Raw genomic sequence first — 57,671 nt, 5'->3', positions numbered from 1 at the left:
CAACAACATTCTGTTCGGCAGGTGGATCAGTTGTATTAACTTCTTCTGCTTCCAGTGGAAATATTTGGTCAACGACTCAAACATCGCCGGCAATAACGATTACATCAACAGGAGTTTATACCGTAACTCAAACTTTATTGGGATGTACTTCTCCTGCTTCGGCACCAGTTTCTGTGACTGTAAATCCAACTCCTGCTACTCCAACTATTTCAGCGGGTGGACCAACGACTTTCTGCGCGGGTGATTCTGTGATCTTAACTTCCTCTTCTGCTACAAATAATATTTGGTCGAATGGTTTGACTACTCAATCAATTACTGTGCTTGCAAGTGGGTCTTATAATGTTCATGTGGATAACGGGACGTGTTCTACCGTAAATTCAAATACTATTAATGTAACTGTAAACGCAATTCCTCCTACTCCAACAATTACTGCGGGTGGACCAACAACATTCTGTTCGGCAGGTGGATCGGTCGTATTGACTTCTTCTGCTTCCAGTGGAAATATTTGGTCAACGACTCAAACATCGCCAGTAATAACTGTTACTACAACTGGAGTTTATACCGTAACTCAAACTATCTTGGGATGTACTTCTCCTGCTTCGGCATCAGTTTCTGTGACAGTAAATCCAACTCCTGCTACTCCAACTATTTCAGCGGGTGGACCAACGACTTTCTGCGCGGGTGATTCTGTGATCTTAACTTCCTCTTCTGCTACAAATAATATTTGGTCGAATGGTTTGACTACTCAATCAATTACTGTACTTGCAAGTGGGTCTTATAATGTACATGTGAATAACGGAACGTGTTCTACCGTAAATTCAAATACTATTAATGTAACTGTAAATGCAATTCCTCCTACTCCAACAATTACTGCAGGTGGACCAACAACATTCTGTTCGGCAGGTGGATCGGTCGTATTGACTTCTTCTGCTTCCAGTGGAAATATTTGGTCAACGACTCAAACATCGCCAGCAATAACTGTTACTACAACTGGAGTTTATACCGTAACTCAAACTATCTTGGGATGTACTTCTCCTGCTTCGGCATCAGTTTCTGTGACTGTAAATCCAACTCCTGCTACTCCAACTATTTCAGCGGGTGGACCAACGACTTTCTGTGCTGGGGATTCAGTGATCTTAACTTCCTCTTCTGCTACAAATAATATTTGGTCGAATGGTTTGACTACTCAATCAATTACTGTACTTGCAAGTGGGTCTTATAATGTACATGTGAATAACGGAACGTGTTCTACCGTAAATTCAAATACTATTAATGTAACTGTAAATGCAATTCCTCCTACTCCAACAATTACTGCAGGTGGACCAACAACATTCTGTTCGGCAGGTGGATCTGTCGTATTGACTTCTTCTGCTTCCAGTGGAAATATTTGGTCAACGACTCAAACTTCAGCAGCGATAACCGTTACTTCAACGGGTGTTTATACCGTAACTCAAACTATCTTGGGATGTACTTCTCCTGCTTCGGCACCAGTTTCTGTGACGGTAAATCCAACTCCTGTTACTCCAACTATTTCTGCGGGTGGACCAACAACTTTCTGTGCTGGGGATTCAGTGATCTTAACTTCCTCTTCTGCTGTAAACAATCTATGGTCGAATGGTTTAACTACTCAATCAATCACTGTTCTTGCTAGTGGATCTTACTTTGTAAAAGTTGTAGATGGCCCTTGTTCCTCTACTAACTCAAATGTGATTAACGTCACTGTAAACGCAATTCCTCCTACTCCAACAATTACCGCGGGTGGACCAACAACATTTTGTTCGGCAGGGGGATCGGTTGTATTGACTTCTTCTGCTTCCAGTGGAAATATTTGGTCAACGACTCAAACTTCAGCAGCGATAACCGTTACTTCAACGGGTGTTTATACCGTAACTCAAACTATCTTGGGATGTACTTCTCCTGCTTCGACTTCAGTTTCTGTGACTGTAAATCCAACTCCTGCTACTCCATCCATTACAGCAAGTGGAGCAACTACTTTTTGTGCAGGAAACACGATTACTTTAACTTCAACATCAGCAACTGGTAATCTTTGGTCGACAGGTGATATAACTCAATCTATTACAGTATCGGCAAGTGGTACTTACTTTGTGAAAGTAGTAGATGGCCCTTGTTCTTCAGCTAACTCAAATGTGATTAATGTAACTGTAAATCCGATTCCAGCAACACCAACAATTACAGCTGGCGGACCAACTACTTTCTGCGCAGGAAATTCAGTTGTGTTGACTTCTTCTGCTTCAACAGGAAATGAATGGTCTTCAGGACCTTTTACAGCTTCAATTACAGCTACAACTTCTGGTTCTTATACTGTTACACAAACATTATTGGGATGTACATCAGCAGCTTCTGCTCCTGTGAATCTTACAGTTAATCCGATTCCTGCTACACCAGTTGTTACTGCTGGAGGACCAACTACGTTCTGTGTGGGTGGATCTGTAACTTTAACATCTTCAGTGAGCCCACCAAACATTCAATGGTCTACAAGTGAAACTACAGCTTCAATTAATGTTACAGCAAGTGGTTCTTATACTGTTACACAAACGCTTCTTGGCTGTACTTCACCTAGTTCTACTCCAATCAGCGTCGTTGTAAATCCAATTCCAGCAGTTCCAACAATTACTGCTAGCGGACCAACGACTTTCTGTGCGGGCGGATCTGTTACATTAACTTCATCTTCTGCAACGAATAATAATTGGTCAAATAGTTCTACGAATCAATCTATTACTATAACGACATCTGGTACCTATACCGTTCAAGTTATACAAGCAGGTTGTAGTTCTGGGGCATCTGCACCAAAAACGATAACTGTTAACTCATTGCCTCCAGCTCCAACAATTGTAACTGGTACAACGGAATCAATCTGTAATGGTAGCTCTGTAACATTGACATCTTCTTCTACAGGAGGTAACTTGTGGAATACAACTGATAATACACAATCAATTGTAGTCTCTACTGCTGGTAATTACTTCGTGACAGTAACAGATGGAAACGGATGTGTATCTCCTCCATCTCCAACAACAGTTGTAACTGTAAATCCTATTCCTGCAGCACCAGTTATTAGTGCAAACGGACCAACTTCATTCTGTAATGGTGGTTCAGTGATGTTAAGTTCTTCATTTGGAACTGGTAACCTTTGGAATGGAGGATCAACATCACCATCAATAACAGTTAGTACAAACGGAACTTATACAGTTACTCATACGGATGTAAACGGTTGTGTATCTCCACAATCTGCACCAATAAATGTGACAGTTTTTGCAACCCCTGCAGCACCAATTATTACTGCAAGCGGACCAACAACATTCTGTGCAGGTGGATCTGTTACTTTGACATCATCTGCTACTAGTGGAAACTCTTGGTCGAACAGCCTTCAAACCCAAGACATCACGGTAACTACTGGTGGAGTACATTCGGTAATATTCATCGATGGAAATGGATGTGCATCACCATCATCCTTACCAGTTGTTGTGACTGTGTTCTCAAATCCTCCTGCTCCATCAATTACTGCTGGAGGAGCAACTACCATTTGTCAAGGTTCTTTTGTTACCTTAACCTCATCTGCAACAAGTGGAAACGAATGGTCTAATGGCCCTTTGACACAAAACATCAATGCAACTGTTAGTGGAACTTATACAGTGACATTTACAAATGGAAACGGTTGTTCAGCAACAAGTAGCCCAATTACAGTAACGGTGATTCCAGTTTCCCCGATACCAACTATTTCAGCTTCTGGATCAACAACAATCTGTGAAGGATCTAGTGTTACTTTGACATCCTCAGATCCAAACAGTACTTGGAGCACAGGAGCAACTACACAGTCAATCGTCGTATCCACTTCAGGTCCTATTACTGTAACAGGAAATCAAACATCATGTCCTTCTCAGCCATCTGCTGCTGTAGTAGTAAATGTGAATCCTGCACCTGCCGCACCAGTAATTACACCTAGTGGTTCTACCACTATTTGTGAAGGTGAAGAGTTATTCTTGTTTACTTCTGGTTCTGGAACAAATACCTGGAACACAGGTTATGTTGGAGCTGTTTTAGGAATTACAACATCTGGAAATTACTGGGTAAGTGTTTCAAATGTTTACGGATGTACTTCCTCCTCAACAGTAGTTCCAGTAGTTGTGAATACTTTACCTACTGTTACTGTTGATCCATTTGGAGCAATGTGTACAACTGCAGCCCCATTCACCATGTCTAATGGTTCTCCAGCTGGAGGTAATTATGTTGGAAATGGAATTGTAAATAACATCTTCACTCCTTCTTCAGCATTATTAGGACCATCCATTGTTACTTATACATACATGGATTTAAACGGATGTGCAAATGACGCTCAAACAACCATCGAAGTAAATGATTGTGCTGGAATTAATGAAAATGAAATTAGTTACTTCTCATTATTCCCGAATCCAAACATTGGTATGTTCCAAGTAACTTCGACAGGCACACCGATTGAGAAAATCATCATTTACGATGCTCAAGGTAAAATGATCTTTAATGAATCTTACTCAGGTATCTTTAACTTGAATTTCAATTTAACGGATTATTCAAATGGAGTTTACTACATAGAAATTAATGGAGAAAATGAAATCCATGATCGAATGCCTTTGGTTATAAACCATTAAAAACAAAAGCCCGACACAATTTTCGTCGGGCTTTTTTGTTAACAACTATTTCTGTTACTTATTCAATTCGTTACAATTATTTAGATATTTGAATTCTATATTGCAACGAATGAATTATTTATACGCCCTTTTACTCTCAATCATTGGTTTTACTAGCTTAAGTCAAGGAACCAACTCCCTTACATCAGAAGATCGCGCTTATCTTTTTCACATTGTCAAAAAAAGTCCCATTCTAGACAATAGCATTGGCCGTTATTTTGAATACTCGGGTCCAGAAGTTCGATTGATGAATAAGGAACTAAACTACGATTCGATTGAAAATTATATTATCAATCATCCCAACTCGTTGTTCATTCGTGCAGAAGAAATTGAAAAATCGCCCAAGGGAATCATCGCTGAAGCTGCAAACAAAATGGCGCTGTGGGAGCTCAACAAAATGTTAATGGCTTCTCGTCAATCGGAGAATGAATTAGAAAGATATTTGATTCAATACAATCAATTTGAAACACTCTTAAAATCAAAACTTCCTCCTGCTGCACTGATATCAAATAATGGTTCCCAAGAAATTCAAAAGAAGATTTATGCCGTTTTGAATCCGAGTTTGAGTTTTGATGACAAAGCATCCATGTTGGCAACATTCAACTTTTTAAATGCCAATGATCAATTGGTGACTATCGAAGCAATGAATCAAACCATTAACACCTTTATTGAACTTCGTTCTTTCGAAATTTTTAAACAACTAGGTGGAAGTTCCAATGAATATAAAAATGTACTCATTGCTGCTGGAGATGGTTCGGAAACTTCTGGATTGTTGAATGAACGTGAAAAAGACGAAAATGGCCGGTGGAATAAAGGATTGCCAAAAGCAATCGGACTCTTTCCTTATCAAGTCAAATTGATTGATGCCTCTAAGCGCAATAAAACAAATGTTGAACCCATTCGAATGCCCACCCTCGATTTTGAAACAGTTGGAGAAAACAGGTTGACTCAACTTCACTTTGATGTTTGGGGATACAATTCAAAAAAACAAACAACTGTTGTCATTGAACGAAACGGAAAATCGTATCACCTATTTGGTTCTAGCGATACACGCTTTTTATCTCCCGATTCAACGTACAATGATGGAAAAACATTTCAAAGTGTTATCAATGAACTAGAAAAGGATAAAGTAGCTAAACTTTGGGATAAAATCTACGGAAAGAAAGGTTATGATTATGACATAGAAACTGCTAAAAGAAAGAAAGACGAGACGGAAGACAAAATCAATAGAAATGAAAAGAGTTACTCAGACATGACGAAACGTCCAATTTCAACAAGTAACAAAGTCCCAAACTCTGTAAAAAAAGCAAAGCGAAAAGCTCTTAAAAAAACTACAGGAGGTGAATTTACAGCACAACCAAAAACCAAATCAGATAAAAAAACACGTCGAAAAGATCAATCTGAAATTGTTTACTTGTATGGCGAATATGACCGCTATAAAAAAATGATTGAGGAATTGGAAATTGAAAAGAAAGTTGCGATTGATTTATTAGCGATTTATCAAAGAAGATTGGACGTTTACAAAATGGCAATGGGATTAAACTGGGTTGAATTCACTGAAAAGGATGGATTTTACACCTTTGCAGATTCTTCTACTTTTGATTTATACACCCAAGAATTTACTTTTCAAGCAGATACCTTGAAAACACCGTTCGAAGTTCGCTTAATCGCAATTCCAAGCGGGCCTTTATCCGATAATGCCGATGAAGTTATGCTTCATGTGAACTTAATTGATTCTAAACCTGGATTTGATGCGCGTGTTCAGCTCAATTTGGTCGATCAATTTGAATCCAATAAATGGGAATTGAATACACCTCTTCTTCAGCAAAAGGATAGTGTTTCAGTACGCCAATTTTTTGAAGCTTTGTTAGATAAAAAACTCAATTTTGACGTTATTTCACGCGGGCAAGGAGTTGGAAAGTGGAATGGTTCCAATGTGGTGCGAAATTCCGACAGAACAGAATGGAATGCCTATTTAGGAGGAACAGATGAAGAGCGTTTAAAATCTAAAATGGATTCAGCCTATTTGCGTTTGCGTTCCACACAAGTCAATATTTTTCTAAACCGAGGGATCCTTCTGGAAGTGAATACTTTTACAGATCCAGTGAAAACAAATCTAAAAGCACCAAATGAAACCATCCAAACGGAATTAAACAAGTATCGCCTAACTGGAAATGACTATTTATCAGCCCTTAGAACTGCTACAGTGATTCAGAAGCTAAAAAGTGAACTCAATGTACTTGCCGGAACTTATTTGAGCCGAGAAGATGCTAAAATCGTCATTGATCGCTTGAACAAACAGTTGGATGTAACAAAAGTAAGCTGCGGACCTACTTCTTTCAAATGGCAAGAGTTGTTGAATAGTAAGTAATTATCAATGATGAATTATCAAGTAGAAAAATCTTGATAATTCAAGAATTCATAATTGATAATTACTTCTCAACCAGTTCTTCCATCAAATTAACGGTGTACAATTGTTCACTTGCTCTTGTTATTGCAGTATAAAGCCATCTTAAGAACGAAAAATCCAATTGTTCTGGCTCTAAATAACCATGATCTACAAACACCACAGACCATTGTCCTCCTTGTGATTTATGACACGTAACTGCGTAGGCAAATTTGATTTGAAGTGCATTAAAATAAGGTGATTTCATAATTTCCTGATAGCGCTTTTGCTTGTTCCGTTCGTGCATAAAATCTTGTTCGATTTCAAAAAACAAGTTCTTTAAAAAACCACGATCTAAGTTTGGTTGTTCAATCGTCAAGGTTTCCATAAAGGCAATTGCCTCAAAGCGATCTAAATCTGGATAATCGATCAAGGAAACCTCTAAATGCGCAAATCGAACACCGTAAAGCTCTTCAATCTTTCGAATGCGGTGTACTTTCAACAACTCGCCATTGGCAATGAATCCCGCAGAACTTAGTGGATCTAACCAATAGTAATTATTCTTCACAACCATGAGCAAATCACCTCCACACAACTCCTCCTCCATCATCAAAATCCGATTGCGAATGTTTTGATTGTACAGATTTGCGCGCTTATTCGATCGGGTAACAATCATCACCTCATCTGCCCCATAATTGCTATATGCTGATTCAATTTTTTCAATTAACTCATCTCCTGGAACTGCTTTCACATCTTGAAATGAATGGATATCCAATTGAGGAACCGATTCTAGAACCTGAGCTTGTCGAACACGGGTAGCATTTTCTAAAATCCCCGAATCTACACGCTGTCTCACAACAGAGGTCAACCCAAAAACCGTAAAATGAACCAAGGGAAAGTGCTGATCCAAATAAGCAGTGCTTAATGCAGGACTTTCATCCGCTCCGACTGGTGGAAGCTGACCTTCATCACCCAGTAGAATTAATTTGCAATTCTCTCCATTTAACGCATACTCAAATACGTCTTCCAACAAATTACGAGAAACACTTCCATCATTTTGCAATGAATAATCGCCAATCATAGATGCTTCATCAATAATAAAAATGGCATTTTTCGATTTATTCGGAGCCAATTGTAATTTCACCGATCCATCGGGTCCAGTTCCTGTAAAGTAAATACGCTTATGTATCGTTGTAGCAAGCATTTTAGATCGCAAAGAAAGCACTTTAGCTGCTCTTCCTGTTGGAGCCATTAAAACCGTTTTTCGCTTAATCACATTCAATGCTTGAATATAAGCCCCAAGAATGGTCGTTTTCCCAGTACCTGCATAACCCTTCAAAATAAAACAAGCTGGATTTTCGGATTCAAATGTAAAACTAGCCAAATGACGTATCAAAAGTTCCTGCTCTTCATTGGGTTGATGACCAAAAAAAGATAAAATTAACTGATAACATTCCTGTTGAAGAGCTGCTTGATTCATTCGTATAAAAGTAAACATTCTAAATTATGAATCTAGTATACTTGTCGTCTATGTGAGTTCGAGTATTCTGCCAGTTATTCTCAATACATCCCGACTAAAATGTTGGGAAACTCGAATTGACGGACGGAATGTATCGAGAACAAATAGACAGCTGGCTCAGAAGAGTTTTACTATATTTGTATAAAACCAGTTTGTGCAATTACTAATAGAAATCACTCAACAAAGCATTGCGGCTTTCCAGCTTATCGGAAGTGAGGTTCAATTATTGGAAAAGGTTCTTTGTACCAAAAAAACGGAAGTTGGCTATAAAGAAACCTTGACACAGGTTATTGAAAAAGCAGGAAACTTGGATCGCTTCGAGAATTTCTCCTGTTCTTACTTTGGTCAGGAATTTTCCTTGGTTCCAAATGCGTTATTTGCAGCATCTTCGCCCGAAAAATTGCTCCAATATTCTGTTCATAAAACCATTTCGAAAGAAGATGTAGAGTACAATCGGTTGCCTGAATGGAGTTCCGTAATTGTTTATCAACTTCCCATGTGGGTAAAATCGGTCTTAATTATGAAAGCACCGAGAATTGTTATTCAACATGAAATTGCACATGTATTGCGATTTTTGACAACTGGTTCATTGATTCCTTTACGCAGTCATTTAATTATTCACGAAGAGCAATTTTCATTGGTTGTGCGAAAAGACGGAAACTTGACTCATGCAAGTATTCAAGAATATCAAAGCGAAGAAGATATTGTTTATCACTTGGCAACGGTTTTCAATCAATTGGAAATCACCACAAAAAACGAATTATTCCTGCATGGAACAGGCGAAAATATCGAAAAATCACTCCAGAAATTAGCAGAGCAGTTGAAAAAAATAAATTTGTTTGAACACACAAAAGTGGAGCAACAAGCTTCCAATCATCTTCAATACCAATCATTGTGCGTATAGTTCGAGGAATATATAAAGCGAGAAGGTTTAGTCCTCCTAAATCGTTTCCATCAAGGCCAACAACCGACTATGCGAAAGAAGGGATCTTTAATGTCCTGGAAAACAGATATAGTCTAATAAATCTCAATATTTTGGATTTATGTGCTGGAACGGGAAATATTTCCATGGAATTTTTGTCGCGTGAAGCGGGGAATGTCACTTCTGTGGATAAACACCCCGTTTGTATCAAATACATGTACAAACTCAAAAACGAATTAAACATTGGCGATGAGTGGAATATCAGTAAAAATGAAGTCCGAAATTTCTTAGACAATACCAGAGAAACCTACGATCTAATTTTTGCAGATCCACCCTACGATTTGACTTTTCATGACAGCCTTGTTCGAATCATTCGTGAACGCAAGTTATTGGCTGAAGGCGGAATCTGTTTAGTAGAACATGGAAAACAAACCGATTTAAGTCAGGAAAGTGGTTATTTAGAAACCCGAAACTTTGGTAATGTTTACTTTAGTTTCTTTCAATTTGAATGAGATGAAAAAAAGTGCATGCTTCCCTGGATCATTTGATCCTTTCACAAAAGGTCATGAAGACATTATCCGCAAAGGATTGGATTTATTTGATGAAATCGTTATTGCAGTTGGAATAAATTCAACTAAAAACTACCTTTTTCCACTCGAAAACAGACTAAAGCACATTCAAAGTTGTTTTGAAAACCAACCAAAAATACGCGTAATCACCTATCAAAAATTAACCGTTGATTTGTGCAAAGACGAAGGTTGCAACTACATTTTACGGGGATTAAGAGATGTGAAAGATTTCAACTACGAAGTTCCTATTGCTTTGATGAATCGTTCAATGACGGATATCGAAACTGTATTTTTAATACCCGACACTTCCCTATTTGCAATCAATGCAACGATTATTCGGGAGATTTATAAAAATGGCGGGAAAATTGATAAGTATGTAACAAATTTCGAACAACTCGTTAAGTAGACATGAACAAATACAACTTATTCTTCTTTTTTCACCTTCTCTTTTTCACAAGTTTCGGTCAAGTTATTACTGAAATTAATGGATACGCTCCAACTTATGTAGGTAAAGAGGTTGAAATTTATCAGATTTTAGATTACATCACCTACCGCGAAGAGCGAATTGCTTCTGCTACGGTAAAAGCCGACAGTACATTTAGTCTTGTTTTTAACTTAGATGAAACACGTAAGTTAGTCATCAAGTCGGGAAATAATAAAGCTAATATATTTGCTAATGCTGGTGGGAAATACGAAATTCTGTTTCCAGAAAAAAATAAATACGATTCATACAACCCTTCTGGAAATTTTGTAGAATTGTCGTTTTTCAACCTTCCAAAGGAAGATATCAATTATAAAATTTTAGAATTCAATCGTTGGAATGATGAGTTTGTAGCCACATACTATACCAAAAACAATGCTGATTCGAAATTTTTCGTAGCTCGTTTGGATACGTTTAAAACGGCAGTAGATCGCTATTACCATTCAGATACCATCGACAAATACTTCAATTATCACCGAAGATACATGATAGCGAAGTTAGATGACTTGCGTTTTACTGGAAATAGAAATCAATATGAAAAGTATGACTTCTATCTCAAATCAACCCCTGTTTACTACCAAAATGAGGCGTATATGGAATATGTCAATCATTTTTACGAAAAGCTATTACCAAGAATTAATTCCGAAGTCAATAATTTGGTGTATTTGGGAATTGTAAAATCGAGTCCCACATTAATTAGTAAAGCACTTTCCAGAGAATATACCTTAACAAAACAATATAAACTTAGGGAGGTCATTATGCTCAAAATACTTTCGGAAATTTATCATGAGAGGGATTATCCTCAAACAAATATCATCAGCATTCTTGATAGTGTTTCCAAATTTGGATTGTTTGAAGAAAATAGAATGATTGCTCAAAACATTCGGTTCAGGCTTACAGAGCTCACTCAAGGTGCTAAAGCTCCAGATTTCTTATTGAATGATGGCGAAAAAGTAAGAACGCTTTCGAGTACAGATAAAAAATACTTGTATCTCTTTTTTGTAGATCCAGCAAGCGTTGAAAACCAAAAGCAACTCAATTTACTGAAGCCGATTTTTGAACGATACAAAGAATCCGTACAATTTATGATGGTTTACAAGGATAAAACGGATATCGATTACACGAAATTGAAGAATGAATATCCTTGGACAGTCATTGCAACCAAAGAAAGTAATTCCATTTTCAGAAGCTACAATGTAACTACTTATCCATCCTATATTTTAATTGATCCCTTTGGATACGTTGTGAACGCACCAGCTTTGGGTCCGTTACCAAATGGAAACAGAGAGACCATCGACAAAGTATTCTACTTAATCCAAAAAGCACTTAAAGAAGGAAATGGCTCAGATCGTTAAATAGAAAGATGCTAATTAGCGAACGTCCAAGTTACTTCCGCACTAATCCCGTACATACGGGATTGTAACTAGTCTTCAAAAGCTGTCGCTTTTCCTAAATTATTTTCGCACTAACGTTTGTCATAATTTAGTCTTCAAAAGCTGCGCTTTTCCTAAATTATTTTCGCACTAACACTTGTCATAATTTAGTCTTCAAAAGCTGCGCTTTTCCTAAATTATTTTCGCACTAACGTTTGTCATGATTTAGTCTTCAAAAGCTGTCGCTTTTCCTAAATTATTTTCGCACTAACGTTTGTCATAATTTAGTCTTCAAAAGCTGCGCTTTTTCTTATTTTTACAGAAAAAACAAAGAATGCGTTACAATCTAAGTGAAGTAACTGCGATTATTCGCGATAGAAGAACAATTTATCCAGAGCAATACAGCAACAGAAAAATTCATAAGGAACAAATTGAATTACTGCTAAACAATGCTGTTTGGGCTCCAACTCATGGACTTACTCAACCATGGAGGTTTATCGTATTTCAAGAAAATGCATTAGTTGATTTAGCAGAAACACTAGGATCTGTTTATCTCAAAGAGATTCCAAAAGAGAAACAAATCGATAGTAAACTAGCAAAATTGATGAATCGTCCAAAAATGGCAAATGCAGTTATTGCAATCATTTTACATCGGGAAGAAGATACAAAAATAAGTGAAGATGATGATTTCGCGGCCATTTCTTGTGCTGTACAAAATATGCACCTCACTGCAACTGCTCAGGGAATTGGCGCTTTCTGGGCAACTCCTGGAATCATCAAATTTGACAGCTTCAAAAACGCTCTTGGTCTAACTGAAAATCAACGTTGCGTGGGCTTGTTTTACCTCGGTTATCCAGCAATAGAATGGCCAAAGGGACAAAGAAAACCAATCGAATACTTAACAGAATGGAAACAATAATTGGATAGGCTATCCGTTAGTGTACCCAACCATGTAAAGAAAATAATCGTTTAAAAAAGAAATTGAAAACAACTCCAATGCCAATGCAAAAATTCGGTTTAATCTTTATTCTCTGTGCTATTTCGATTTCATCTATAGGCCAAACATTTAAGAAACGACCAAAAAAAGAACGTTTTCCTTCCTTCTTTGGCATTGTTGCCTCACCTGTCATTCCAAATAATTTCATTGGAGCTGTCCATACTCAAATAAAAGATAGTAGTCAAACAATGACTGCCGATTTCCATAACAAATGGGGATTTACTTTTGGTGCTACCGTTCGAATTGGATTGACAAAAAGAATCAGTATTGAAACTGGAATTTCTCAAGTAAGACGTATTTATCAAGTGGGGATTTCAATTCCTGATTCCAATATTTATACCAGCAAAAAATTATCATTCATCAATTATGACATTCCAATAAATGGCCTTTTTTATGTGCAAATGACTGAAAAATGGTTCATGGATGCCTCATTAGGTGTTTCAATTACTCATTATCCTTCAGATGTTCAAGATTCTATGCAACCTGAGGCTAAGAAGAATATCATTGTTCAAGGACGAAGAACCTCAAGTACTTATTTTGCCTTTAATGCTGGAATTGGTGTTGAATATCGAACAGAAAAAGCAGGTACATTTTTCTTAGGGTTTGGTGCTAAAGTACCATTCAAGCAACCTTTATTTGGAGTTGCCATTTTAAGACAAAGTGGTACAGGGAAACAGCTTTTTGGATACAATCCAATTTCTGCAGGGTATTTCACCATTGATTTCAGGTATTTCATTCCAACTCCCAAAAAGAAAAAAGATCCAGGTAACAAACCCATTATCGAATAAATGGAACATCTTCCTCAACGCGCAAAAGAACTGATTGAAAAATTTCAGCTTTTAAGCCATCCAGAAGGTGGCTTTTATGCAGAAACTTATCGTTCTTCAGATTCAATTCCAGGAAAAAACCGTCAGTTATTGACAAGTATTTATTTTTTGATTACAGGTACAAACACCTCCAACTTTCACCGCATCAAATCGGATGAATGCTGGTATTTCCATGAAGGATCTACACTTCTTGTTCAGAGTATTTTTCCAAATGGAGAACTACAGACGATAGAACTAGGAATGGATATTTCCAAGAAGGAAGTCCCATTTCATGTTGTGCCAGCGGGAACTATTTTTGGATCACATTTAAAAGACGACGAAGGATATGCGTTTGTTTCCTGTGCAGTTGCTCCTGGTTTTGATTTCCAAGATTTCGAATTGTTTTCAAGAGATGAACTCCTTGTAGCTTATCCAGCTCATCAGTCAATCATTACCAAGCTGACGTAAGATGTCAAAATGGAGAATTTACCTGATGGGCTTCGCAACCCTATTGATGGCTCCATTAGGCTGGTTGCTCTGTGGAATGCCCGAAATAGAATCCTTCCTGCAAATCGATCAGATAGTTAGTACTTGGACCGCAATAGGCATTCAATTTGGAATTGTATTTGGAATCATCATGCTAATTGCAACCAATACCGAAATCGCACGAAAAAGTTTTTCGATGCAACATCAATTAATCAGATCTCTCCGCTTAAACCTCTTTGATATTCTCTTTTTGTCGCTTTGTGCTGGATTTGGAGAAGAAATTCTCTTTCGAATGGCTATTCAACAATGGCTTCATCCTATTTTGGCGTCTCTTGCTTTCGTTGCAATTCATGGATACATTCTTCCAAATGATTTAGAAACGACCAAATACGGACTCTTAGTTTGCTTATTTATCCTCGTTTTGAGCTATGCAATCTCTGGAGAACAAGGATTGTGGTTTTGCATTGCCGCCCATGCGAGTTACGATTTCGTGCTCTTCTATTTTTGGGGAAGAAACTAAGGTTCGATGTAAATAACCAATCTATTTGTACGCTGTGCTAAGAAACACATGGGAAAAACAATGGATGGATCTGCTTTGATTTTCTCTAAAAAACGCAAACTACATGCCGATTCTGGAACATTTAAAAGCGCTCCAGCATATTGGAGATTCAATTCCCGCAAGCCTCTCATATATTGCATTGAATCGGGTAATTTATCTAAATTATTAAAGCTTAAATCCAGGAATTGTATTTTCGCCAAATACGCCAAATCTTCTGGCAATTTTTTGATTGAATTTCGATTTAAATCCAACTGTTCTAGCTTTTTTAAACTTCCTAATGAATCTGAAACATACACGATTTTATTGTTGGAAAGAAAAATCCGCTCCAAGCTCTTCATCCTACAAATACAATCCGGAATAGAATCAATATCGTTGTAAGCAAGACTCAGCACTTTTAGATTTTTCAACGAACAAATAGCTTTTGGGAATGATTTCAACTTGTTTCTTCCCATGTAAAGCACTTCTAAGTTTTGAAGATTCGAAATATCGTCTTCAATATCCGTTATTTGATTCCCAAAAAGAGAAATCTTCGTAATACTTGTATCGTAATAAAGTTCATAGGGAATTTCGGTCAATCTTTTGTAATTCAAAAACACTTCCCTCCCCTTAGTTCTAGTAGAAGTTATGATAGAACACGCTACAGCAACTGTTGAAATAAAAAGACCATAAATTAGATTTCGCATCATGCTACTCGAAAGTACGATAATTTTAACTCAATTAAACCTATTGGCATAATTTGTGTCATAAGAGAATAAATCATTAAAAACATAGAATCAATGAAGACATTTATTTTAGCATTCGTATTCCTTGTTGGAGGAACGGCAATGGCTCAGCAGCAAGCAAAAAAAGAGCACAAAACACCTGAACAAAGAGCAACAGGTTTGACTCAAAAGATGACTGCAAAATTGGGATTAGATGAAACTCAAAAAACAAAAATTCAGAACATCAATTTGGGAATTGCTCAAAAAAACGATGCAATTCGTAACAATACTTCCTTATCGAGAGATGAAAAGAGGACTCAATTGAAAGAAACTCAAACTTCACGTAACTCACAATACAAAGAAGTTCTTTCAGCTGATCAGTATGCAAAATACGAAGCATGGGAAAAAGAAAAACGTGAAAAAATGCAGGAAAAACGAGCTGAAAAGAAAGATACAAAAGGTGGAAAGGTTGCGCCGGTAGAAGGATCGGAAGACGAATTATAATAAAAAACTGTAAGGGACGTGATGCGTCGCGTCCCAACAGTTTTTATTTTAATCTATCAGCAAACACTTTTTTAAATTTCTCGTACTTAGGTCTCACTACTGCCTGACAGTATGCATTTCCAGGATTCAATTCCAAGTAGTTTTGATGATAATCTTCCGCAGGGAAATACGTTGAAAGCGGTGCAATTTCAGTTACAATTGGATTATCCCAAACTTTTGCTTCCGTCAATTTGTTTTTATAAGTCAAAGCCCTTTCCTTTTGATCCTCGTCGTGGAAGAAAATCACAGAACGGTATTGCGTACCAATATCGTTTCCTTGTCTGTTCAATTGTGTTGGATCATGAACAAACCAAAACACTTCTAATAACTCATCGTAGGAAATAATTTCATCGTCGTAAACAACACGCGCTACTTCTGCATGACCTGTATTTCCTGTACCAATCTGTTTGTAAGTTGGGTTATCCAAATGTCCACCTGCGTATCCTGAAGTCACCGAAATAATTCCTTTTAGATCATTATAACATGCTTCAATACACCAAAAACATCCAGCACCCAATGTTGCTTCTTTTACCATTTAATCTTTTTATCAAAAATACGTGAAGTTTTAGAATCTAATTCATGCAAGTTAAAGAAAGAGTTTCGCTAATTTTGCTCCATCTTGAAAACATACGGATCCAATTTCTGGAAATTAAGCTTCTCCATGCTTCTCTTTACAACGAGCTTCAACATTGTAATTCCAGAGATGAATGCCTTCCTAACAGATCTTGGATCTCCCAACTTGAAAGGATTAGTCATTGCTTTATTTACGATTTCAGCAGGAATTTCCAGACCATTTTCAGGAAAGTTGAGTGATTTAATTGGTCGTAAAAAAGTGATGTTAGTTGGATTGCTCATTTCTGCAGTTGTTTGTTCGCTCTACTCATTTGCATTTTCAGCATGGTTTCTACTCTCTTTGCGTTTCTTACACGGATTTAGTGTTGGATTCTTTCCCACGGGCGCTACGGCCTTAATTACAGATATTCTTCCAGATAACAAACGCGGCTTTGGAATGGGGCTTTGGGGAACGTTTATTTCTATTGGGATGGGACTAGGTCAAGGTCTATCTAGCATTATCGTAGATATTGGAAATAGAGATGCGCTTTTCTATACCGCCGTCTTGTTCAGTGCTTTGGCTTACATTTTATATTTCAACGTCAAAGAAACATTGGCGAAACCGAATAAATTTCAATGGAATTACCTGACAATTAAAAAGGACGAAATTATTGAACCAAGTGTTATTCCTGTTGCCATCGTTATGTTTCTTTCGGCAATCTGTTCTGGAATTATTCTCGTTCTTTCTCCTGATATTTCGGAACATTTACACATTGCAAACAAGGGCGCATTTTTCATTTTGTATGTGCTTGCAACAATTTTGATTCGACTAGTTACGGGAAAAGTTTCGGATACCTATGGTCGCAGACAAACATTGGTTGTTGGAATGGTGATTCTTTGTATTTCGATGATTCTGATAGGAATGTCGCAATCTGGAACGTGGTATTTAACTGCATCTGTTGTTTTTGGAGTAGCCACTGGTATTATTTCTCCTACTATTTTCGCTTGGACAGCAGATTTATCTCCAGCTAACAGAAGAGGAAAAGGAACCGGGACAATGTTTATTGCCTTGGAATTTGGGGTTCTTAGTGGAGCTTTAATTACGAATGTCTGGTATCAAAACAACTTAAGTTCAATCTGGAATGTATTTCTTTTTGGAGCAGCAATGGCCTTTTTAAGTATTGTTTATTTGGTTTGGCATTTGATCAAGGTGAAATCGGTTCATTAGTTCTTCGGGGTAATTCCTCCGTAATCCAATCGTTTAGATTTTAAGTAGCGTGGAACATAATATCCACTATTGTTGAATGTATCGATGATTACACCGCGAGAAGTTGAACTGTGAATGAATCGAATCACTCCATTTTTCACTTCCACAACCATTGCAACGTGTCCAACTCCAGAAGAACCTGTGTTTCGTCCTTTAAAGAACATCAAATCTCCTGGCTGTAAATCTGTCAATTTCACTGTTTTTCCAAATTCAGCAAGTCCAGGACTTGAACGAGATAAACGCATTCCAAAGTTCCCCATTACGTAATAAATGAATCCACTACAATCAAAACCAGATGGTGTTGAACCAGCATAATGGTAAGGAGTTCCTAAGAATTTTTTGGCGAATTGAATAATTTCTTCGACTTGCTTGTTGATTTTAGGAGCTGAATCATTCACTCCTAGAAGCTGAGTCTTCATGGTGTCAGAAGCAGTCGGACTCTTTAAGGCTAAAGAACCATTCGCTGCTTGTGCTTGAAGCACGTTACTCATTAGAATAACAGCTATCGAAAATATGTAGGTTTTTAAAGACATAATATTTCTGACGGTGCAAAATTATCATTATTTTCACAGAATCAAAATGATTGGTCTTGAGCAAATTAGATAATCTTACATTAACTAAATTATACTACTCCATTGGAGAGGTCGCTACGATATTCGATGTAAACACTTCATTAATAAGGTTTTGGGAGAAAGAATTTAGCGTAATTCAACCTAAAAAAAACAAAAAAGGGAATCGTTTATTCACTGTAAAAGACATTGAACATTTTAACAAGATTTATCAACTTGTAAAAGAACAAGGATATACACTTGACGGAGCTAAAAAAGCTTTAAAATCGGGCGGTAAGTCTGAATCAGGAGAAGTAAATCCACATGAAATCCTAATTGATAAGCTGGAAAAAATTAAATTGCAATTATTGGCATTAAAAAAATAATTCGCAATTACTGACTAATTCTTATAATAGGCTTGATACAAATAATCCAAGGCCATTTTAGCATCATTTTCATCTACCAAATGATTCCAAGAACAGCTACCAATTTCATCTAAAAAGCACATTCTGATTCCCTGCTGATCATTCTTTTTATCATTTTTCATCAATTCAATGATGTTAGAAACACCGACTAAAAAATCTTCTGGACAAGGGTACAAAGCGCGGATCACTTGAACAATTCCATGCAGATCTTCCGTTGATAATGTCCCTTTTTTATTGGAAAGATAAGCTTCAGCAATGATTCCAAGAGCAACGCAATTTCCATGAGAAATTGGTTCTAAATCGAGGTAATAGCCTTCAATTGCATGGCCAATAGTATGCCCAAAATTCAATATTTTTCGTTTTCCTTTCTCAGTTGGATCTTCAGTTACAACATTCGATTTAATGGAAACTGATTTTTCAAGCAAGAGTGCAAGATTTTCTTCTGAGAATAATTCATCCTGTTTACTTGCAATCAACCGCTCCCATTCCTCTTTATCTGAAACCAATGCATGTTTCAGAACCTCTGCGAAACCACTCTTCCATTCCTCTTCTGGCAAAGTAGATAAAAATCGTTGGTCAATAAAAACAGCAACTGGATGGTGAAAAGTTCCTATTTGATTTTTGTAATTCCCCAAATCAATTCCCGTTTTCCCACCTAATGATGCATCCACCATCCCCAATAAAGACGTTGGAATATGAATGCAATCTAAGCCGCGTTTATAAATCGAAGCAATAAATCCTCCCATATCACTAACAACTCCTCCACCCAGAGTGATAATCAAATCGGAGCGAACAATTCCATATTCAGAAAGCGCTTCCAATACTTGAAAACAAACTTCCATCACTTTATTTTCTTCTCCCGTAGGTAATAAAATAACTTCGGCTTCCTCCAAAGTTGGAAAAGCAGTCAATAAATACTCCAAACAAAAATCATGTGTGTTTTCATCAACAATGATTACTTTCCGAACGGAAGAATAGTGATTATGAAGCAAGTCAACAAAGGATGATTGTTCCAAATCTCCCACTTCTATTGGACAAGAATTACAATTAATTTTTTTCAAAGCACTTATTTCAATGATGTAACAACAAATTTCAGATTAAAGGTGAACAAAAATACTAGAAAGCGATTAATTTTGCTTCATGAACTCTTTTAATAATACAGAGATTGCATTTAAACACAAGTCTAATAAAGATTTGAAACGCGCTCATTTTCTTTTTTCTGTCATGGCAAGTCCCTTTTTAGTTAAAATGGGTAAAGGCTTAGCTCGTTTCGGATTAAATGTTGGACTCCCAATTAAGGGAATGATCAAAGCAACCATCTTTGAACAATTCTGCGGAGGTGAAACCATTGAAGAATGTACTTCCACTATTGACTCTATGTGGAAAAACCATGTCGGAACCATTTTAGATTATTCTGTAGAAGGTAAAACGAGTCCTGAAGACTTCGAGAAGACAACCCAAGAAATCATTGCAACAATTCATAAAGCTAAAGGGAATCCTGGAATTCCATTCGCTGTATTTAAAATTACTGGAATTGCGCGTTTTGGATTATTGGAACTAACGAATTCAGGTTTAGATGAAATTTCTGAAGCTGAACTAGAAGAGTACCAAGGGACCGTAGAACGCGTAAATAGAATCTGTCAAGAAGGATATGATGCAGATGTTCCTGTTTTCATTGATGCAGAAGAAAGCTGGATTCAAGATGTGATTGATCGAATTACCCATGACATGATGCTGAAATACAATCATAAAAAGGCCATTGTATTCAATACGATTCAAATGTATCGTCATGATCGTTTAGCATTCCTAAAAAAACAAGCTAGTTGGGCCAAAGGTGAAAACATTCACTATGGTGTGAAACTGGTTCGTGGGGCTTATATGGAAAAGGAACGCAGGAGAGCTCTAGAAAAAGGATACAACTCCCCCATTCAAGCAACAAAAGAAACCTGTGATTCGGATTACAACTTGGCTTTAGAGTTTTTATTAGAAGCAGATAATTTCACGAACATTGCCTTATGCGCTGGTTCACACAATGAATATTCATCTGCATTTCTAGCAAGTCTAATCACCGAAAGAAAGATTGAAAAAGAGGATAAACGCATCTATTTTGCGCAATTATTAGGAATGAGTGATCACATTTCTTACACCTTAGCATCGCAAGGATTCAATGTTGCAAAATATGTTCCTTATGGCCCTGTAAAAGAAGTCATCCCTTATTTGTTTCGAAGAGCAGATGAAAACACTTCGGTGAAAGGTCAGACTGGAAGAGAATTAAAACTAATCAAAGAAGAGATAAAAAGAAGAAAGGAAGCCTAACTAGACTCCCTTTCTTTTTGGGTTTGAATTTTATTTTTGTTAACTGGTAACAACCAATTATTTGACAAAGTTACGCAAGAATGAAATGATAGTTGCCAATAAATGACACTGAATTTGTTAAAAAATAACAAGCAAAAGTGGAATCTTAAAAAATAGCGTAATCTCCTTCTGTACAATAACTTCGATTATCCCTACAAATAAGTGTGTTTTTGACTTAAATAAGTGAGTGTTTGACCCTCCAAAGAGTTCACATCGGGCTTGTAATTGTATTCCCATTCAGCTAAAGGCGGCAAGCTCATCAATATAGATTCTGTGCGACCTCCTGAAAAAAGACCAAACTTGGTTCCACGATCATGCACCAAATTGAATTCTACGTAACGACCTCTTCGGTAATTCATCCATTGCTTTTCAGCTGCTGTAACCAATTTATTCCGACCTAAATCAGCTTGTTCTTCATAGATAAACGGAAAACTTTCTCCCAAATCCAAACAGAATCGGAACAATTGTTCTTTATTCAATTGAAAATGATTGTTCAAATGATCAAAGAAAATACCTCCAACTCCTCGAGTTTCAGCTCTGTGCGGAATAGAGAAATATTCATCAGCCCATTCTTTGAATTTTGCATAGAAAGACTCATCGTATTTATTACAAACCGTTCGTAGTTGCTTGTGAAATAAGATCGCTTGATCGTGAATGACATAATGTGGCGTTAAATCAATACCTCCGCCAAACCAATAAATTCCATTATCCAATTCAAAATAACGAACGTTCATATGAATAATTGGAACATGTGGATTATTAGGATGAAGAACAATGGAAACACCCGTTGCATAAAAATGATTGCCGTCCAATTTCAACTGGGTTTTCATTTCTTCAGAAACAGGTCCATAAACTTCAGAAAAAGCAACTCCACCTTTCTCAATCAATGATCCATTTCGAATTGTTCGAGTTTTACCGCCGCCTCCTTCTAATCGATCCCAAGCATCTTCGGAAAATTTAGCCGTACCATCAATTCGTTCTAATTCATTACAAATAAACAGTTGTAATGCACGAAATTCTTGTCCTATTGTTTCCTTATTCATAGAAAACTCCTACTCGAACTAATTCATAATCTTCATGCTTTAAGATAAAACACGATTGATTTTCGTATCCGCCCCCAACAGAAGTAGTTTTTAACTCAAAGGAATTAATAACTTCACTTGGAACTTCTTCTTGCATTAGAAGCGTTTTTGAGAAATAATAAACAACATCAAAGCCATGAGCTCCAGCTTTGTTCATATCTGCACGGTATTTCTTTCGATACAAACGCAACAATGTTTGCGTATCAGGCAAAGAATAATTCAAATCACTAGAAGATGCCCAAGTAATTTTGTATTTCGATTTGTAATACCCTGCAATGTCATCAAATCCAGCCCATTCTTTTGTTCCCATTACTGTAACATCAGCATTATTCGATTTTCCAGCAGCTTTATGTAGTGAATTAATAAAATTGATAACGGTTCCTTTATCTCGGGATGGAAAAACAACAACCGATTCACCACTTTTCGAGATGAACGTCGTAAAATCAGCTATTTTTGCTTCAATCAGCTTCATGTTTCCATTTTTCTTAGAAAGTTCGATGAATCGTTTCCGGTAAGCATCATACAATTCCTGATCTTTTGTATTTCCTGGATTAACTAAGATAATCTGAGCTGTTTTGTACTTGTCAATGGTATATTTTGCCAAAATCTCTTGCTGAGTCATATCTGTAGCAACCGAAGCATAGATGTACGGATTATTCTTTAGCAAGGAGCTATTACAAGCCGAAGGACAAACCATTCTAATTTTTTGCTTCCCACACCATCTACCAACGATATCAGCGCTTTGAGGAACCAGTGGCCCAAAAATCAAATCCATGTTCTTCATTTCTGAAGTGTTCAAAATTTTGAAAATCCCTACAGAATCCATCGGTAAATCAATCACTTTAATCGTTGCATCAAACCCCAATCGTTCCAAAGAATCGGCAGCTAATTCTACTCCCATATAAAACTCGGTAGCCAAATTTTTCAATGCTGAATTCGATTTGTCATTTAACCCGAAACTTAAAAGTACAGCAATTGTATACTTCGTTTTCGGTTTGAAAATCAATTCTTCATCTATCTTTTGAAGTTCTTCTTTTGGTTTCACTTCACGCACTTGAACTTGCTTCACATTCTCCTTCTTCAACGGAATTCTCAATACATCTCCCGATTTGATAGCGGAGGATTTCAAGTTGTTGAATTTCTGTAAATCCGTTACAGGAACCATGAAGCGTTTAGAAATCGTATACAAGGTTTCACTTGCTTTGACTTCATATACCAATACGGTATCCGAAAACGTAATAGATGGAGCAACTACAACCGGTTTATCGGCTTGTTTTGGAGGGATATTCTCACTAGTTGGAACAATCACTACTTTCAATACTTGTCCTACTTTCAATCCTTTATCAATTCCTGGATTAAATTTCAATAAATCATCTACCGAAGAATTGTATTTTTTAGCGATTGAAAAGGCTGTTTCTCCTTTTTCAACCACGTGTTCCCGCACAATGGTGCCACTTAGAACCTTCATATCAGCTCCCCCAAGTGGAATTAAATAGCGAAAACCTTCTTTTACCCCTTTTTCAATTCCTGGATTCGTTGCGACGATATCATCAACTGGAACATTGTAAGTTGTATGAATTCCCCACAAGGTATTTCCAGCTTGCGCGATATGCACTGCATACTTTTTTCCATTTGAATATTCATACACCCAATCTTTTGATTCAGTTTGAGCGAATAGTCCATTCGAAAAAGCAATTAAACAAACAAAAAAGAAGTATTTCATATCAAAAAATATAGTGAGTTTATGACCAAGAGTTATGCCAATTTATTCCCACTCAATAGTTGCGGGAGGCTTAGAACTAATATCGTATGTTACGCGATTAATTCCTTTTACTTGATTGATAATTTTATTTGAAATCAATGCTAAAAACTCGTATGGTAAATGACACCAATCTGCCGTCATGCCATCTGTAGAACTCACCGCTCTCAAAGCAACTGCATTCTCATACGTTCTTTCATCTCCCATTACCCCAACCGATTGAATGGGTAAGAAAATAGCACCAGCTTGCCAAACTTCGTTGTACAAATTGTGCTCTTTCAATCCATCAATGAAAATAGCATCCACTTCTTGTAGAATACGCACTTTATCGGCAGTAACTTCACCCAATATACGAATTCCAAGACCTGGACCTGGGAAAGGATGTCTATTCAAAATATTTTCTGGCAACTCCAATGATCTACCAACTCGTCTCACCTCATCTTTGAACAACAATCTCAAAGGTTCAACTACTTGTAATTTCATGTAATCTGGCAATCCACCTACATTGTGGTGAGATTTAATGGTTTGAGAAGGCCCACCATTTACCGAAACAGATTCAATGACATCTGGATAAATTGTTCCTTGCCCCAACCATTTTGCATCTGTTACTAATTTTGATTCAGCATCAAAAACATCTACGAATACTTTACCAATTGCTTTGCGTTTCAATTCTGGATCTGTCAATCCGGAAAGTGCTTTGTAAAAATCTTCAGAAGCATTTACACCTTTCACATTCAAACCTAATCCTTTATAGCTTTCCAACACAGAATCGAACTCATTTTTACGCAACAATCCGTTATCTACGAAAATACAATGCAAATTAGAACCAATTGCACGGTGTAAAATCATAGCCGCAACAGATGAATCTACTCCACCAGATAAGCCAAGAATAACTTTGTCATTTCCTAATTTCGCTTTCAATTCAGCTACTGTACTGTCAACAAATGAATCTGGTGTCCAACTTTGTGAGCATTTACAGATTCCAACAATAAAATTCTTTAATAGAATTGCTCCTTCCAATGAATGATAAACTTCTGGGTGAAATTGAATCCCATACGTTGTTTCACCTTCAATCGCATAACCTGCAAATTCCACGTCTTTCGTCGATGCAATGATTTTGTAACCGCTAGGAACCTTTTTGATTGTATCTCCATGACTCATCCAAACTTGTGAACCCATTGACATTCCTGTCACCAATTCATTCGAATCATCTACAAAAGACAAGTTTGCACGACCATATTCTCTGATTGTTGATGGAAGTACCTCTCCTCCAAAATTTTGAGCTAAATACTGTGCTCCAAAACAAACTCCGAGTAAAGGAATCTTCCCCTTAATGGCGCTTAAATCTGGTTTTGGAGATTGTGGATCCCTTGTTGAGAAAGGACTTCCCGACAAAATTACTCCTTTAATATGAGTTCCCAACTCAGGAACCTTGTTCCATGGATGGATTTCACAATAAACATTCAATTCACGTACTCTTCTCGCAATCAACTGAGTGTATTGCGAACCAAAATCAAGGATAAGGATCATTTCTTGCATGGCGCAAAGATACATATTTTACCCCAAATGCAGAATGCTACAATAGAGAATTCCCTTGAAATAATTGTGACGAATGTTCTTAAAAAACTAACGCCGTCTAAAGACGGCGTTAGAGCATATGATTAAGCTATTTCATCTGAACAGATGAAGTTGTTTCGCTCGTTATTTAGATAAATCGCATTTTCTTTCGTAATTGTCCAAACCATCTTGCATTGTGATAGTTGCTTCATTACATGCTGACTGAGCCTGCACTTTAGTAGCTTCCTTCACTTTAAAATTCTCCGTGTATGAATATGGATGAGCTTCATCAACACCATCGAAATCCATATCGTAGTAATCAACTCCTGTTTCTATGCAGCTACAAGAATAATCTTTTTTACATGAAGCCAGAGTCAATGTAAGAAGAGCAAGAGGTAAAATGATTTTTTTCATAAATTTTCGTTTAGGTATTTTTAAATTTTGGTGAAAATAAATATTCAGGAATTATCTACCAAATATTTCTCAATTTCTCAAAACCGACAAGATTGCGACAGAAGTTCTTTCAAACTGACAATTTGTCCGTTCAAAATTTTTGGAATAATTTATGACAGACAGCAAGCATTAAACAAAGAAGCATCAGGAATTTCACTATTTTTGACTTCCATTTATTTTAAACACCATGTTAGGAGGAATTTTAAAAAGAATTTTAGGCGATAAGTCAGCTACTGACCAGAAAAAATACCAACCTGTTGTTCAGCAAGTTGCGAATATATTCAGCACATTACAAAACGAGTCTGACGATGCTTTACGTGGTAGAACAAACAAGTTTAGAAAACAAGTGCAAGATGCTATTGCTGGTTTAGAAGCAGAAATAGCAGATTTAAAGCAACAGACAAACGACGTTAATATGCCTTTGCATCAAAAGGAAGCTATCTATGAAACAATTGATGCAAAAGAAAAAGAAGTAAATATCATCATTGAAAAAGTATTAGAAGAAATTCTACCTGAAGCTTTTTCTGTTGTAAAAGAAACTGCTAGACGTTGGGCTGAAAATGGTCAATTATCCGTTACTGCAACAGAATTAGATAAAGAACTTGCAGCTCGTAAAGATGGTATTACGATTGAAGGTGACAAAGCAATTTGGAGTAATAAATGGACTGCTGCTGGGGCACCAGTTGAATGGGTAATGGTTCATTACGATGTTCAGTTAATGGGTGGAGCTGTATTGCACCGTGGAAATATTGCAGAGATGCAAACTGGTGAAGGTAAAACCTTGGTAGCAACTCTTCCTGTTTATCTCAACGCATTATCTGGAAAAGGTGTTCATGTTGTAACGGTAAATGATTACCTAGCAAAACGTGACTCTGAATGGATGGGACCTTTGTACCAATTCCACGGATTGAAAGTAGATTGTATTGACAAACACCAGCCAAATTCTGAATCTCGTAGAGAAGCTTACATGGCTGATATTACATTTGGAACAAACAACGAATTTGGTTTTGACTACTTGCGTGACAATATGGCTAGTGCTGTAGAAGATTTAGTGCAACGCAAACACCACTTTGCAATTGTCGATGAGGTCGATTCTGTCTTGATTGATGATGCTCGTACACCATTGATTATTTCTGGGCCAACGCCAAAAGGTGATGAGCACGAATTTTACGAATTGAAACCACGTGTAGAATTAATCGTTGAAGAGCAACGTAAATACGTCAACCAAGCTTTAGCAGATGCAAAAAAATTATTGACTGTTATTAATGGTGGAACCGTTGAAGGTTTGGACCAAAAAACAGCTTTAGAGCAAGGTGGAATGGCTTTGTTACGTGCACACAGAGGCTTGCCAAAAAATAAAGCATTACATAAATTCTTATCAGAACCGGGTATTAAATCTCATTTACAAAAAGTAGAGAATCAATACATGGCAGAGCAAGGAAAACACATGAAGAAAATTGATGTGGAATTGTTCTTTGTGATTGATGAGAAACAAAACACCGTTGAATTAACGGAAAAAGGAATTGATTTAATTTCTGGAAATGAAGATCGCAACTTCTTCATTATGCCAGATATTTCAACTGAAATCACACGTCTTCAAAAACAAAACTTAGAGAAAGATGCTTTCGCTACTCAAAAAGAAGTATTGATTCGTGATTATACAATCAAATCTGAACGTATCCACTCTGTTTCTCAATTATTGAAAGCATATACTCTTTTCGAAAAAGAAGTGGAATATGTAATCATGGAAAACAAGATCAAGATTGTAGATGAGCAAACTGGTCGTATTATGGAAGGTCGTCGTTATTCTGACGGACTTCACCAAGCTATTGAGGCAAAAGAGAATGTAACGGTTGAAGCTGCTACTCAAACGTATGCAACAGTTACACTTCAAAATTACTTCCGTATGTACCACAAATTGGCTGGTATGACTGGAACAGCGGAAACTGAAGCAAAAGAATTCTGGGATATTTATAAATTAGATGTTGTAGTAGTTCCTACGAATCGTGCAATTTCACGTAAAGATGATCACGATTTAGTGTTCAAAACTGCTCGTGAGAAGTATTCTGCAGTTATTGAAGAAGTAAATAAATTGGTAGAGGCTGGAAGACCTGTATTGGTTGGTACAACAACTGTTGAGATTTCGGAATTATTAAGTCGCATGTTGAAAATGCGCAACATTCCTCACCAAGTATTGAATGCCAAATATCACCAAAAAGAAGCTGAAATTGTAGCAAATGCGGGTAAAGCAGGAGCTGTAACGATTGCAACGAATATGGCTGGTCGTGGTACAGATATCAAATTGGGAGAAGGTGTTAAAGAAGCTGGAGGTTTAGCAATTATCGGTACGGAAAGACACGATTCACGTCGTGTTGACAGACAGTTGCGCGGTCGTTCTGGTCGTCAGGGAGATCCAGGAACTTCTACGTTCTTCGTTTCATTGGAAGATGATTTGATGCGTAAATTTGGTTCTGAGCGTATTGCGAAAATCATGGACCGTCTTGGATTGAAAGAAGGTGAAGTGATTCAGCATGGAATGGTTTCGAAATCAATCGAACGTGCTCAGAAAAAAGTTGAAGAAAACAACTTTGGTGTTCGTAAACGTTTATTGGAATACGATGACGTGATGAATGCGCAACGTAAAGCGATTTATAAAAAACGTCACAATGCATTATTTGGAGATCGTTTAGGAGTAGACGTTTCAAACATGTTCTATGACGTCATTGAAGGATTGGTAACAAGACATCAAAACGGTTCTTTCGAAGAATTCAATGTGGATATGATTCGTATTATCGGAATCGACTCACCTGTTTCTGAAGAAAAATTCAAAGCTGCAAAATACGATGACTTAGTAAACGATTTGTATGATGGAGTAATGGATTATTACAACAGCAAAAATCAACGTTTAGCGGATGTTTCCATGCCACAAATCAAGCATGTATTCGAAACAATGTCTCAATACCAGAACATTCAATTCATCATTACTGATGGTGTAAAAACAATGCCGTTAGTTGTCAGCTTAAAAGAAGCGTATGAAACCAATGGAGCTTCTGTTCCAAGTGCATTAGAGCGCAATATCGTTTTGGGAATGATTGACAACGAATGGAAAGAACATTTGCGTGAAATGGATGATCTACGTACTTCTGTTCAACAGGCAGTTTACGAGCAAAAAGATCCATTGTTAGTCTATAAATTAGAGTCTTTTGAGTTATTTAAAGCAATGAATGCACGCTTGAGTAACGAAACAGTTGAATTCTTAGTGAAAGCGGATGTTCCAAGAGATCAAATCGACGAGATTAAATCAACGAACAAACAAGTTACACAAAACAACTACGAGCAAGCACAAATTGAATCAACATCTACTAGTACTGAGATGCCACGATTTAGTGGAAGTGAAGGATACGATGAGGCAATGCGCAACTCGATGCCACAACGTGAGAAACAACAACCAATCGTTTCAACCGAACCAAAAATTGGACGAAATGATGCGTGTCCTTGTGGAAGCGGAAAAAAATACAAACAGTGTCACGGAAAATAAAAGATATAAGGCGGTTCGAAAGAATCGCCTTTTTTATTACCGAAAAAAAATGTTGAGACGCAACGCATGAAATGTTGGGAAGTGATCCATGAAATGTTGGGACGCGAAGCATCGCATCCCAACAATAAATTTTAACTTTGAACTATGAACCAAAAATTGAAAATCGGAATCGTGGGAATGGGAAATGTGGGAATTCATTTTCTACAGCGCTTGATTGAACTAGGACATACTCACTTGACTGTTTACTCGCGATCTGGAAATAATCTACCAGATTCAATCCATGCAACTGATGTTCAATTCACCAATGATTTTAAGGAATTTATTGACTTTGATTTGGTGTTTTGCGCAGTAAACGACAACACGATGTTAGATATGATTCAATTGGTATCTAAATACGCTCCAGTTGTTTCGGTTTCAGGAACTGTCAATTTGAATCACTTAACGACTAAATATCCCATTGGAACATTCTATCCACTACAAAGCTTTATATCGAACCAACCTGTTCATTGGGAAGGATTACCTATTTTCATAGAGTCTCAAGATTTGAAGTTCAATGCCTTTCTCGTAGAATTTGCGCAAGCATTTAGCGGAAATGGAATTCAACTATCGGAAGATAAACGACAACATTTGCACGTTGCAGCAGTTTTTGCAAACAACTTTACCAATCATCTAATTGATTTGGCAGCACATTTCTGTCAAGAACACGAAATTGAGTTCGATTGGCTGAAACCGCTCATCAATCAAACAATCGAAAAAATTCAAACGAATAACCCCCATGATATTTTAACAGGTCCGGCAGTACGCAATGATCAAAGTACGATTCAAAAACACCTACAGTTATTGAATTCAGATCAAAAAAATATTTATCAAACATTAACCGCAAGCATCATCAAACACCACAAATAATATGATTAGCTACAAAGAGCGCTTGAATGCAATTACGACGTTCATTTTTGATATTGATGGGGTTTTAACCGATGGAACTGTTTTTCCCTATCATGGAGATTTATTGCGTGGGTTAAATTCAAAAGATGGTTACGCTATTCAATATGCTGTCAAAAAAGGATACAAAGTATTCATCATCACTGGAGGAAATTCAGAAGACGTGAAGAATAGTTTATTGCACCTAGGTGTTTTAGAAGTTCATTTGCGTTCTTCGGATAAAGTAAACGTTTACGAAGAATTAAAGAAAAACCACCAACTGAAAGACGAAGAAGTCTTATACATGGGGGATGATTTACCTGACTACCAAGTCATGCACTTAGTAGGAATGGCTGCTTGTCCGCAAGATGCCGTAATGGAAATCAAACACGTTTCACACTACCAGTCGCCTTATTTTGGAGGAAAAGGATGTGCTCGCGATGTCATTGAACAAACATTGCGCGTTCACGGCGATTGGTTTCAGGAAGAGGCTTTTATTTGGTAAGTTTAACATGGATGAAAAATCTTCACGCACCTTGTTGTAGTAATTAAATCACTAAGAGCACGAAACGCACACAGAAAAATTTTGGGCTAAAAAATGTTATTCCTTCTTCCGATCTTCTCTTTTTTCTTGCCTGGCCTCTTTTCGGCCTTCCCTTCTATCCTGACGCTCCTCTTTTTTCTTCTCTCTTTTTGCTTTTTTCTTTGCCTTTTTCTTTTGTTCATTCACTATTTCTAGTTTACCTGAAGCAAAGATTACAGTAGGGATTCGTTGCATTTTACCAACATCCAAATATCCGCTAATCATTAATCGAAAAGGAAGCCGATCCTCATCCTTCAAAACCTTGAAAATGGTTTTCAGGGGTTGTTTCATCTTAATATCTAACGGAAACTTGAGAACTTGAGATGTTTGAGGCCTGAGCGAAATATCTTTTCCAAATTTACCTTTGGTTGTTAAATCATTCCCAATACTTAGCTCATATTGCAAATCGTGAATATCGAGTGAAAGGTTTTTTCCATCATTGATAATCCCAAGAAACAGATCTACCTCTAATTCTTTTTTAAACAAATTCAGCTCTTTTTTCTCTGTTTTAATGAGTTTAAATTGCGGAGGAACGGGAACTTCAATCTTCTTACTTTTCACAAAAGGTAGCTTGAATCCAGAGTAGACAATAGCTGCTTCCAAAACTACCCCCGTTGAATCTTGACCTTGTAAGCTTTGAATTTTATTTCTGGTATGACTAATTGGAATATTAACAGAAAATTGCACCGAATCTGATTGTCCGCTTTCAAGACGTAAACCAACATACTGACTCGTTGAAACTAGTTGTGTTCCATCTAGTGACAATTCGCAGACAATACTGTCGATACTCATTCCATAAGGCGCCTTGTTAATCACAATCCCATCTACTTCAATGAAAGCAGTATCTGAATGGAGATTTGCCTTAATTAAAGTAATTTTCGAAAATTCAGGAACAATCAGATTCATGAATTTTTGACGTTGAACAAAATAATAAATCGTATATCCCATTGCTCCAAGCAGCAATATAATTAATACAAATCTGAATCGGATTTTAAGCATCATTTTTTCTTCCTTTCATTTTTACGCTTAGCACGTTTCTCTTTTCGCGCTTCTTTTTTAGCTTGATTTCCTGCGAATAATTTTTCCAGAAATGTTTTCTTACCCGCTTCTTTCAATTTGTTAATATTGATTGAATTATCCACTGCGGGACGAAGTGCGTCAAAGAATGCGTTACGCAACACATAACTGATTGCATACCATTTGTTCAAATGTACTTTATCAAAAGTTCCACTGAGCTTAATTTTAGTAGCAAGTTGCTCCTTGCGTTGATTCTGAAGAATTTCGGCACCACTGGCAACAACTGTTTCCCAAAGAATCTGTTTGAAATCACCTTCTTCCTTGTTCCATTGAACCACATCTAAATTTTTCAAAAACGGTTTCACGTATCCACCAAATTTACCTTCTTTCGCTGCAGCTTCAGCATAAAGACTAAAAGTCCCTTTCTTTACATCGAAATTGCCATATTCCCTAAGTAAATCATTTAACAATACTAGATTCAAACCATTCAGTTCCACATTCATATCAAAAGTGGGGACTTTTGATAACCCGTCAAATTTAGCATTCAACACGAACTTTCCTTCATAAGCTTCAGCTGTAGCTTTAAGCGTTGCTGGAAGAATATCCTTACTATCGGTAACATTTGTGAGGTTTATTGCTGTAACATTGATATTTTTCATTGCAATATCCAATTTTGGACGCGCTTGAAGATCACGGTAATGAACCTCTCCATTATGAATATCGAAACGGTTAATTGTTACAGGCATCAAATCGTCAACCAACTGTGCAAAATCTGCTGTATCGGCTTTCACATCTTCACCTTTGTGTTTGTCTTTCACAAAATTGATTACAGGTTCCTCCACAACAATCTCACCTACAATGGACCCTTTGAAAACTGCACTCCACTCAATAGATAAGTCGATTGAAGGAGACTTGAAAAATGGAATGGTATCTTTCAAAGTACCTTTATCCACCTTTTTGAGAATCCGAATGTCCTTAATTTCATAGGCACCGCGATACAAGTGGATATCAATATCATCAACATGCCCATAGTATTCTTCGAGGTTTTCTAGTTTTCCATTGACATATTTCAATACAATATATGGTAAAAAGATCCTAAAAAGAATCAACCCAACAATGATAGATCCCCAAATAATACGACGTTTTCTTTTTCTCTTTTTTCTGGCCTCCGGAGTCATTGCTTTCTTTCGCTCTTTCTGGCTAATGGGTGTTTGTTTCTTTTCCATAGCAATCATTTTTTTAATTGATGGCGATAACCTGCAACCCAGTCAGTAAGGTACGTTTAATTTAGTCAGTAAAAAGATACATAAAAGAAATATGCAGGAATTGAAGAAGAAGTTAAAATTTTCTAATTCACGTTTATAAATGTGAATGACCAATGGAATGGCTAGTTGAGATAAGTGTTAGCATTAGCTAGAAGAAGTAAATTCACTTAAAAATTACCACTCGCCTCCTGGTGAAATCAATAATTCAATATCATTTACTGAAGGATCAACTAAAAACTGAAAACCTCCCGAACCCGATTCAAATGGAGTTAGTAGATTGATTAGTTCTTCATAACCTTCATGATTTAAATCACATACAAATCGCTCATCTGAAACCCTATACAATCCTCTGTTTTCATCGGATGATTTAAATTCCAATACATACTTTTCAGTTTGAATAAAATCGATTTCGTTAGTTCTGATACTGTTTCTTCTCCCGCTTACTAATTCTTTCAGAAGAATGACAAGCATTTTCACTTCCTCAGAAGTATAGGAAGTTATTTGTACCATATTATTAGCAAAATCAACGCTATTAATATCACTTAAAAAATCAATTTTCATTTCTTATCAATATGTTTTCTTACCATAAATAACCATTGAGTCGCAAGAAACAGAAAAAATTCGGCTGCTTATTGAATCTCCTTCGCCGTCAATCAAAAAAGCATATTCACTATTCCGTTTCTTAAAAATTCGATCTCCAGGTTCTGCCATGGAAACGATATACTGAATAGGTCTAAATCGTATTTTCTTACCAGTCGTGGTTTGAATAACGTAAGTTGCATTATACTTTTTATCCCGATAAGTTGTGGCTACTTCGTAGTCCCATGACTCGGAGTAAATCGCTTTTTCCCAATCGCATTCATGTCCATTTGCACAAGAAAGCAATAGGAGTGAAGCTGAAAACACACCACCAATTTTTCCCAACATCATTTTATTATTAATCCATTCGAATTCCAACATACCGCTCTTTCATTTCTTCACTTTGTAGTATACGATCTTACCTTTTTCAAACTGGTAAACTATCCTGCGAAAATCCTGTTAAGAAAAAACAAATTAGAAAGGTGAAAAGAATCAGGCATTTCATATACGAACTTCTCAAAACTTCAGTAACTTACTCGTATACCAAGCTCCGTTTGATTGACAACGAATAATATATGTTCCTTTTTCCCAATCACTTGTATTAATGGAAGTGATTTGAGAAGAAGATACGTAAATCTGTTTTCCTGTTAAATCCAAAACCTCCATGTATTCAACAACATTTTCTGAATCTATTTGAATGGACTCTGTAAATGGATTCGGATAAATAGAAATCGTTGAATTGTTCTCCAAATCTTCTACTTTCAAAATGCTATAAATAGTTGGCTGCCCTCCTGCAGGAAAATTATTGTCATTTCCAAGTTTCACAACAAACATAGAGCTTCCACCGGTACTAAAACCAGGATCAGAATGATACCCTACAACCACTGCAAAGCCATCATTTGTTTGAATAATATGATTCGCTTGATCTTGGCCAGTAGCATTATACTGATTCACTCCGTATCCATCCCAATAAAATGCAGCTGCAAATCGGGTAATGGTAAAATCCTCCCCTACAGGGAAAGAATATTGCGGATTATTTGATTGACTTGTTAGAAAATACTTATTACTCGGAAGAGCGGTATAATTCACAAAGCCGACATACCTATTCGAATAATCATCTATTATATCTTCTTGTTGAACAAAATCACCTTGTGACGTCAAGAAAAGAAAATAATAATCCTGATCAGTCCTCCCCGTTTTTATATTCTCACCAACGCATTTGAGCTGATTCGAAACTAACTGTACATCGTTCAAAAGATACGTTCCATTACTCCCTGCTAATGTATCCCAAATCAACGTGCCGTCTTTGTGAAAAAGACCAACAAAAGCTTTTGATTTGAGTGAATCCGCTAAATAGCCAGTCCCAACTACTGAAAAAGTAGTATCTGTCACGAGAACTCCTTTCTGGAAATAATCAACCCCTACTCCTCCCATTTGATAATTCCAAATAACGGCTCCAGCCTTATCTATACGAACCAAATATTGATCGGGGCTTTGTTCCTGATTCGCATCCGTTTCGCCCATCATCACAATACTTGTATCTGATAATAAAATAGCATCATGAAATCGTTCCCAACCTCCGTTGTCATACCATTTTTCCCATTGCTTATTTCCAGCTAAATCGGTAAAAACGACATATCCATCAAAACCTCCACTTCCATTACTCGAAGATGTTCCAATAATGTAATATCCATAATTGGGAACGAAAAGTACTCTTCGCCCTTCCTCAAACTCAGCACCTCCGTATTCTTTTGACCAAACATGAAAACCTTGTTTATTCAGTTTCAATAAAAAAGCTTGTGAGGGAGCATCTTCAAAACTAGAAGAAGAACCCGTGATAATGTAACTACTATCTGGAAGTTGTGCTATTCCTTCAGCCTTATCATACCCATTTCCACCAAAAACACGTCGAAAAGCGATTTGAGAAAATCCGTGTACGGATGAACTAAGAACCAAAAAGGTCAAAATATATTTTAGAATGCCCATGATAAACGAATAAGTGCTGATTGACCAAAACCTTTTTTAGAAACAAGACCATAGAAATCATCTGTTCCAACTTGAATCGCTAATTTATCTGCATGATAAGCGAATGACAATCCTGCTCTAAAAATCGAAGAACCGCCAAATGCTGCATTCGCAGAAACAGAAACACGAGGTACAAATCGATAAAATAACCCAACAAATCCAGTTGGAACAATTCCTATTGTTGGATAAAAGCGAATTCCAAAAAAGCTTTGTAATTTTTTGGATGATCTCAAATCAACTAATTTCATAGCTTGAATATACGCAGGAACCATTACCCAACGTTTCACATCTTTCTTTTCAACATTCAACGTGTCTAAAAGGGAAAAATTCTCCCCAAACAAATTGCCATTATTTTTAATTTGATCCAATGTGAATCCGCTGTATTTATAAGTTGAATCTGCTGAATAACGTGTTTGCGCTTCATACATATAAGCCGCTCCTAAATTCTGAACTGTAAATTGGAAAGTTGCTGAATCTTTCATCCATGGAACTTTAAAATACAAGTCAAAATCAACTGCAAAACCGATTCCTTTATTGAATTGTTTTCCATTGGAAAAAGTAACATCTCCATTCAATTCAGCATTGATTACATTATTTGCTAAGTCTTGGTTGATTTTCCCTTTTCGTATATATCCACTGTATTGATTTTGAACATTCACTACATTCAAAGTGAGTGAACTTCCCGTTTTTTTATGCACCAATCCGAATCCCACTTTTTGAAATTGCATTCCAGAAAGTCTTGTTCCCGTTAAATTTGCGGTATCTGCTCCCAAATAACTATTTCCTTCAAAAGTAAGTCGATAAACATCCTTGGTGTAATTAATATTTCCAACTGCATAATACCCACCTTTCACCATCCAAGTATATTTGCCCGATTTAAACAAACTTTTGGCTCCAGCAACATACGAAATTTCTCCTGTCCCATATATCCCTACACGATTATTCAAGCGGTGAGATTTCAAAGTTCGACTTTTCATTTCAGAATCGATGTACCCGCCAAAAAACAGGGTATTTACAAATTCCTTGCGAAAAGAGGTTCCTGTTACATCCAAATTGCCCGAAAGGGAGATTCTATTTCTATTGAACAAGCTATCTCTTAAAACAGGAAATGTAGATTGTCCCCAAGATTGAAGTGAAAAAGTAACTACTAGCGCAAAAAAAAGTTTCATTTTCATAACTGATTTTCAAGCGTTAGGTTTGCTCCCAATTTAAAACTAAAGAAGGCATTTGCTGGAATTGGGATCTGATTATTTGGTCCAGTTCCATTATAGGTGTTCAGTTTTAACTTAATCATACAGTGTTTCACTTTCGAGATATCATCGCACAGTTGTTCTGAAACAGGGAAATAAACCATGCTTTTCTTCTGCATAATTCCGTTGACTACTGTCCCGAAAACACTCGATTCAATGGCACTCGTACCTGAAACAATTCCAACAGTTTGATAATTTGCATCTAACAAATACAACTCTAATGCCCCTTCAAATGGAAATGCATTCATCGCATTGATCCAAATTTGACCAGATTTTACATTTGTTTTATTGGGGTCATTAATCAAACTCAAAGCAAAGGTATCTTGGAAAATCAAATCCTTCAGCCCCACATTCAGCGGAAATAATCCGTTCAATTTAACTTTCAAAGGATGAGCATCATAAATTTCATCCCAACCACCAGAAACATTTCCCCAAGGATTCATTTGAAGTTGAAAACTCAATTCATTCTTCGCACCATGATTTTCTACATATTGCTCAAAGTTGCTATTTCCAGGTGTGAAGCTCAAGGTGGTATTACTTGCTGTAATATTCCCATTAGAACCTGTTGCTGCATTAATCGTATTCCAAGTTCCAATATTCGGATGACTTAATGAAACGACATTTCCTATTGAATTGATGTTTTTCAAGGAGTTGATTTTAAACTTTCCATTTACTTTCAATCCATTTTCTATCGATAAATCGAAAGTCATTGCATCTACATCCAAAATACCATCTGAAATATTGTTCATGGCATCAATCTGTGCATATACCGTATCAGAAACCAATTGATTTCCGAAATATCCTCGCGCATAATCCAATTCCACATCTTTCATCGTAAATTGAAACACAATGATGTCCGTTGTATGAACGACTACCGATGGACCGTCTGGATCAGATTTCACAAGCATTTTTGACTGTATGCGATTGTATGAAGTTCCATATTGACCTGTCAAATCTAACTCATAGCCATTCAAGTCAACAAAACCAGTTGCCACGCCTGGATCAGAAACAGTACCAGCTGGAGCCACAAATTCTTGAGTTAGTGCCACCCCATTTCTAGTCACTCCTGGAAGTGTAATCGTGAAGAATGTTTTAGTAGGAATTGGATTAAACACTTTTAATTGAATACCACCTTGTTTTACTCTTATTTTTTTTAATTGCGCATCACCAATATCAATCACATGTTCTTCTACATTATTAACAAAGGATGTTCCTGGATTAGCTGTAATATTCAAAGACATATTAAAAGTATTCTGAACACTGGTATCAGGTAAAGAAACAAAATCACTTAGTCTAAATTCAAACAAAGAAGCATCAACATCCAATACATAATTTCCTGAAACAACTGTAAGTAATGAATCAGCAACTAAATTAGACATCGATAAACTATCATGAACAAGTGGAACTTGCCAATCAGTATCCCAGATTGCTTTACCTCGTTTTTTACACGAAGTGAAAGCAAGTCCAATTAATAGTATAAAAAGGAATTTTTTCATGGTACATTAGTGATACATAAAAACCAAGAGGTTGGAATTAAACACGTTCTATTATAGTAGCATAACCTTGTCCAACGCCAATACACATCGTTACCAATGCATATTTTCCGCCAGTTCTTTGCAATTGATTTGCTGCTGCCAATAAAATACGTGAGCCAGACATTCCAAGTGGATGTCCAAGTGCTATTGCTCCACCATTTGGATTGATTCTTGAATCGTTATCATCAATTCCCATTGTTCGAGTACATGCTAAAACTTGAGCAGCAAATGCTTCATTCAATTCCAAGACATCCATTTGATCTAATGTCAATCCCGCTCTTTCCAATGCTTTTCTAGAAGCTTCAACAGGCCCAATTCCCATAATACGGGGTTCAACTCCAGAAATTCCAGCTGAAACGATTCGAGCAATTGGTTTCATGTTATGCGTTTTCAATCCTTGATCCGAGGCTAATAATAACGCTGCAGCTCCATCATTTAAACCAGAAGCGTTACCTGCTGTAACGGAACCATCCTTTTTAAAGGCAGCTCTCAATGCTCCCAAAGTAGCTAAATTAGTTTCTGGTCTCATGAATTCATCTTTATCAAAAACCAGTGGATCTTGTTTCTTACGAGGAATTGACAATCCAACTATTTCTTCCGCTAAAATACCTGCTTGTTGAGCTTTAGCTGCTTTTTCTTGCGACCAAGCCGCAAATTTATCCTGATCTTCACGAGAGATATTATGCAGTTCAGCCAAATTTTCAGCTGTCATACCCATCGCATCTGTTCCATAAAGTTCTTCCATTTTAGGATTGATGAAACGCCATCCGAAAGAAGAATCATACAATTGCTGATCTCTTCCAAACGGTGATGAAGCTTTCGACATCACCCATGGCCCACGCGTCATGTGCTCCACTCCACCAGCAACATAAATATCTCCTGCTCCCACCTGAATGGCTCTTGCAGCATTTACAGCTGCAGACATTCCTGATGCACACAAGCGATTCAAAGTTTCACCACCAACTGAGATTGGATATCCAGCTAAAAGTAACGCCATACGAGCTACATTTCTGTTATCTTCTCCAGCTTGATTTGCACACCCGAGAATGACATCTTCGATTGCATGTGCATCCAAGTTTGGAACTTTTTTCAACAATTCTGCCAAAACATGCGCTCCTAAATCATCTGCTCTAACAGGTGAAAGCGTTCCTCCAAAATTTCCAATTGCTGTTCTTACCCCAGCCACTATATATGCGTCCTTGATTGTCATTAATTTCTTAGTTTAATCGTGTTTTTACTAATCAATTACGAAATTAAGGAATATTCTTTCTTAATTGAATACAATTGGAAGGTTATTCAAAGTGTTGATAAGTATTCACTCTCTGCGGGGATTTATTTTCTTAAATTCATCACCCTAAACCAAATTACAAGCTATGAAAAAATCCATCTCATTGATGGCAGGTACTGTATTCTGTAGTTTTTTGTCGTTTTCTCAAGCCGAAAATATGACAGCCGCAGAAATGAGGTATCGCGATTCCATTACCAAATTGAATCAAAACAATGCAGCTGTTGCTGCCAGTCAAGAAGCTTACAACAAGGGAATTGAGCTTTTCAACAAAAAAAACTTTAAAGAAGCAATTGGTTCCTTTAACAAATCCATTTCCTCAGACCCCAATTTTACGGCAGCCTATTACAACAAAGGTGTTGCAGAAAATGAAGCTGAAATGTACATGGATGCGCTAAAAACATTCACAACATTAATTGAAAAACAAAAAGGTTATTCCAAAGCTTATTTTCAAAGAGGAAGAGCTTATCAGGGGTTATCTGATTATTTAAAATCCGAAAAAGATTACGAAGAATCTATTCGTTTGGATGCTAATAATCCGAAAGCCTATTACAATTATGGTACTTTGAAATTTTTACAGCAAGACTACAACGCTGCAATCAAATATTTTACAAAAAGTATTGAATTGGATCCATCAAGTCCGATGGCTTACAATGATCGCGGTAGCTGTTACCGTATGCAGGAGAATTATCCAAAAGCAATTGAAGACTATGAAGCTGCCTTGCGTAAAAACCCAAATTTGGCATTTGTATTAAACAATGTTGGTACCACTAAAAAGAAAATGAAAGATTATTCTGGAGCTCTAATTGCATTTAACAGAGCTATTTCTGTGGATGTCAATTTCTTTCTAGCATATAATAATCGTGGGGTTGCTTTACTAGAAAAAGGAAGCTTAGATGATGCAATCAAAGATTTCGAAAAAGCAATGCAAATTAATCCGAAATATGCTCCTGCAGCGTCCAATTTAGCTGGAATATATTTCAAACGAAAAGACTTCAAAAAAGCAGAAGAATTGGCTTCAAAAGCAATCGCAATTGACCCAAACTACGCTTCTGCTTATGTAAATAGAGGGATGGCTCGAGAAATGCTTCGAAAAATGGACGATGCTTGTGACGATTGGAAAAAAGCAAGTGATCTAGGATCAACAGAAGGTAAAACGTGCTATTCAGGAAACTGCAATTAAATTCAAAACGATGAGAAAATTATTGACACTAGTCGTTATTGGATTAACGACACATTTATTTGGGCAGAACGTAGATTTTAAATCTGCCAACTTCAAAGACGACAAAGAAGGTTTAAAAAATGCAACCACTGCAATTGATAAAGGAGATGAGTTCTACAAAGTTGGTGTTGCATCAGTATTCGCCGTACAGGATTTCGGTACCAATTTTAAAAGTGCTTTGGTTCAATTTGAAATTGCCCAAAAATTCAACTCAAATAACGCATTACTGAATTATAAAATTGGTGTTTGTCATGCGAATTCAACAAACCCAGTAACGTGCATTGAATACTTCAAAAAAGCATACAAATTAGATCCAGATTGTGATCCATTTTTGGATTACTACATGGGTTATGCCACACAACTTGAAGGAAAGTATGATGAGGCGAATAAGTTTTACTCTACTTTCGAATCGGAATACAAGAAAGCGGACGATTTCATGAAGTTTGTAAACTTGCGCAGAAAGCAATGTGTTACAGCAAAAAAGTTCGAAGCTTCAGCTGTTCGTTGTTGGGTAGATAACGTACCTTCTTTGAGTACGGAGCAAGATGATATAGCACCATCTATTTCTACCGATGGATCAGAGATGATTTTGAGTTCAAACAGACCGAATAGTCATGAACCAAATGCATTGGGAATTTACGATTATGATATCTACTCTTCATCTTTATTAGACAATGGATGGTCAACTCCAACAAAACTGGTAGGTCCAATCAACTCTAACAATGATGACATTTCCAATTGTTTGTCTTACGATGGAACAAAGATGCTTTTACACCGTGAATCTGGTGGTCAAACAGATATCTTCGAATCAAAATTGAAAGGTCTTGAATGGTCAGATCCACAAAGATTGAGCATTTTCATTAGTTCAGACAAGAACAACGAGAAATATGCAAGTTATAACGAAGATGGCTGGAAGATTTATTTTAGTCGAGATAACAGTCTTCGTGAAACAGGATCTGAAGTCATGTTCTCTGGAATGCAGAACAAAATGAAACAAGATTTCATGATTGCAACGATGCTTACTGGTGTAAACTCGAAGTTCAACGATGGACCAATTTATATCCATATTGATGGTGAGAGTATGTACATTGCTTCTGAAGGACATGAAGGAATGGGTGGATACGATATTTTCCTTTCCAAGAAAGTACAAGGACAATGGACAACACCTGTAAACTTGGGCTATCCAATCAACACACCTTATGATGATTTCTTTTTCGCATCTACTGCAAATGGAAAGTTCGCTTACATTTCTTCCAACAGAGCTGGTGGTAAAGGTGGTTATGACATTTACAAAGTTACTTTCTGGGGACCAGAGAAAAAACCAATCTTAGAAACAGAAGATTACTTGCTGGCAAGTATTGTGATGCCTGTAAAAGATCACAACATTGAAAAATCTGTTGAGGTAAAGAAGAAAAGTTTGACTGTATTTAAAGGAGTTACCATTGATGCGATTTCGAGAAAACCAGTGGAGGCTCAGATTGAAATTACTGATAATGCGACAGGTAAAGTAATTGAGACATTTACAACCAACTCTGCAACGGGTAAATTCATTATCACCTTGAATTCAGGGAAAAATTACGGTATTGCCGTAAAAGCTACTGGATATTTGTTCCACTCTGAGAATTTTGATATTCCAACGGGTGCAGATGACAACTTAGTAAACAAAGTGATTGAGTTGAAAAACATTGCAATTGGCTCTAAAATTGCTTTACGAAATATATTCTTCGATGTAAACAAAGCAACTCTTCGACCTGAATCTAATGCTGAAATGGAGCGTTTGGTACAATTGATGAAAGATGTTCCAAGATTGAAAATTGAAATTTCTGGACATACCGATAATACAGGTTCAGCGACTTTGAATGAAACACTTTCGCAGCAGCGCGCTGAAGCAGTTGTTGCTTATTTAGTTTCAAAAGGAATTGCGGCAAATAGAATGATTGCGAAAGGATATGGATCATCTCAGCCAATTGCATCCAACAATTCAGAAGATGGGAAACAACAAAACCGTCGAACAGAATTTGAGATTAAAGGAAATTAATCTATAAAAAGTAGGGACATCTATAAAAAAGTAGGGACGAGATGTCCCTACTTTTTTGCGTTTATTTTCATCTTTCCAAAACAAAGAAGAATTGAAAAGTAAAAACAAGAGTTAAAATTCCAAATAATCTGTAGGATTAAAAATCTGTTTTAGATTCAAATCAAGGTCAAGTGTTGCATCGATTTGATTACCATCTGTTACAAAACGAATCTTTCCTGCACCAATTTCAGGTTGAGAATAAACACCATAATAATCCGTGCCAATTGGTTCTCCAATTCTTTTCTTTATCAACTTATGCGTTAGAATATTGTATTTACAGGCATACAAGATTTCAAATTTTTCAAATCCCCAATAATACAAATCATTTCCTCTAAGAATAAACGATGAAAAATCTGGTTTAAAAAACGGAGGTTTAATCGGTGTGAATTTTTTACTGGAATAAATGAACAAACCTTCTAATTCTCCTGCAATAAACTCAGAATTAGTTTCATTGGATTCTTCATTAAATGCAATTTTATTTAGTCTTAGAAATAGAACGGAGTCTTTTCCAAGTTCAAAAGCTCCTGAATATGTCGATAAAGTATCAATCGGTTTAGAATATTCATACAGCACTTGAAAACCGCCTACAGAAACTTGAAAATCTGATGTTTTAACTTGAGAATAGGTAAACCGAGTTTTTCCTATTGTATCTTCTAGTTGAATTTCAGAATCAGAAACGGGAATTTTCTCAGAGTTACACGATTGAATCACAACTATTAAAACCAACCAAAAAACATTCAATTTATTTCGTTTCATACAATTAATCCATAGGTGTACATACCTCAATTAAAATCCCATCAAAATCACGGATATATGCAACCATTTGGCCCCAAGGTTTTTCTTTGGGTTCTTCTAAAAGTGTAGCACCTGCAGCAATGGCTTTATCAACTAATTCCTGAACATTTACCGTTGTAAAACCAATCTCCATTCCAAAAGGTTTTGTTTTCAAATCTCCCTCCTGAAAACCGTCTTTTAAATTGGAATTTGCCAAGGATAATGAAGCAAAAGACAAGGTAGTCGTTCCCGTATTCAACTCTGCGTATTCATCACCAGGAGCAATAAATCGTACTTCAAAACCAAATGTTTTAGAATAGAACTCAGCTGTTCTCTTGACATCCGAAACGTATAAAATGGTATATGCAAACTTGATCATGTTTTATTTTTTAAAGGGTTGGATTCATGATATTAAGTGCAAAAATAATTAACATTACTTTTACTAGGATATCGGAGAAATACTTCTATAATTTAAGCGTGGGTTTATCCATTATCCACATCATTATCATTCCAGCAATTCCAACAGCTAACATTAGAGGATAGAATAATTTGATTTGTTTGGCTGATATATTATTTCGATTGCCGAATCCTTGCACCTGAATAAACCCAGGATGGTTTTCTATAAATTCAGCACCACTTTTAAAATAGATCCACCTTATGCTTAATACCCAAAGAACAATTATTGAGAAGTGAAAAACTAATACAATAGAATTCATTGATTTTGGGTTGAAATAATCGAACATATTATTTGATAATCCAGATATAATACCAAACCCCATGATTACCCAAGGAATATTTCCATAAAAAATCATTCCTTTAAATAGTTTATCATATCCATCTTTTAGATCTGGCATTTCTGTAATATATTTCTTCGATCGATGCCTCATTATAAAGGCATTTACAAAAGTTATAATTATAAAAGCAATCCAGAAATATTTAAATAAAATGGTTATCATGGTTTTCAGTTGTTAATTACTAATTATAAATCATTGTGCCCTATTAGTTATCAAACTATCTAAATTAATCCTCATCCTCAAAATCATCCGCTTCTGGCAATTCCAATGCTTTCACTTCTTGTACTGCATTTCCAGCAATTCCTCTCACAGAACCATACATATCGATTGTATTTATAATTACCTTTTCAATCTGCTTTTCGCGTTGTTTCCAAATACGTTGCATGGATCTTTTCTCACTTTCTAAATCAGATTTCATTTGCGTAAATCCTTCCACAATTGCCTCCACCTGCATTCTAAAAGTAGAGCTTGTAAGGAAATCATAGAGCAAATGCATTTTATCTCCTTTGTTTTCTTGTGAAACCAATGTACTACTAATTCGAATAATTGTCTCCCTCAAAACAGAACACAAACCCTTAAATTCTTCATAGGTACAAATCCAAATGCCATCTTTCAGTCCCATTCGCTGCATATCCGAAGGCATTACCTCTGTGACTAAAACACCAATATCAGATCCTTTTTCACGAATATCTGCCTTGAATTTCTCGATCCATGTGGGTTGAAAGTCTTTTGTCCGTTTGGATTCATAATAGATGGTACCACAGTTTTGCTGTGTTCGGGTATGAACTGTTTGAATACAATCCCCACCACGAGCACCTTTTTTAATCTCATCGATTGTATCTAATGGGAAATTCGCACTCAACCACTCCTCGATTGCCAACTCTTGAACTTCACCTTGTAATTGCATGGAACCTTGCTCCTGCTTGCGTTTCATTTCTTCTGTAAGGCGTTTTTGGTCTTCGAGCTGTTTCAATAATTCTTTAACTCGTAACTCATTACGTTCTTCTTCAGATTTACGAATTTTCTCTTTCTCTTCTTGAATTTGAACTGTCATTCTTTTCTGAGACTCAGCTTCAACAATGCCTTTCATCTCTTCTTTTTCGCGCTTTAACTTTTCAATTTCGGCCTTTGTCCGGTTCAATTCCTTTATTTGCTCCGATTTTTCGTTCAATTCTTTTTGGAGTAAGGCAAATTGTTCGCCCTGTTCTTCTACCAACTTCAGTTTCAACTTTTCTTCCAAAGTCTTTCGTTCTTCTTTCAACTTTTGCTCAAAACGTTCTTGAAAAAGCTCATTTTCTCGACGTTTCTTTTCTTCAAACTCCTCTTTCTCACGCAATAAAACATCTTGTTTCTGTGTGAATTCATCCCGTACTTCATTTAACTGACCTTGGTATTTCCGTTGAATTTGCTCCTCTAGCTGATGCGCCAAAATATCATTCACATCGATTGGTGTACCGCAATTCGGACAAGAAATTTGATTCATAAGCACTTAATTATTGAACAAATTAAAATTACTATCATTTAGCAAATAATTCACTATTATCTGTACCAAAACCAAAATTTCATGCTTATTGAATTGAAACCTCAAACTTTAGCTTATGAAAACAAAAAATGCTTTTCTTTTCATCCTTTTTAGTTCGTTTCTAGCATTTGGACAAGATTGCACCGCAAAGCTGACTTATACTTTAGCGAATATCAAAGGAGGTTTCTATGCCAATCAAACAGTCTCTTTAACAGCTAAAGACGGATCCAAAACCTTCATCCAAAAAAGTGACGCAAATGGAATGGTCACTTTTGATGTTCCATGCGAAACACTTTTCGATCTAAAAATCACCAACTACACACATCCAGAAGAAGCTATTTCAGGTAAAGCGGGATCACAATCAAGACAAGTTCTCAGTTACGAGCCAAACATGAAAGAAAAAGACGCCCTTTTTGCGATGTCTGCAACAGAAAAAGCGGCATTAGAAAAGACCCTATCTTTACTTCCTGACACCACTAAATTACCAACAGGAATGCTAAAAACGCCGCCTCACTTGGAGAATTATGAACTGATGTCTATCAAATTGAAAGATTTAAACAACGGACTTTTAATCAATGAAGATTTTATCATTACGGGTACAAACCGCAAAAAGAGCTTTCAAGGAAAAACAAGTAAAACAGGTGAAATTCAGCTTTACATTCCCAAAGGAGATAATTATACATTGAATTTTAAGTACCACAAAGCGTATAAAAAGTTTGATTCAGAATTCAAGAATGGAACAATCAATTCTCGCATGGAAATCACTTACATGGGAACCAAAGAATATGAAAAACGCAAAAAAGAGGAAGAAGATCGCATCAAAGCAGAGGAAAAACGATTGGCAGAAGACCGACTAGCTTTCGAGAAATATTGCAAAGAACGGAGAGTGAGTTTGGAAGAAGGATACAAGTTGAAATTGAAGGAAGCAACTAATGGAACTTCAGAAGATGATGTTGTAACCAAAGTCTTAACTAGAAATAAATGGTCTGAAAAACTGATTGTTTGTGACTTAACAGGAAGCATGGATCCTTATGCGCAACAATTATCTGTTTGGTATCAATTGAATTTCAAAAAAGAACCGAACCTTCAATTTGTGTTTTTCAATGATGGAGATGAAAAAGATGATTCGGAAAAAAAAATCGGATCGACAGGAGGAATTTACTATCAAAAAAGCACGGGATTGGATAGTCTGATTTATCTAATGTCTTTTGTGCGCTCCCGAGGAAATGGTGGTGATTGTCCAGAAAACAACTTAGAAGCATTGATAAAAGGTGTGAAAAAGGCTCAACCTTACAAAGAATTGGTGATGATTGTGGACAACAATGCTCCTGTAAAAGATATCTCTTTGCTGAATCAATTTACCAAACCAGTTCACATCATTTTGTGTGGATCAACCAGAGGTGAAGTCTTATCCGATTACTTATTAATTGCATGGAAAACAAAAGGTTCTATTCACACCATTGAAGAAGATATTTCAAAAATCGCAACAATGTCGGAAGGACAAACGATTCAGATTGGTGGATATACCTATAAAATATTAGGAGGAGAATTTGTTCGAATTACAAAGGCTTAATGGGAATAAAAGATGACTGAAACGAAACTTCGACTATCTTCAGTCACCTTAAACCTAAACTATATTTAAATAATTAAATCCGTGAATCAATGAGATTTTGATCTTCTTTAATTTTCATTCTTGAATTACAACTGGGACAAATTTCGATACGATTTGTCCCAATTCGAATAGGGATTATATAAAGAATAGTCAACACTTTTTTTTCTGTCAAAATCTCTTTCTGATTTTCTGCCTTACAGACTTTACAATTGGTTTTGGTTGACTCCGAAATTACAGATACTGGTTTATACTGAATAGACCACATTATTGTCCGTAATATGTTCTAAATGCCTTGCTTTTTCCTTTTCCATTTACGGTTACAGAACTCCATGCCCCAGTTCCTCCTTTTCCTAATCGAAGTGTGTGTTTGCCTAAGAACCCTTTAAACTTAAATGAAGGCCAATCCAAAATAAAATGAACATATTTTTCATCATCTTGAAGCAAGGCTTTTAATGATTCTTCCAAATCTCCTACTGAATTCGAGCTATCAATCAATTTTTTCACACCTTCTGGGATACTAATTCCCTGAAAATAAGAATGGTTTTTAATCGTATCCAAAATAAGAAAAAGTCCGGTCGTTTTGGTTGGAATGAAAAACACATAATTTTTCGTCCCAACAACTGTCGCATTTAAGATTTTCATTGGTTGTTTCGAGTTCATAACCCCCGAATCTTCATAAAACACGTAATCTTTATCTTGTACTAACATAGATTGATTTTTACTTCAAAAATAGCCAAATTAATCAGTCGTAAAAACTTATTTATAAATCCGCCTACAAAAGATTGACATCCGCTTACACTCTGTTCAAATTCGCTATTTTTACTAAAAATCTGCACCATGGTAGAAGCTCTTGAAGAGAAACACATCCTATTTTTCAAAAACTTACTCGGCAATCGAATTCAAGTTGGTTCAACAATTGAGTCGCACTATGCTTCTGACCATACGGAAGATTTTGTCTTCTATCCTTCTATTGTTCTGAAACCTGAAACCGCAGAAGAAGTTTCTTTCATCATGAAATATTGTTACGAATACGATTTGATTGTAACACCTTCTGGAGCTAGAACAGGATTAAGTGGTGGCGCATTGGCGAATTACGGTGGAGTTCTTTTGAGTTTGGAACGAATGAATAAAATTATTCAAATAGATGAAGAAAATCATCAAGTTACAACAGAACCAGGAGTCGTAACCGAAGCTCTTCAAAATGCAGTGAAAGCAGTTGGTTTGTTCTATCCACCAGATCCAGCATCGAAAGGTTCTTGTTTTATTGGAGGAAATATTGCGGAAAATTCTGGCGGACCAAAAGCAGTGAAATATGGCGTTACAAAAGATTGGGTTCTAAACTTGGAAATTGTGCTTCCAAACGGAGACGTGATGTGGACAGGTGCGAATGTGATTAAAAATGCAACGGGTTACAATCTTACTCAATTGATTATTGGAAGTGAAGGAACACTTGCTGTTGTTACTAAAATTGTACTTCGTTTAATTCCTCATCCCACACACCATTTATTGTTACTTGTTCCATTCAGAAGCGGTGTTGAAGCATGTGAGGCAGTCGGAAAAATTTTCATGGCAGGAATTATTCCAAGTGGATTGGAATACATGGATCGAGATGCGATTATTTTCACAACTCCTTATGTGGATGATGCCCCAAATCTATTAAAAGATGATCACGATGCCCATTTACTGATTGAATTGGACGGTTTCAACTTAGATGTTTTGATGCAAGAATGCGAAAAAATCATGGAATTGGTTGAACAGTACGACATAGATGAAATTCTTTTTGCAGAAACAGAAGCTCAAAAAGAGAGTTTGTGGCGTTTGCGTAGAAAAATTGGAGAATGTGTGAAGACACATTCCATCTACAAAGAAGAAGATACAGTTGTTCCGCGAAATGAATTACCTAAATTGCTCAAAAAGGTCAAAGAACTGGAGAAAAAATATGGATTCAAATCTGTTTGTTACGGACATGCTGGAGATGGGAATTTACATGTCAACATTATTCGAGATCATTTGAGCGAGGATGTTTGGAACAACCAGCTTCCAATTGCAATACGTGAATTATTTACTGAAGTTGTTCGATTAGGTGGAACTATTTCAGGCGAACATGGAATTGGATTGGTTCAAACGCCTTACATGGATTTAGCTTTCAGCGAAGTTGGACTTAATTTGATGCGCTCAATCAAGCAAGTCTTCGACCCTAAAAACATCTTGAATCCTGGAAAGGTTTTACCTGTCAAGAAGATATGAATCGAGTAGATCGTTTATTTGGTATCGTTACGTTGCTTCAATCGCGAAAACATGTACCTGCAGAGCGTATTTCAGAAAAATTTGAAATCAGTATTCGAACAGTTTACAGAGATATCAAGGCCATTGGAGAAGCAGGAATTCCAGTAAGTTTTGAAGTGAATAAAGGATATTTCATTGTTCCTGGTTATTTCACTCCTCCTGTTTCATTTACGTTAGAAGAAGCCAATGCCTTATTACTTTCTCAATCTCTGATTGGAGGTTTTGGAGATCGTTCCGTTCAATCTACCTTTGACAGTGCTTTAACTAAGATTAGAGCAGTACTCAAACAAGTTGACAAAGAAAAATTAGCACTCTTAGACCAAAGTATTAAGTTGCAATTACCGCAACAACTCAATAGTGAATTTGAATACTTATCAAAAGTTCAACAAGCAATCACAGAGCAACACCAGCTTAAAATAAGCTACGCAAGTTTGAAAGAAGAAACATTGGAACGAACAGTTGAACCTATTGGGCTAGTATTTTACGCATTTTCTTGGCACATTATTGCTTATTGTCATTTGAGAAAAGATTACCGTGACTTTAAAATCAAACGAATTCAGACGCTTCATAAAACGAATTTGCCTTTTGAAATAAGTTCGCATATCCCTCTCAGCGAATATAAACTTCCAGTTAATTATTGATCAGTGAAAAGGAAAAGTACAAACAGGAATTAAATTCGTTAAATCATTTTTTTTTCATATTAATTTTCAATTAAAAAAACGGACTGCCATAGGGTTGTCAGTGACGTGTCTTTTCTTTGTTTAAAATTTAGAAATCATGACAAGAAAAGAGCAATTACAAGCACAATTGGCTGCAGAAGCAGAAACTACCCGAAAATTCATTGAGGTTTTCCCTTTCAACAAAAAAGATTTCCAAGTTCATGAAAAAAGCATGAAAATCGGCGATATTTTTCTCCACGTTTTAGATCTTGCTTCATGGACAGAAATGGCAGTAAAAACTGATGGATTAGATTTCGCCACAGCGCCTTATAATCCAAAAGAATTAAATTCTGTAGAAGAAGCGATGAGTTATTTCAACGAATCTGTTGAAAAAGGAATGAATACCTTAGAAAATACCACTGACTCTATTTTAGATGAAACATGGATTTTACGTACAGGTGACAATATTCATTACGAGAGTACAAAAGAAGATATGATTCGAGTTGCACACAATCAAACGGTTCATCACAGAGCGCAATTGGGTGTCAATTATAGATTATTGGGGATACCAGTTCCACCAAGCTATGGTCCAACAGCAGACTTTACAGATTTTTAAAATCAAAAAGGGCGTTTCTCAATTCAGAAACGCCCTTTTCCTTCACTTCTTTTATTCGATTACTTCAACATATTGACGTGACCTTCAAATTTACGTGCTTTTTTATCTGTTGCTCCTCTGGCAACAATCGTCCAGATGTAGGTTCCTTCTTTTACTTGGGTACCATTATAAGTTCCATCCCATCCAAAATTTACATCATGTGACTCGAATAACACTTCTCCCCATCTATTGAAAATAGTAAAGGTGTAATCATCTAAATCCATTCCGTCTGGAACAATTGGTCTGAATACATTATTAAATTCATCACCATCCGGAGTAAACGTATTTGGAACATAAACTAAGAATTCCTCAATAAATACAATTGGTTTACAAATACTATCTTGACATCCTTCAGGAGAAGTTACTGTTAAACAAACCTGGTAACTTCCAGCCTCAATATCTCCATAATTAACAATCGGATTTTCTAACGTAGACGTTCCAAAAGTTCCAAAATCCCAATCGTAAGTTACTGCATTCACAGAGTTATCCGTAAAATGAACCGTTGAATTAATGGTAGAGGGAGGAATCGGCGACCAATTGAAATTTGCAATTGGATCAGGAACCACACAAACAAAGTTCTGCATTGTTGTATCAACAATACATCCGTCTACAGTTGTAATTTCCACCGAAACATCATAACAGCCTACTTCCGTGTAGTCATGTGAAATACCAGGAGTTCCTGTACCAGTTGATCCGTCTCCAAAATCCCATGTCACTGATGCAATACCTGTTGCGGTAGATGGGAAAGTAAAAGTAGCTTGCAAAGGAGCACAACCTACTGCTGGATCTACAGTAAATAATGCATTAGGCAATGTATACACATTAACGATTGCAATTAAGGTATCATAAGTATTGCACTCATCTCGTCCTACTAAAACAACTGTATCATTGTGTGCTGGAACAAAAGTATATGTCTCTCCTACTTCAATAAGAGCCAAAGATGGATTAGACAACCACTGATAGAAGTATGGATAACCAATTCCTGGTAAACCACCTGTACCAGATGCTGTAAACGTTACTGAATCTCCAGGACAAACATTCAATGGAGTTGTTACTGAAGCTGTAAACAATGGTCTGATATTTACAGTAGCACTTTGCACATTCGATGCGCATCCATTTTGATCGATTACTGTACAATTAAATGTTGCTGGTGACGTTAAGTTTACATTCAAAAACTGAGTTGTATCTCCTGTATTCCAAACAAAATAATAAGGTGCTGTTCCGCCTGTTGCATTTGCAGATATAGTACCGTTTCCATTATAACAGATTAACAATCCATCTTCTGGAATAAGTCCCTGAACCAATACCTGTGGCTCGCCCAAGGTAACTGCACCATTTTGAGTACATCCTGCCGCATCTTGAACCTGAATTTGATATGTACCTGCACAAAGTCCATTAAATACATTGGAAGGTTGGAATGTAGCTCCATTATCTATGCTAAATGCAGTTGCAAGCGGTGAATTAATTGTAGCAGTACCATTGCAATCTCCATTACACAATGCATCTGTTGCACTTGTACTTGTAATCACCAATAATGGTGGCTCAGTAATATTAAAGATCTCGATAGCAGAACAGCCATTATCGTCTGTTACAGTAACATCATAAGTAGCAGCACAAAGTCCATTTGCACTAGTACCTGTTGTTCCATCTGACCAGGCAAAACTGTAAGGTATTGTTCCGCCTGTAATCGTTGCAGTTGCATCTCCGTCGCAGACTCCATGACAACTTGCATTGTTGGTAGTTATATTCTGAATAGTTAATAATGCTGGTTCGGTAACGATAACAGCTGTATTTACCAAACAACCATTCGCATCTCGAACAACCGTGTTGTAAGTTCCTGCACTTAAGAATTGAACGTTCGTCTGATTAAAGAATGAAACTCCATTGTTTGTACTGTAGCTATAAGGTATTGTTCCTCCTGACGCTACGAATGTAATTTCACCTGTATTGTTATTGAAACAGGTCAGTGCTGTTGGGGTTACTGTTGCTGTTAATACTGCTGGCTCTGTAACAACAATCGGTTCTGTATCCGTACATCCGTTTTGATCTGTAATCGTTAGCGTGTAGTTTCCTGCACAGATACCTGTAATTAAAGGTGCTGCTTGAGGAGTACCGATTGAGTATGAAATTGTTCCTGTTCCGCCTGAAACTGTGACCTGTAATTCGCCATCACATGCTGCATTACATGATACATTCGTAACTGCTGATCCAATAATGATTGGGGATGCGAAATTTGCTATTGAAACCGTTGTTGTTGCCTCACAGTTATTTGCATCATGAACAAAGACATTGTAAACATTTGCAAGCAATCCAGTGTATGTTGACGTTGCTGTATATGGACCTGCTGTTGGATTTCCAATACTGTAAGTGTATGCTCCAGTTCCCCCTGCACCTGTTAATGCGATTTGACCATTAGCCAATGAACAGGTAGCATCCGTTGGAACTGCATTTACGGTAACTATTGTTGGTTGGGTAATTACTTGAACTGCTGTGATAAAACAATCGTTATCATCTTTCACTTGAATATCAATATTTCCAGCACATAAGTTCTCTAATGTAGTTGCTACAAAGTAATTCAAGCCGTTATCTGGACTATACAAATAAGGTGTTGTTCCCCCTGATGCATTCACTGCAATCTCTCCATCACAAACACCAAAACATGTTGCATTCGTTGCGGTGTAAGTGGCTGTCAATTGAGCTGGCTGGTTAACTATTGCGGTTCCTGTGATCTGACAACCCGCAGCATCTTGTGTTACTAAATTATAAGTTCCTGCGGACAAGCCAAAGAAGGATTCAATCGGTGAAAAAGAACCTACTGCACCTCCAAGGATACTGTATTGGTAAGCTCCTGTTCCGCCTGTTGATCCAATTTGAATTCCTCCTGAAGCATCACCAAAACATGTCAAGTCAAAAACAGTCGATGCAATAGTCAATGCTGGGGCTTGAATAAGTGTCACTGAACCAGAAACAGTACAACCGTTCGCATCCATCACATCTAAGGGATAAGTACCTGCTGGTAAACCTGTAAAAATAGGACTAGATTGGTAAGTCGTTCCTCCATCAATACTAAATTGATGAGCTCCTGTTCCACCTGAAACATTGATAAATTCTATCTCTCCTGTACTACCTGCATTACAACTGATATTCGTTAAATCTGTATCAAACTGTATTTCTGTAGGTTCTGCAACGTTGAAAGGAATCGTGAATACACAGAATCCACCATCATAAATAGTCACAATGTGTGAGCCAAAAGGAATGTTCGGGAAGAAACCTGAAGATTGAGTCGGTGGATTGTTATCCAATTCATACGTAATAGGAATTGCTCCACTTACGTTCTGAACTTCAATAGTACCATCTGCAACTCCAAAGCAATTCGCATCGGTTTGAAATAAGGTAATACCATCCATTTCAACATCATTGATTCCAAAGAATACCGATTCAGAACAACCCAATTGATCCACCGCTGTAATTTCATAAGCTCCAGCAAACAAGTTTGTATAAACGCCTGTTGGTTGCGGTTGAGCAGGAGCTCCTGTCATTGTGTAAGAAAAAGGGCCGTTGGTACCATTTGCTACCACATTGATTGATCCATTATTAAATCCACAATTCGATTCGATAACAACCGTTGTATCAATTCCAAATCCTGGAGGATCAATCAATACCTGAACAGAAGTAAACTGACAACCATGACTATCTTGAATCATAATCGTGTTGTTTCCTCCACAACCACCTGTAATTGTATTTCCTGCTTGTAAAGCTCCGCCATTCAATGAATATTGATACGTTGGTGTACCTCCTGAAGGAGTAACTGTGATTGTTCCATCACATACGCCATTACAAATCGGGTTTGTGTTGACAAACGTACCTGAAACTGGTGCTGGTTGTGTAATGATGATGTCTGAATTTGTTAAACACCCATTTGCATCCTTTACAACTACACTAGTTGTTCCAGCACACAAACCTGTTAATGGATTCGCTAAGACATAAGTAATACCGTTGTTAGACGAATATTGATAAGGTGCTGTTCCACCTGTTGCATTCACTTGAATTTGACCATCACATACTCCATTACAAGATGCAGCGGTTGCGGTAGATGTAAAAGTAAGCTGTGGTGGGGTTGTAATTGTAAATGAAACCGTTCCACTACAACTATTTGCATCCGTTACCGTAGCTGTATATGTTCCAGCTGTAATATTTGTAAACGTATTAGAAGCTTGGAATGGACCTCCAATTGAATAAGTAAATGGTGAAGAACCTCCTGCTAATCCAATAATCACAGATCCATTAACACCTCCAAAACAACTTACGTTTGTTTGATTTAAAATCGAAGCAACTGGAGCACTTGTAGCTACAATTGTTATAATCAAATTTCGAGTACAACCACGGTTGTCTGTAACTACAACTGTATCAGTACCTGGAGCCAATCCACTAAAAGTAGGACTAGCTTGACTTGCTCCGCCATCAATGGTGTAGGTATAAGGTGCTGTTCCTCCAGAAGGTGTAACCGTTACAGATCCAGTACCACCACAGTTAGCCGGAGAAATAGATGCTTGCGTTAAATTCAAAACGGCAGGCTGTGTAATATTTTGATTGATAATAACTGTACAGTTGTTAGCATCTCGAATAGTTACTGCATACGTTCCATTACAAAGACCTGTAAAAGCATTTGATGCTTGAAAAGCGCCTCCATTTAAACTATATTGATAACCAGGCGTTCCTCCTGCAGCAGTCACGGTAATTGTTCCGTTACAAGCAGCATTACAAGAAACATTCACTGCTGCAATCGTTCCACTTAAAACAGTAGGCTGGGTAACAGTAACATTCGCAGTAGCAACACAACCAGAATTATCAGTCATGGTGACAGTATACGGCCCAGCAGCTAAACCTGTAGCTGTTTGTGATGTTTGACCACCACCAGTCCAAGAATAGGTATAAGGAGCTAAACCTACAGGTGTTGCAGTTGCAGTTCCTGTTGGAGACCCATTACAAAGTATATTTGTATTTACTGCGGTAACACTACAACATGGTGGACCAACAGCAATTGAAAAAGTACCTGATAGAGTACATCCATTTGCTCCTGTAACTATATAATTGTAATTCCCATCAGGGAGGTTTGTAAAGTTTGCTGTGGCTGCAGCGGTATTTGCTTCAACTACAGAACCAGTTGTTGGTCCGGAAATACTAACAGTATATGGACCAAAACCTACAGGGTTATTAATAACAACCGATCCATTATTGTAATTCGCACAGGATTCTGCTGTAGGAGTAACTGTTGGAGTTGTCAAAGCAGAATAAGTTACGATTACTTGGTCTGTAACAATATTTGCACATTGGTCTGTAGCTGTTACTGTATAAGTTGTTGTTGCTGTAGGAGAAACATTTACAGGAGTGCCTGTTGCACCACCTGGCGACCATGTATAAGTTACCGTTCCTGTACCACCAGTAGATGTAGCTGATAAAGGCACACTAGATCCAGTAGTACATATATTGACATCTGGACTTGCGGTAACAGTTAGCGGATTCGCATCTACAATATTCACAATAGCGACACCTGCAGCACATACCGTTGCGGGATAAGTACAAATTAAGGTTTCACTTCCTTCAGCAATTCCATCCAAAATAACGTTCACTGGAATCGTAACAGAGGTTTGGCCTGCAGGAATTGTAATGGTTGTTGGCAATGCACTATAATCTGCCCCAGAAGTTGAAGTACCTGTCCAAGTAACATTGAATGAATAAGGCGTTGCAAGAGCGGTTGGTATGTTAAATGTCATGGTGTTATTCGAACAACCTTCTGGAAAAATACCAGGTCCTGCACCACTTGATGTAACCGATGAAACAGGAGGATTACCTACAGCGAATAATCCATTCTCTTGTATGAATACCCAAGAATCATACACTTGATCGCCCCCATCAGCAATCATTAGTTGAATGTGATAAGTTTCGCAAGCAATCACTGCTCTGGAAGCTGTCAATTGGACAGTATACCCATCCATTATGTTATTGTTATTTAAAACTTGATTATTTCTATAAGAGCCTGCATTAGTCCC

46 protein-coding genes (2 of these 46 cut by a window edge) are annotated in these 57,671 nt (G+C 36.9%); 23 read left to right on the top strand and 23 right to left on the bottom strand.

The genetic code is table 11. From position 1 onward, the window contains the following. Nucleotides 1-4,643, top strand: the end of a protein-coding gene (locus FLUTA_RS14755; protein WP_083800567.1) for an FG-GAP-like repeat-containing protein. The gene continues 7,588 nt to the left of window position 1, outside the view; 4,643 of the gene's 12,231 nt are visible here — the last part of the coding sequence; its start codon lies beyond the left edge, outside the window; the stop codon is at nucleotides 4,641-4,643. A 109-nt stretch (nucleotides 4,644-4,752) separates the two neighbouring features. Then, a complete protein-coding gene (locus tag FLUTA_RS14750) occupies nucleotides 4,753-7,053 on the top strand; it encodes a hypothetical protein (protein WP_013687692.1) in 2,301 nt (766 codons plus the stop codon). A gap of 61 nt (nucleotides 7,054-7,114) precedes the next feature. Here FLUTA_RS14750 and FLUTA_RS14745 read toward each other — a convergent pair whose 3' ends face one another. Then, nucleotides 7,115-8,548 carry an ATP-dependent DNA helicase gene (locus tag FLUTA_RS14745; RefSeq protein ID WP_043023851.1) on the bottom strand — a complete coding sequence of 478 codons (1,434 nt, stop codon included), beginning with the start codon at nucleotides 8,546-8,548 and terminating at the stop codon, nucleotides 7,115-7,117. 193 nt (nucleotides 8,549-8,741) lie between these two features. On the opposite strand from FLUTA_RS14745, the gene FLUTA_RS14740 reads away from it, so the two are divergent. The 8 genes from FLUTA_RS14740 to FLUTA_RS14705 all read left to right on the top strand — a co-directional run bounded on the left by FLUTA_RS14740 (nucleotide 8,742) and on the right by FLUTA_RS14705 (nucleotide 14,741). After that, the gene (locus tag FLUTA_RS14740; RefSeq protein ID WP_013687690.1) at nucleotides 8,742-9,491 is read left to right on the top strand and encodes a DUF3822 family protein; all 750 of its coding nucleotides are present in this window, start codon (nucleotides 8,742-8,744) and stop codon (nucleotides 9,489-9,491) included. Beyond that, nucleotides 9,482-10,021 (top strand): RsmD family RNA methyltransferase, encoded by a 540-nt coding sequence (locus tag FLUTA_RS14735; protein ID WP_013687689.1) that lies wholly within the window; start codon nucleotides 9,482-9,484, stop codon nucleotides 10,019-10,021. The genes FLUTA_RS14740 and FLUTA_RS14735 overlap by 10 nt, the downstream gene beginning before the upstream one ends. Nucleotide 10,022: 1 nt before the next feature. After that, nucleotides 10,023-10,484, top strand: a complete 462-nt coding sequence (coaD, locus tag FLUTA_RS14730; protein ID WP_013687688.1) for a pantetheine-phosphate adenylyltransferase — start codon at nucleotides 10,023-10,025, stop codon at nucleotides 10,482-10,484. Between the two features lie 2 nt (nucleotides 10,485-10,486). Further along, nucleotides 10,487-11,914, top strand: a complete 1,428-nt coding sequence (locus FLUTA_RS14725) for a thioredoxin domain-containing protein (protein WP_013687687.1) — start codon at nucleotides 10,487-10,489, stop codon at nucleotides 11,912-11,914. 352 nt (nucleotides 11,915-12,266) lie between these two features. Then, nucleotides 12,267-12,851 carry a nitroreductase family protein gene (locus tag FLUTA_RS14720; RefSeq protein WP_013687686.1) on the top strand — a complete coding sequence of 195 codons (585 nt, stop codon included), beginning with the start codon at nucleotides 12,267-12,269 and terminating at the stop codon, nucleotides 12,849-12,851. 83 nt (nucleotides 12,852-12,934) lie between these two features. Beyond that, nucleotides 12,935-13,717: a hypothetical protein gene (locus FLUTA_RS14715; RefSeq protein ID WP_148235445.1), complete on the top strand. Its 783-nt coding sequence runs from the start codon at nucleotides 12,935-12,937 to the stop codon at nucleotides 13,715-13,717. Then, nucleotides 13,718-14,203 carry a cupin domain-containing protein gene (locus FLUTA_RS14710; RefSeq protein ID WP_013687684.1) on the top strand — a complete coding sequence of 162 codons (486 nt, stop codon included), beginning with the start codon at nucleotides 13,718-13,720 and terminating at the stop codon, nucleotides 14,201-14,203. A 1-nt stretch (nucleotide 14,204) separates the two neighbouring features. Further along, nucleotides 14,205-14,741: a CPBP family intramembrane glutamic endopeptidase gene (locus FLUTA_RS14705; RefSeq protein ID WP_083800565.1), complete on the top strand. Its 537-nt coding sequence runs from the start codon at nucleotides 14,205-14,207 to the stop codon at nucleotides 14,739-14,741. Here FLUTA_RS14705 and FLUTA_RS14700 read toward each other — a convergent pair. Further along, a complete protein-coding gene (locus FLUTA_RS14700; RefSeq protein WP_013687682.1) occupies nucleotides 14,738-15,466 on the bottom strand; it encodes a leucine-rich repeat domain-containing protein in 729 nt (242 codons plus the stop codon). The genes FLUTA_RS14705 and FLUTA_RS14700 overlap by 4 nt on opposite strands. Before the next feature lie 90 nt (nucleotides 15,467-15,556). On the opposite strand from FLUTA_RS14700, the gene FLUTA_RS14695 reads away from it, so the two are divergent. Then, entirely contained in the window at nucleotides 15,557-15,985 is a 429-nt protein-coding gene (locus FLUTA_RS14695; protein ID WP_013687681.1) for a hypothetical protein, read from the top strand. 43 nt (nucleotides 15,986-16,028) lie between these two features. On the opposite strand, the gene msrA is transcribed toward FLUTA_RS14695, so the two are convergent. After that, the gene (gene msrA / locus FLUTA_RS14690) at nucleotides 16,029-16,559 is read right to left on the bottom strand and encodes a peptide-methionine (S)-S-oxide reductase MsrA (protein ID WP_013687680.1); all 531 of its coding nucleotides are present in this window, start codon (nucleotides 16,557-16,559) and stop codon (nucleotides 16,029-16,031) included. Nucleotides 16,560-16,643: 84 nt separating this feature from the next. Here msrA and FLUTA_RS14685 point away from each other — a divergent pair, with 84 nt between their 5' ends. Continuing rightward, entirely contained in the window at nucleotides 16,644-17,804 is a 1,161-nt protein-coding gene (locus FLUTA_RS14685; protein WP_013687679.1) for an MFS transporter, read from the top strand. Here FLUTA_RS14685 and FLUTA_RS14680 read toward each other — a convergent pair. Then, nucleotides 17,801-18,376: a C40 family peptidase gene (locus tag FLUTA_RS14680; protein WP_013687678.1), complete on the bottom strand. Its 576-nt coding sequence runs from the start codon at nucleotides 18,374-18,376 to the stop codon at nucleotides 17,801-17,803. The genes FLUTA_RS14685 and FLUTA_RS14680 overlap by 4 nt on opposite strands. 56 nt (nucleotides 18,377-18,432) lie before the next feature. On the opposite strand from FLUTA_RS14680, the gene FLUTA_RS14675 reads away from it, so the two are divergent. Then, entirely contained in the window at nucleotides 18,433-18,777 is a 345-nt protein-coding gene (locus FLUTA_RS14675) for a MerR family transcriptional regulator (protein ID WP_013687677.1), read from the top strand. Between the two features lie 14 nt (nucleotides 18,778-18,791). Here FLUTA_RS14675 and aroB read toward each other — a convergent pair whose 3' ends face one another. Continuing rightward, nucleotides 18,792-19,877, bottom strand: coding sequence for a 3-dehydroquinate synthase (gene aroB / locus FLUTA_RS14670; RefSeq protein WP_013687676.1), 1,086 nt, complete (start codon nucleotides 19,875-19,877; stop codon nucleotides 18,792-18,794). 79 nt (nucleotides 19,878-19,956) lie between these two features. On the opposite strand from aroB, the gene FLUTA_RS14665 reads away from it, so the two are divergent. Then, entirely contained in the window at nucleotides 19,957-21,132 is a 1,176-nt protein-coding gene (locus FLUTA_RS14665; RefSeq protein ID WP_013687675.1) for a proline dehydrogenase family protein, read from the top strand. Between the two features lie 191 nt (nucleotides 21,133-21,323). Here FLUTA_RS14665 and hemF read toward each other — a convergent pair whose 3' ends face one another. From hemF to FLUTA_RS14645, 4 genes are all read right to left on the bottom strand, one after another. Continuing rightward, nucleotides 21,324-22,214, bottom strand: coding sequence for an oxygen-dependent coproporphyrinogen oxidase (gene hemF / locus FLUTA_RS14660; protein ID WP_013687674.1), 891 nt, complete (start codon nucleotides 22,212-22,214; stop codon nucleotides 21,324-21,326). Next, nucleotides 22,207-23,976 carry a LysM peptidoglycan-binding domain-containing protein gene (locus FLUTA_RS14655; RefSeq protein WP_013687673.1) on the bottom strand — a complete coding sequence of 590 codons (1,770 nt, stop codon included), beginning with the start codon at nucleotides 23,974-23,976 and terminating at the stop codon, nucleotides 22,207-22,209. The genes hemF and FLUTA_RS14655 overlap by 8 nt, the downstream gene beginning before the upstream one ends. Nucleotides 23,977-24,018: 42 nt before the next feature. Next, the gene (gene guaA / locus FLUTA_RS14650; protein WP_043023848.1) at nucleotides 24,019-25,551 is read right to left on the bottom strand and encodes a glutamine-hydrolyzing GMP synthase; all 1,533 of its coding nucleotides are present in this window, start codon (nucleotides 25,549-25,551) and stop codon (nucleotides 24,019-24,021) included. A 162-nt stretch (nucleotides 25,552-25,713) separates the two neighbouring features. Beyond that, on the bottom strand, nucleotides 25,714-25,983 hold the full coding sequence (locus FLUTA_RS14645) for a hypothetical protein (RefSeq protein WP_013687671.1): 270 nt from the start codon (nucleotides 25,981-25,983) through the stop codon (nucleotides 25,714-25,716). Nucleotides 25,984-26,209: 226 nt separating this feature from the next. On the opposite strand from FLUTA_RS14645, the gene secA reads away from it, so the two are divergent. From secA to FLUTA_RS14630, 3 genes are all read left to right on the top strand, one after another. Beyond that, on the top strand, nucleotides 26,210-29,560 hold the full coding sequence (gene secA / locus FLUTA_RS14640) for a preprotein translocase subunit SecA (protein WP_013687670.1): 3,351 nt from the start codon (nucleotides 26,210-26,212) through the stop codon (nucleotides 29,558-29,560). 144 nt (nucleotides 29,561-29,704) lie between these two features. Continuing rightward, on the top strand, nucleotides 29,705-30,466 hold the full coding sequence (locus tag FLUTA_RS14635) for a Rossmann-like and DUF2520 domain-containing protein (RefSeq protein WP_013687669.1): 762 nt from the start codon (nucleotides 29,705-29,707) through the stop codon (nucleotides 30,464-30,466). Between the two features lies 1 nt (nucleotide 30,467). After that, a complete protein-coding gene (locus FLUTA_RS14630; protein WP_013687668.1) occupies nucleotides 30,468-30,986 on the top strand; it encodes a KdsC family phosphatase in 519 nt (172 codons plus the stop codon). A 96-nt stretch (nucleotides 30,987-31,082) separates the two neighbouring features. Here the strand turns inward: FLUTA_RS14630 and FLUTA_RS14625 are convergent, their stop codons facing one another. The 8 genes from FLUTA_RS14625 to FLUTA_RS14590 form a co-directional block, all read right to left on the bottom strand. After that, on the bottom strand, nucleotides 31,083-32,066 hold the full coding sequence (locus tag FLUTA_RS14625) for a hypothetical protein (RefSeq protein ID WP_013687667.1): 984 nt from the start codon (nucleotides 32,064-32,066) through the stop codon (nucleotides 31,083-31,085). After that, complete coding sequence (locus FLUTA_RS14620; RefSeq protein ID WP_013687666.1) at nucleotides 32,063-33,307, bottom strand: DUF748 domain-containing protein; 1,245 nt, start codon at nucleotides 33,305-33,307, stop codon at nucleotides 32,063-32,065. Before FLUTA_RS14620 ends, FLUTA_RS14625 begins: the two co-directional genes overlap by 4 nt. Before the next feature lie 213 nt (nucleotides 33,308-33,520). Continuing rightward, entirely contained in the window at nucleotides 33,521-33,907 is a 387-nt protein-coding gene (locus tag FLUTA_RS14615; RefSeq protein WP_013687665.1) for a hypothetical protein, read from the bottom strand. A gap of 6 nt (nucleotides 33,908-33,913) precedes the next feature. Continuing rightward, nucleotides 33,914-34,306 carry a hypothetical protein gene (locus FLUTA_RS14610; protein ID WP_043023846.1) on the bottom strand — a complete coding sequence of 131 codons (393 nt, stop codon included), beginning with the start codon at nucleotides 34,304-34,306 and terminating at the stop codon, nucleotides 33,914-33,916. A 135-nt stretch (nucleotides 34,307-34,441) separates the two neighbouring features. Then, complete coding sequence (locus FLUTA_RS14605; protein ID WP_013687663.1) at nucleotides 34,442-35,911, bottom strand: T9SS type A sorting domain-containing protein; 1,470 nt, start codon at nucleotides 35,909-35,911, stop codon at nucleotides 34,442-34,444. Beyond that, entirely contained in the window at nucleotides 35,899-37,125 is a 1,227-nt protein-coding gene (locus FLUTA_RS14600; protein WP_013687662.1) for a hypothetical protein, read from the bottom strand. Before FLUTA_RS14600 ends, FLUTA_RS14605 begins: the two co-directional genes overlap by 13 nt. Next, on the bottom strand, nucleotides 37,122-38,696 hold the full coding sequence (locus tag FLUTA_RS14595; RefSeq protein ID WP_013687661.1) for a hypothetical protein: 1,575 nt from the start codon (nucleotides 38,694-38,696) through the stop codon (nucleotides 37,122-37,124). The genes FLUTA_RS14600 and FLUTA_RS14595 overlap by 4 nt, the downstream gene beginning before the upstream one ends. A 37-nt stretch (nucleotides 38,697-38,733) precedes the next feature. After that, nucleotides 38,734-39,945, bottom strand: coding sequence for a 3-oxoadipyl-CoA thiolase (locus FLUTA_RS14590; RefSeq protein WP_013687660.1), 1,212 nt, complete (start codon nucleotides 39,943-39,945; stop codon nucleotides 38,734-38,736). A 163-nt stretch (nucleotides 39,946-40,108) separates the two neighbouring features. Here FLUTA_RS14590 and FLUTA_RS14585 point away from each other — a divergent pair, with 163 nt between their 5' ends. Together FLUTA_RS14585 and FLUTA_RS14580 are read left to right on the top strand one after the other, a co-directional pair. Continuing rightward, nucleotides 40,109-41,203 (top strand): tetratricopeptide repeat protein, encoded by a 1,095-nt coding sequence (locus FLUTA_RS14585; protein WP_013687659.1) that lies wholly within the window; start codon nucleotides 40,109-40,111, stop codon nucleotides 41,201-41,203. Between the two features lie 10 nt (nucleotides 41,204-41,213). Next, nucleotides 41,214-43,280, top strand: coding sequence for an OmpA family protein (locus FLUTA_RS14580; RefSeq protein WP_013687658.1), 2,067 nt, complete (start codon nucleotides 41,214-41,216; stop codon nucleotides 43,278-43,280). A 111-nt stretch (nucleotides 43,281-43,391) separates the two neighbouring features. On the opposite strand, the gene FLUTA_RS14575 is transcribed toward FLUTA_RS14580, so the two are convergent. The 4 genes from FLUTA_RS14575 to FLUTA_RS14560 all read right to left on the bottom strand — a co-directional run bounded on the left by FLUTA_RS14575 (nucleotide 43,392) and on the right by FLUTA_RS14560 (nucleotide 46,370). Further along, the gene (locus FLUTA_RS14575) at nucleotides 43,392-44,075 is read right to left on the bottom strand and encodes a hypothetical protein (RefSeq protein ID WP_013687657.1); all 684 of its coding nucleotides are present in this window, start codon (nucleotides 44,073-44,075) and stop codon (nucleotides 43,392-43,394) included. Nucleotides 44,076-44,079: 4 nt separating this feature from the next. Continuing rightward, on the bottom strand, nucleotides 44,080-44,472 hold the full coding sequence (locus tag FLUTA_RS14570) for a VOC family protein (protein WP_013687656.1): 393 nt from the start codon (nucleotides 44,470-44,472) through the stop codon (nucleotides 44,080-44,082). 85 nt (nucleotides 44,473-44,557) lie between these two features. Next, entirely contained in the window at nucleotides 44,558-45,049 is a 492-nt protein-coding gene (locus FLUTA_RS14565; protein ID WP_013687655.1) for a hypothetical protein, read from the bottom strand. Between the two features lie 64 nt (nucleotides 45,050-45,113). Continuing rightward, on the bottom strand, nucleotides 45,114-46,370 hold the full coding sequence (locus FLUTA_RS14560) for a DUF2130 domain-containing protein (RefSeq protein WP_013687654.1): 1,257 nt from the start codon (nucleotides 46,368-46,370) through the stop codon (nucleotides 45,114-45,116). A 115-nt stretch (nucleotides 46,371-46,485) separates the two neighbouring features. On the opposite strand from FLUTA_RS14560, the gene FLUTA_RS14555 reads away from it, so the two are divergent. Beyond that, nucleotides 46,486-47,982, top strand: coding sequence for a hypothetical protein (locus tag FLUTA_RS14555; RefSeq protein ID WP_013687653.1), 1,497 nt, complete (start codon nucleotides 46,486-46,488; stop codon nucleotides 47,980-47,982). A 303-nt stretch (nucleotides 47,983-48,285) separates the two neighbouring features. Here FLUTA_RS14555 and FLUTA_RS14545 read toward each other — a convergent pair whose 3' ends face one another. Next, complete coding sequence (locus FLUTA_RS14545; RefSeq protein ID WP_013687651.1) at nucleotides 48,286-48,729, bottom strand: hypothetical protein; 444 nt, start codon at nucleotides 48,727-48,729, stop codon at nucleotides 48,286-48,288. A 129-nt stretch (nucleotides 48,730-48,858) separates the two neighbouring features. Here FLUTA_RS14545 and FLUTA_RS14540 point away from each other — a divergent pair, with 129 nt between their 5' ends. From FLUTA_RS14540 to FLUTA_RS14530, 3 genes are all read left to right on the top strand, one after another. Then, a complete protein-coding gene (locus tag FLUTA_RS14540) occupies nucleotides 48,859-50,268 on the top strand; it encodes an FAD-binding oxidoreductase (RefSeq protein WP_013687650.1) in 1,410 nt (469 codons plus the stop codon). Further along, nucleotides 50,265-50,948 carry a helix-turn-helix transcriptional regulator gene (locus FLUTA_RS14535; protein ID WP_013687649.1) on the top strand — a complete coding sequence of 228 codons (684 nt, stop codon included), beginning with the start codon at nucleotides 50,265-50,267 and terminating at the stop codon, nucleotides 50,946-50,948. The genes FLUTA_RS14540 and FLUTA_RS14535 overlap by 4 nt, the downstream gene beginning before the upstream one ends. A gap of 136 nt (nucleotides 50,949-51,084) precedes the next feature. Next, on the top strand, nucleotides 51,085-51,582 hold the full coding sequence (locus FLUTA_RS14530; RefSeq protein WP_013687648.1) for a DinB family protein: 498 nt from the start codon (nucleotides 51,085-51,087) through the stop codon (nucleotides 51,580-51,582). A 59-nt stretch (nucleotides 51,583-51,641) separates the two neighbouring features. Here the strand turns inward: FLUTA_RS14530 and FLUTA_RS14525 are convergent, their stop codons facing one another. Continuing rightward, nucleotides 51,642-57,671 carry the 3' portion of a choice-of-anchor L domain-containing protein gene (locus tag FLUTA_RS14525; protein WP_013687647.1) on the bottom strand. Its footprint extends 582 nt past the window's final position, so the window shows 6,030 of its 6,612 coding nt (coding positions 583-6,612); the start codon falls outside the window, past its right edge; its stop codon occupies nucleotides 51,642-51,644.

The organism is Fluviicola taffensis DSM 16823 (assembly GCF_000194605.1).
In the GTDB taxonomy this organism is placed as follows: Bacteria; Bacteroidota; Bacteroidia; order Flavobacteriales_D; family Crocinitomicaceae; genus Fluviicola; species Fluviicola taffensis.
This window is presented reverse-complemented; position numbering and strand designations above follow the sequence as displayed.

Excerpts from the sequence above, each read along its gene's own strand:
- FLUTA_RS14750 (WP_013687692.1), top strand. The coding sequence starts at position 4,753 with ATGAATTATTTATACGCCCTTTTACTCTCAATCATTGGTTTTACTAGC.
- FLUTA_RS14745 (WP_043023851.1), bottom strand. The coding sequence starts at position 8,548 with ATGAATCAAGCAGCTCTTCAACAGGAATGTTATCAGTTAATTTTATCT.
- coaD (WP_013687688.1), top strand. The coding sequence starts at position 10,023 with ATGAAAAAAAGTGCATGCTTCCCTGGATCATTTGATCCTTTCACAAAA.
- FLUTA_RS14725 (WP_013687687.1), top strand. The coding sequence starts at position 10,487 with ATGAACAAATACAACTTATTCTTCTTTTTTCACCTTCTCTTTTTCACA.
- FLUTA_RS14720 (WP_013687686.1), top strand. The coding sequence starts at position 12,267 with ATGCGTTACAATCTAAGTGAAGTAACTGCGATTATTCGCGATAGAAGA.
- FLUTA_RS14715 (WP_148235445.1), top strand. The coding sequence starts at position 12,935 with ATGCAAAAATTCGGTTTAATCTTTATTCTCTGTGCTATTTCGATTTCA.
- FLUTA_RS14710 (WP_013687684.1), top strand. The coding sequence starts at position 13,718 with ATGGAACATCTTCCTCAACGCGCAAAAGAACTGATTGAAAAATTTCAG.
- FLUTA_RS14705 (WP_083800565.1), top strand. The coding sequence starts at position 14,205 with ATGTCAAAATGGAGAATTTACCTGATGGGCTTCGCAACCCTATTGATG.
- FLUTA_RS14700 (WP_013687682.1), bottom strand. The coding sequence starts at position 15,466 with ATGATGCGAAATCTAATTTATGGTCTTTTTATTTCAACAGTTGCTGTA.
- FLUTA_RS14695 (WP_013687681.1), top strand. The coding sequence starts at position 15,557 with ATGAAGACATTTATTTTAGCATTCGTATTCCTTGTTGGAGGAACGGCA.
- msrA (WP_013687680.1), bottom strand. The coding sequence starts at position 16,559 with ATGGTAAAAGAAGCAACATTGGGTGCTGGATGTTTTTGGTGTATTGAA.
- FLUTA_RS14680 (WP_013687678.1), bottom strand. The coding sequence starts at position 18,376 with ATGTCTTTAAAAACCTACATATTTTCGATAGCTGTTATTCTAATGAGT.
- FLUTA_RS14665 (WP_013687675.1), top strand. The coding sequence starts at position 19,957 with ATGAACTCTTTTAATAATACAGAGATTGCATTTAAACACAAGTCTAAT.
- hemF (WP_013687674.1), bottom strand. The coding sequence starts at position 22,214 with ATGAATAAGGAAACAATAGGACAAGAATTTCGTGCATTACAACTGTTT.
- FLUTA_RS14655 (WP_013687673.1), bottom strand. The coding sequence starts at position 23,976 with ATGAAATACTTCTTTTTTGTTTGTTTAATTGCTTTTTCGAATGGACTA.
- guaA (WP_043023848.1), bottom strand. The coding sequence starts at position 25,551 with ATGCAAGAAATGATCCTTATCCTTGATTTTGGTTCGCAATACACTCAG.
- FLUTA_RS14645 (WP_013687671.1), bottom strand. The coding sequence starts at position 25,983 with ATGAAAAAAATCATTTTACCTCTTGCTCTTCTTACATTGACTCTGGCT.
- secA (WP_013687670.1), top strand. The coding sequence starts at position 26,210 with ATGTTAGGAGGAATTTTAAAAAGAATTTTAGGCGATAAGTCAGCTACT.
- FLUTA_RS14635 (WP_013687669.1), top strand. The coding sequence starts at position 29,705 with ATGAACCAAAAATTGAAAATCGGAATCGTGGGAATGGGAAATGTGGGA.
- FLUTA_RS14630 (WP_013687668.1), top strand. The coding sequence starts at position 30,468 with ATGATTAGCTACAAAGAGCGCTTGAATGCAATTACGACGTTCATTTTT.
- FLUTA_RS14625 (WP_013687667.1), bottom strand. The coding sequence starts at position 32,066 with ATGATGCTTAAAATCCGATTCAGATTTGTATTAATTATATTGCTGCTT.
- FLUTA_RS14620 (WP_013687666.1), bottom strand. The coding sequence starts at position 33,307 with ATGGAAAAGAAACAAACACCCATTAGCCAGAAAGAGCGAAAGAAAGCA.
- FLUTA_RS14615 (WP_013687665.1), bottom strand. The coding sequence starts at position 33,907 with ATGAAAATTGATTTTTTAAGTGATATTAATAGCGTTGATTTTGCTAAT.
- FLUTA_RS14610 (WP_043023846.1), bottom strand. The coding sequence starts at position 34,306 with ATGTTGGAATTCGAATGGATTAATAATAAAATGATGTTGGGAAAAATT.
- FLUTA_RS14605 (WP_013687663.1), bottom strand. The coding sequence starts at position 35,911 with ATGGGCATTCTAAAATATATTTTGACCTTTTTGGTTCTTAGTTCATCC.
- FLUTA_RS14600 (WP_013687662.1), bottom strand. The coding sequence starts at position 37,125 with ATGAAAATGAAACTTTTTTTTGCGCTAGTAGTTACTTTTTCACTTCAA.
- FLUTA_RS14595 (WP_013687661.1), bottom strand. The coding sequence starts at position 38,696 with ATGAAAAAATTCCTTTTTATACTATTAATTGGACTTGCTTTCACTTCG.
- FLUTA_RS14590 (WP_013687660.1), bottom strand. The coding sequence starts at position 39,945 with ATGACAATCAAGGACGCATATATAGTGGCTGGGGTAAGAACAGCAATT.
- FLUTA_RS14585 (WP_013687659.1), top strand. The coding sequence starts at position 40,109 with ATGAAAAAATCCATCTCATTGATGGCAGGTACTGTATTCTGTAGTTTT.
- FLUTA_RS14580 (WP_013687658.1), top strand. The coding sequence starts at position 41,214 with ATGAGAAAATTATTGACACTAGTCGTTATTGGATTAACGACACATTTA.
- FLUTA_RS14575 (WP_013687657.1), bottom strand. The coding sequence starts at position 44,075 with ATGAAACGAAATAAATTGAATGTTTTTTGGTTGGTTTTAATAGTTGTG.
- FLUTA_RS14570 (WP_013687656.1), bottom strand. The coding sequence starts at position 44,472 with ATGATCAAGTTTGCATATACCATTTTATACGTTTCGGATGTCAAGAGA.
- FLUTA_RS14565 (WP_013687655.1), bottom strand. The coding sequence starts at position 45,049 with ATGATAACCATTTTATTTAAATATTTCTGGATTGCTTTTATAATTATA.
- FLUTA_RS14560 (WP_013687654.1), bottom strand. The coding sequence starts at position 46,370 with ATGAATCAAATTTCTTGTCCGAATTGCGGTACACCAATCGATGTGAAT.
- FLUTA_RS14555 (WP_013687653.1), top strand. The coding sequence starts at position 46,486 with ATGAAAACAAAAAATGCTTTTCTTTTCATCCTTTTTAGTTCGTTTCTA.
- FLUTA_RS14545 (WP_013687651.1), bottom strand. The coding sequence starts at position 48,729 with ATGTTAGTACAAGATAAAGATTACGTGTTTTATGAAGATTCGGGGGTT.
- FLUTA_RS14540 (WP_013687650.1), top strand. The coding sequence starts at position 48,859 with ATGGTAGAAGCTCTTGAAGAGAAACACATCCTATTTTTCAAAAACTTA.
- FLUTA_RS14535 (WP_013687649.1), top strand. The coding sequence starts at position 50,265 with ATGAATCGAGTAGATCGTTTATTTGGTATCGTTACGTTGCTTCAATCG.
- FLUTA_RS14530 (WP_013687648.1), top strand. The coding sequence starts at position 51,085 with ATGACAAGAAAAGAGCAATTACAAGCACAATTGGCTGCAGAAGCAGAA.